This is a genomic window from Acetobacter tropicalis (assembly GCF_030644465.1).
GTDB classification, from domain to species: Bacteria; Pseudomonadota; Alphaproteobacteria; order Acetobacterales; family Acetobacteraceae; genus Acetobacter; species Acetobacter tropicalis.
The window spans coordinates 1962844-2019581 of the sequence record NZ_JAUYUW010000001.1; the positions used below are offsets into that span (position 1 = coordinate 1962844).

General features: G+C 57.6%; 52 protein-coding genes (2 of these 52 only partly in view). 25 read left to right on the forward strand and 27 right to left on the reverse strand.

The window, feature by feature from the left end; translation table 11 throughout:
• Window positions 1–359: the beginning of an RNase adapter RapZ gene (rapZ, locus tag QWU00_RS08745; protein WP_035377088.1), read on the reverse strand. 622 nt of this gene lie to the left of the window's left edge; only the first 359 of its 981 coding nucleotides appear in the window; it begins with the start codon at window positions 357–359; the stop codon falls past the left edge of the window.
• Window positions 360–658: 299 nt separating this feature from the next.
• Here rapZ and QWU00_RS08750 point away from each other — a divergent pair, with 299 nt between their 5' ends.
• The gene (locus QWU00_RS08750) at window positions 659–1030 is read left to right on the forward strand and encodes a Rid family hydrolase (RefSeq protein ID WP_052051097.1); all 372 of its coding nucleotides are present in this window, start codon (window positions 659–661) and stop codon (window positions 1028–1030) included.
• Between the two features lie 61 nt (window positions 1031–1091).
• On the opposite strand, the gene QWU00_RS08755 is transcribed toward QWU00_RS08750, so the two are convergent.
• Both QWU00_RS08755 and QWU00_RS08760 read right to left on the reverse strand, forming a co-directional pair.
• The gene (locus QWU00_RS08755) at window positions 1092–2738 is read right to left on the reverse strand and encodes an ATP-binding protein (RefSeq protein ID WP_166443755.1); all 1647 of its coding nucleotides are present in this window, start codon (window positions 2736–2738) and stop codon (window positions 1092–1094) included.
• A 153-nt stretch (window positions 2739–2891) separates the two neighbouring features.
• Window positions 2892–3605 carry a response regulator transcription factor gene (locus QWU00_RS08760; protein ID WP_006557852.1) on the reverse strand — a complete coding sequence of 238 codons (714 nt, stop codon included), beginning with the start codon at window positions 3603–3605 and terminating at the stop codon, window positions 2892–2894.
• Between the two features lie 190 nt (window positions 3606–3795).
• Here QWU00_RS08760 and QWU00_RS08765 point away from each other — a divergent pair, with 190 nt between their 5' ends.
• From QWU00_RS08765 to QWU00_RS08805, 9 genes are all read left to right on the forward strand, one after another.
• Complete coding sequence (locus tag QWU00_RS08765; protein WP_035377084.1) at window positions 3796–4398, forward strand: nucleotide exchange factor GrpE; 603 nt, start codon at window positions 3796–3798, stop codon at window positions 4396–4398.
• Between the two features lie 196 nt (window positions 4399–4594).
• Entirely contained in the window at window positions 4595–6508 is a 1914-nt protein-coding gene (dnaK, locus tag QWU00_RS08770) for a molecular chaperone DnaK (protein WP_035377081.1), read from the forward strand.
• Window positions 6509–6659: 151 nt separating this feature from the next.
• Window positions 6660–7799, forward strand: coding sequence for a molecular chaperone DnaJ (dnaJ, locus tag QWU00_RS08775; RefSeq protein WP_035377079.1), 1140 nt, complete (start codon window positions 6660–6662; stop codon window positions 7797–7799).
• Window positions 7800–7825: 26 nt separating this feature from the next.
• Window positions 7826–8620, forward strand: a complete 795-nt coding sequence (gene dapB, locus QWU00_RS08780; protein WP_035377077.1) for a 4-hydroxy-tetrahydrodipicolinate reductase — start codon at window positions 7826–7828, stop codon at window positions 8618–8620.
• A gap of 305 nt (window positions 8621–8925) precedes the next feature.
• Entirely contained in the window at window positions 8926–10113 is a 1188-nt protein-coding gene (metK, locus tag QWU00_RS08785; RefSeq protein WP_035377144.1) for a methionine adenosyltransferase, read from the forward strand.
• A 22-nt stretch (window positions 10114–10135) separates the two neighbouring features.
• Entirely contained in the window at window positions 10136–10849 is a 714-nt protein-coding gene (trmB, locus tag QWU00_RS08790) for a tRNA (guanine(46)-N(7))-methyltransferase TrmB (protein WP_006557858.1), read from the forward strand.
• A 94-nt stretch (window positions 10850–10943) separates the two neighbouring features.
• Window positions 10944–12521: a bifunctional phosphoribosylaminoimidazolecarboxamide formyltransferase/IMP cyclohydrolase gene (gene purH, locus QWU00_RS08795; protein WP_035377074.1), complete on the forward strand. Its 1578-nt coding sequence runs from the start codon at window positions 10944–10946 to the stop codon at window positions 12519–12521.
• Between the two features lie 118 nt (window positions 12522–12639).
• Window positions 12640–13392: a hypothetical protein gene (locus QWU00_RS08800; protein WP_035377143.1), complete on the forward strand. Its 753-nt coding sequence runs from the start codon at window positions 12640–12642 to the stop codon at window positions 13390–13392.
• Between the two features lie 133 nt (window positions 13393–13525).
• Window positions 13526–13690: a DUF1328 domain-containing protein gene (locus QWU00_RS08805; protein WP_006557861.1), complete on the forward strand. Its 165-nt coding sequence runs from the start codon at window positions 13526–13528 to the stop codon at window positions 13688–13690.
• A gap of 175 nt (window positions 13691–13865) precedes the next feature.
• On the opposite strand, the gene QWU00_RS08810 is transcribed toward QWU00_RS08805, so the two are convergent.
• The 3 genes from QWU00_RS08810 to QWU00_RS08820 all read right to left on the reverse strand — a co-directional run bounded on the left by QWU00_RS08810 (window position 13866) and on the right by QWU00_RS08820 (window position 18019).
• Entirely contained in the window at window positions 13866–14828 is a 963-nt protein-coding gene (locus tag QWU00_RS08810) for a DMT family transporter (RefSeq protein WP_035377071.1), read from the reverse strand.
• A 160-nt stretch (window positions 14829–14988) separates the two neighbouring features.
• Entirely contained in the window at window positions 14989–17049 is a 2061-nt protein-coding gene (gene glyS / locus QWU00_RS08815; RefSeq protein WP_035377069.1) for a glycine--tRNA ligase subunit beta, read from the reverse strand.
• Between the two features lie 4 nt (window positions 17050–17053).
• Window positions 17054–18019 carry a glycine--tRNA ligase subunit alpha gene (locus QWU00_RS08820; RefSeq protein WP_392388294.1) on the reverse strand — a complete coding sequence of 322 codons (966 nt, stop codon included), beginning with the start codon at window positions 18017–18019 and terminating at the stop codon, window positions 17054–17056.
• 177 nt (window positions 18020–18196) lie between these two features.
• Here QWU00_RS08820 and QWU00_RS08825 point away from each other — a divergent pair, with 177 nt between their 5' ends.
• Window positions 18197–18976: a DUF2076 domain-containing protein gene (locus QWU00_RS08825; protein WP_035377067.1), complete on the forward strand. Its 780-nt coding sequence runs from the start codon at window positions 18197–18199 to the stop codon at window positions 18974–18976.
• Between the two features lie 38 nt (window positions 18977–19014).
• Here QWU00_RS08825 and QWU00_RS08830 read toward each other — a convergent pair whose 3' ends face one another.
• From QWU00_RS08830 to QWU00_RS08845, 4 genes are all read right to left on the reverse strand, one after another.
• Window positions 19015–19485, reverse strand: coding sequence for a helix-turn-helix domain-containing protein (locus QWU00_RS08830; RefSeq protein WP_035377065.1), 471 nt, complete (start codon window positions 19483–19485; stop codon window positions 19015–19017).
• A 127-nt stretch (window positions 19486–19612) separates the two neighbouring features.
• Complete coding sequence (lnt, locus tag QWU00_RS08835) at window positions 19613–21253, reverse strand: apolipoprotein N-acyltransferase (RefSeq protein WP_035377063.1); 1641 nt, start codon at window positions 21251–21253, stop codon at window positions 19613–19615.
• Between the two features lie 66 nt (window positions 21254–21319).
• Window positions 21320–22171, reverse strand: a complete 852-nt coding sequence (locus tag QWU00_RS08840) for a GNAT family N-acetyltransferase (RefSeq protein ID WP_035377062.1) — start codon at window positions 22169–22171, stop codon at window positions 21320–21322.
• Window positions 22168–22593, reverse strand: coding sequence for a Fur family transcriptional regulator (locus tag QWU00_RS08845; RefSeq protein ID WP_035377139.1), 426 nt, complete (start codon window positions 22591–22593; stop codon window positions 22168–22170). Before QWU00_RS08845 ends, QWU00_RS08840 begins: the two co-directional genes overlap by 4 nt.
• A gap of 222 nt (window positions 22594–22815) precedes the next feature.
• Between QWU00_RS08845 and QWU00_RS08850 the strand changes: the two genes are divergently transcribed.
• Window positions 22816–23100 (forward strand): sulfurtransferase TusA family protein, encoded by a 285-nt coding sequence (locus QWU00_RS08850; protein WP_081938906.1) that lies wholly within the window; start codon window positions 22816–22818, stop codon window positions 23098–23100.
• A 69-nt stretch (window positions 23101–23169) separates the two neighbouring features.
• On the opposite strand, the gene rho is transcribed toward QWU00_RS08850, so the two are convergent.
• From rho to QWU00_RS08865, 3 genes are all read right to left on the reverse strand, one after another.
• Window positions 23170–24465, reverse strand: a complete 1296-nt coding sequence (rho, locus tag QWU00_RS08855; protein ID WP_035377060.1) for a transcription termination factor Rho — start codon at window positions 24463–24465, stop codon at window positions 23170–23172.
• A gap of 244 nt (window positions 24466–24709) precedes the next feature.
• Window positions 24710–25261 (reverse strand): hypothetical protein, encoded by a 552-nt coding sequence (locus QWU00_RS08860; protein ID WP_052051096.1) that lies wholly within the window; start codon window positions 25259–25261, stop codon window positions 24710–24712.
• Window positions 25258–26436, reverse strand: coding sequence for a magnesium transporter CorA family protein (locus QWU00_RS08865; RefSeq protein ID WP_035377058.1), 1179 nt, complete (start codon window positions 26434–26436; stop codon window positions 25258–25260). The genes QWU00_RS08860 and QWU00_RS08865 overlap by 4 nt, the downstream gene beginning before the upstream one ends.
• A 250-nt stretch (window positions 26437–26686) precedes the next feature.
• Here QWU00_RS08865 and trpB point away from each other — a divergent pair, with 250 nt between their 5' ends.
• From trpB to QWU00_RS08895, 6 genes are all read left to right on the forward strand, one after another.
• Entirely contained in the window at window positions 26687–27931 is a 1245-nt protein-coding gene (gene trpB / locus QWU00_RS08870) for a tryptophan synthase subunit beta (RefSeq protein WP_006557877.1), read from the forward strand.
• Window positions 27928–28770, forward strand: a complete 843-nt coding sequence (gene trpA / locus QWU00_RS08875) for a tryptophan synthase subunit alpha (RefSeq protein WP_035377056.1) — start codon at window positions 27928–27930, stop codon at window positions 28768–28770. Before trpB ends, trpA begins: the two co-directional genes overlap by 4 nt.
• 28 nt (window positions 28771–28798) lie before the next feature.
• Window positions 28799–30043 (forward strand): TIGR03862 family flavoprotein, encoded by a 1245-nt coding sequence (locus QWU00_RS08880; protein WP_035377133.1) that lies wholly within the window; start codon window positions 28799–28801, stop codon window positions 30041–30043.
• Window positions 30044–30059: 16 nt separating this feature from the next.
• Window positions 30060–31541 (forward strand): ATP-binding protein, encoded by a 1482-nt coding sequence (locus QWU00_RS08885; RefSeq protein ID WP_035377055.1) that lies wholly within the window; start codon window positions 30060–30062, stop codon window positions 31539–31541.
• Between the two features lie 27 nt (window positions 31542–31568).
• Entirely contained in the window at window positions 31569–32807 is a 1239-nt protein-coding gene (locus QWU00_RS08890; protein WP_035377053.1) for an ATP phosphoribosyltransferase regulatory subunit, read from the forward strand.
• 75 nt (window positions 32808–32882) lie between these two features.
• Window positions 32883–34172, forward strand: coding sequence for an adenylosuccinate synthase (locus QWU00_RS08895; protein WP_006557882.1), 1290 nt, complete (start codon window positions 32883–32885; stop codon window positions 34170–34172).
• A 112-nt stretch (window positions 34173–34284) separates the two neighbouring features.
• Here QWU00_RS08895 and QWU00_RS08900 read toward each other — a convergent pair whose 3' ends face one another.
• The gene (locus QWU00_RS08900) at window positions 34285–34560 is read right to left on the reverse strand and encodes a hypothetical protein (RefSeq protein ID WP_006557883.1); all 276 of its coding nucleotides are present in this window, start codon (window positions 34558–34560) and stop codon (window positions 34285–34287) included.
• A gap of 210 nt (window positions 34561–34770) precedes the next feature.
• Here QWU00_RS08900 and phoB point away from each other — a divergent pair, with 210 nt between their 5' ends.
• From phoB to QWU00_RS08920, 4 genes are all read left to right on the forward strand, one after another.
• Complete coding sequence (gene phoB / locus QWU00_RS08905; protein WP_035377050.1) at window positions 34771–35463, forward strand: phosphate regulon transcriptional regulator PhoB; 693 nt, start codon at window positions 34771–34773, stop codon at window positions 35461–35463.
• A 31-nt stretch (window positions 35464–35494) separates the two neighbouring features.
• Window positions 35495–36775, forward strand: a complete 1281-nt coding sequence (locus QWU00_RS08910; RefSeq protein WP_035377048.1) for a sensor histidine kinase — start codon at window positions 35495–35497, stop codon at window positions 36773–36775.
• Window positions 36776–36884: 109 nt separating this feature from the next.
• Window positions 36885–37898, forward strand: coding sequence for a phosphate ABC transporter substrate-binding protein PstS (gene pstS, locus QWU00_RS08915; protein ID WP_035377131.1), 1014 nt, complete (start codon window positions 36885–36887; stop codon window positions 37896–37898).
• Window positions 37899–38075: 177 nt separating this feature from the next.
• Entirely contained in the window at window positions 38076–39803 is a 1728-nt protein-coding gene (locus QWU00_RS08920) for an OprO/OprP family phosphate-selective porin (RefSeq protein ID WP_035377046.1), read from the forward strand.
• Window positions 39804–39843: 40 nt separating this feature from the next.
• Here the strand turns inward: QWU00_RS08920 and fdhD are convergent, their stop codons facing one another.
• The 5 genes from fdhD to QWU00_RS08945 all read right to left on the reverse strand — a co-directional run bounded on the left by fdhD (window position 39844) and on the right by QWU00_RS08945 (window position 44872).
• Window positions 39844–40635, reverse strand: a complete 792-nt coding sequence (gene fdhD, locus QWU00_RS08925) for a formate dehydrogenase accessory sulfurtransferase FdhD (RefSeq protein ID WP_222942004.1) — start codon at window positions 40633–40635, stop codon at window positions 39844–39846.
• Window positions 40628–41248 (reverse strand): molybdenum cofactor guanylyltransferase MobA, encoded by a 621-nt coding sequence (gene mobA / locus QWU00_RS08930; protein WP_035377044.1) that lies wholly within the window; start codon window positions 41246–41248, stop codon window positions 40628–40630. The genes fdhD and mobA overlap by 8 nt, the downstream gene beginning before the upstream one ends.
• Before the next feature lie 184 nt (window positions 41249–41432).
• A complete protein-coding gene (locus QWU00_RS08935) occupies window positions 41433–41858 on the reverse strand; it encodes a glycine zipper family protein (RefSeq protein ID WP_035377042.1) in 426 nt (141 codons plus the stop codon).
• 154 nt (window positions 41859–42012) lie between these two features.
• On the reverse strand, window positions 42013–43440 hold the full coding sequence (locus tag QWU00_RS08940; protein ID WP_150395535.1) for a histidine-type phosphatase: 1428 nt from the start codon (window positions 43438–43440) through the stop codon (window positions 42013–42015).
• A gap of 112 nt (window positions 43441–43552) precedes the next feature.
• Complete coding sequence (locus tag QWU00_RS08945; protein ID WP_035377041.1) at window positions 43553–44872, reverse strand: hemolysin family protein; 1320 nt, start codon at window positions 44870–44872, stop codon at window positions 43553–43555.
• A gap of 385 nt (window positions 44873–45257) precedes the next feature.
• On the opposite strand from QWU00_RS08945, the gene acuI reads away from it, so the two are divergent.
• The gene (gene acuI / locus QWU00_RS08950; RefSeq protein WP_035377125.1) at window positions 45258–46241 is read left to right on the forward strand and encodes an acrylyl-CoA reductase (NADPH); all 984 of its coding nucleotides are present in this window, start codon (window positions 45258–45260) and stop codon (window positions 46239–46241) included.
• A gap of 192 nt (window positions 46242–46433) precedes the next feature.
• Here the strand turns inward: acuI and QWU00_RS08955 are convergent, their stop codons facing one another.
• Together QWU00_RS08955 and argC are read right to left on the reverse strand one after the other, a co-directional pair.
• Window positions 46434–47165, reverse strand: coding sequence for an SDR family NAD(P)-dependent oxidoreductase (locus QWU00_RS08955; RefSeq protein WP_035377039.1), 732 nt, complete (start codon window positions 47163–47165; stop codon window positions 46434–46436).
• A 42-nt stretch (window positions 47166–47207) separates the two neighbouring features.
• Complete coding sequence (gene argC / locus QWU00_RS08960; protein WP_035377037.1) at window positions 47208–48119, reverse strand: N-acetyl-gamma-glutamyl-phosphate reductase; 912 nt, start codon at window positions 48117–48119, stop codon at window positions 47208–47210.
• Window positions 48120–48502: 383 nt separating this feature from the next.
• On the opposite strand from argC, the gene mazG reads away from it, so the two are divergent.
• A complete protein-coding gene (gene mazG, locus QWU00_RS08965) occupies window positions 48503–49360 on the forward strand; it encodes a nucleoside triphosphate pyrophosphohydrolase (RefSeq protein ID WP_052051100.1) in 858 nt (285 codons plus the stop codon).
• A 226-nt stretch (window positions 49361–49586) separates the two neighbouring features.
• Here mazG and QWU00_RS08970 read toward each other — a convergent pair whose 3' ends face one another.
• From QWU00_RS08970 to QWU00_RS08995, 6 genes are all read right to left on the reverse strand, one after another.
• Window positions 49587–50840, reverse strand: coding sequence for a hypothetical protein (locus QWU00_RS08970; RefSeq protein ID WP_035377033.1), 1254 nt, complete (start codon window positions 50838–50840; stop codon window positions 49587–49589).
• Between the two features lie 169 nt (window positions 50841–51009).
• Entirely contained in the window at window positions 51010–52245 is a 1236-nt protein-coding gene (locus QWU00_RS08975; RefSeq protein ID WP_035377031.1) for an MFS transporter, read from the reverse strand.
• A 28-nt stretch (window positions 52246–52273) separates the two neighbouring features.
• Window positions 52274–52672: a GlcG/HbpS family heme-binding protein gene (locus QWU00_RS08980; protein ID WP_035377029.1), complete on the reverse strand. Its 399-nt coding sequence runs from the start codon at window positions 52670–52672 to the stop codon at window positions 52274–52276.
• Window positions 52673–52762: 90 nt separating this feature from the next.
• Window positions 52763–53497 (reverse strand): IclR family transcriptional regulator, encoded by a 735-nt coding sequence (locus tag QWU00_RS08985; RefSeq protein ID WP_035377027.1) that lies wholly within the window; start codon window positions 53495–53497, stop codon window positions 52763–52765.
• A gap of 110 nt (window positions 53498–53607) precedes the next feature.
• Complete coding sequence (gene htpG, locus QWU00_RS08990) at window positions 53608–55485, reverse strand: molecular chaperone HtpG (protein ID WP_035377025.1); 1878 nt, start codon at window positions 55483–55485, stop codon at window positions 53608–53610.
• 169 nt (window positions 55486–55654) lie between these two features.
• A complete protein-coding gene (locus QWU00_RS08995) occupies window positions 55655–56029 on the reverse strand; it encodes a putative hemolysin (protein ID WP_052051094.1) in 375 nt (124 codons plus the stop codon).
• Between the two features lie 144 nt (window positions 56030–56173).
• On the opposite strand from QWU00_RS08995, the gene QWU00_RS09000 reads away from it, so the two are divergent.
• Window positions 56174–56738: the 5' portion of a glycosyltransferase family 2 protein gene (locus QWU00_RS09000; protein WP_052051093.1), read on the forward strand. Its footprint extends 344 nt past the window's final position; the window shows 565 of its 909 coding nt (coding positions 1–565); the start codon lies at window positions 56174–56176; the stop codon falls past the right edge of the window.

Genomic DNA, 56738 nt, shown 5'->3' on the forward strand with positions numbered 1-56738 from the left:
TTGATGCTGCCGTGCAGGGCAAGGGGGTGGCGGCGGCGGGTTGCGGTGTACCGCCGCAGTAGAACACTTTCTTCCGCTGTGGCGTAAATCAGTTCAACCCGTAGGTTCGGGTTGACGCGTAGCCGGGCCACTGCTTCCAGCACGGCGGAAGCATCAAACCCGCGCGTGCGGGAATCCACCCCAATGGCAACAGGGCGCTCTGCACGGGCCACAATATCGTCCAGCATCCCGAGGGGGGGGTTATCAATAACCTCGTGGTCCAGATCTTCCAGAATGCGCAGGATAGAGGACTTGCCTGCACCAGATAGCCCTGAAACCAGCAGGATACGGCGGGGAACAAGTGTATCATCCGCGCACATTACATCTGTTCCTTTCTGTGGCCGGGGGCGGCAAAAAGTGTTCAGGCCTGCATGGCAAGCGGGAAGACCAGCGCCTGTCAGCAAAAACAGGCATCCGCTGCTGAATAAAGCACTGACCCAAATTAAGGTAGCGGCATTATGCTCGGGTCTGGCCCCGTTGCGCAATATGTCTGCAAAGCTTTGGGCGGGCAGGGCGTACCCGCACTGCATGCATGACACGGTTCACATTTTATAGGGTATGATTTGTTACGAAAGAGCAATTTGCGATTCTGAGAGATCTGGCAGTATAATGAGCACTTATGGTTGACGCGTTACATCACACTCCTTTTGGCTCTTCCGCTCCTACGCTGCGGGTGGAACACGGTCCTGCAGGGGTGCGGATCAAGGGACTCAGGTCTTCTTCTGCCCCAACACAAACCATAGCGGAACAATGTGCCGCAGCATTGGATATGGGCGCGGCAGTGCTTGCGCAGGAAGGACTGTCCTTAAAAGATGTTACGCGGGTGGTGTATATCATTGCGGATGCGGCTGATTTTCCATCCTGCTTTCCCACCTTACGGCACGTTTTTTCACATTTATCGCCTTCTCTGACCCTCATGTGGGTCAAAAGCATGACGCCTGCCGCCGTAAAAATAGAACTTGAATTGTGCGTTGAAGCCGAACCAGCCTGAGCCGCAATGGGCTCAGGGGGACAACGCGGACTGAAGTCCGGAGTTATTTGAAAATTAAACTTTAAGTCGCAACTTTAGGCAGGCGCACGGTGAAGCGTGCGCCTGCCACATGCCCTTGTGCATCATGCCGGTTTTCAACCGCGATTGTGCCATGCAGCGCTTCGACAATCTGACGGCTGATGGAAAGCCCGAGCCCGGAATGCTGGCCAAAATTTTCGTTTTTGGGGCGTTCTGAATAAAACCGATCAAAAATGGAATCGAGTTTGGCTTGAGGAATGCCAGGCCCTTCATCCGAGACGGAAATGGAGATCATGTTCCCCACCGGGGCCGCTTCCAGCAGGATGTGCCCATTGGATGGAGAGAAAGAAATGGCGTTGCCAATCAGGTTGCGCAAAACCTGCACCAGTCGGTCTTCCACCGCCAGAGCGCGGAGGGGATGCTCGGGGGAATCGCCTTCCACTTTTGTGGTGATGATCGGCTGACCTTCCTTGCGAGTGGCCTGATGGATTTCAGCCAGAACAGAGAGAAGCGGTTTGATGGAAACCGGCTCGGCCTGTGCGCGGGACATTTCGGCATCCAGACGGCTGGCGTCAGAGATATCGGTGATCAAACGGTCCAGACGGCGGACATCTTCATTGATGATGGTCAGAAGGCGACGCTGCTGATTCAGGTCTTCAATGCGCAGCAGGGTTTCAATGGCGGAGCGGATGGAAGAAAGCGGATTTTTGATTTCGTGACTGACATCTGCGGCAAACCGCTCGATGGCGTCCATCCGTTTCCACAGTGCCTGTGCGCTGGCCTGCAAGGCGCGGGCCACGTCGCCAATTTCATCGCGCCGGGCCAGCAGGCGGGCTGGCACGGTCCCTGTGCGACCCGAAGATTCGCGCATGATCTGGGCGGACGCCGCCAACCGCAACAGGGGGCGGGCGATTGTGAGAGACAGATACCATGAGAGCAGGATGGTAATAACCAGAACCGTGAGGAACAGGGATAAAATGGAGGAACGTACGGCAAAAACCGAACGATCAACCTGAGAGGCCGCACGGGTAAGCTGGATAATCCCAACCGTATGGCCATCACGAATGACGGGCTCCGCCACGGTAATGATCAGGCGGCCATTAGCCGTGCGGCGGATGTAAGGTGGGGCTTCTGGTGGCGGGCGGAAGTTGGGGCCATTGGCTTCTAACGGGCGGGCGGGATCAGCCGGAATATCGGCCTCATTCGTGTCCAGCCGGACAATATTGGTTTCGTTACTGCGCCATACCCACGTCAGCAGGCGTTCAAAAAAGCTGGGGCCAAAGGGAGGCGGACCATTGGGCTCATTCATGGAGCCGGGTGGCGGGCGATTGCCATGGCGGAACGGAAAGGAGCGGGGTGGGTGATCCGGCTGATCTACCACATTATCCGCTACCAGTTGGCCATCCGGGCCAAATAGACGGGCATGTGCGCTGGGGCTAGGCTCGGTCAGGCGCAGCAGCAGTCGGCGGGCTTGCGAGGATTCCAGTGAAAAATCACTATCCGGGTCTGTGCTGCGGGCGCGCGTGCTGCGAACAGCGCTTTCCCCCAACGCTCCGGCATAAATACGTGCCTGTTCCCGTAAGCCCGCAACTTCCGTTGTCAGGAGGCTGTTTCTGAACTGGTTGAGAAACAGCATGGTGACTGCCAGCAGGGCCAGCGGCAGAACATTCACCAGCATGATGCGCCGCATGAGCGGAGAAACCAGCCGTGTTTTGGAGGCCTCATACGCGGCGGTGGCTTCAATGCCACCCTGTTTGTTACCTTGTCCCGGCAGCTTCAGGCTTTTCAGTCTGGAGAGCGAGGAAGAAACAGACATGCGTGTCCGATGTGTCACCAGCGGGCCTCAGTCTTCCCGGTATCGGTAGCCAATGCCGTAAAGGGTCTCAATCTGGTTGAAATTGTCATCAACTTGCCGGAATTTCTTGCGGACACGCTTGATGTGACTGTCGATTGTGCGGTCATCCACATAAACCGTGTCCCCATAGGCGGCATCAATCAACTGATCGCGTGATTTCACCAGCCCGGGACGCTGGGCCAGCGTTTTTACCAGCAGGAACTCCGTAACCGTCAGCGGGACATCCTGCCCGTTCCACGTGCATTTGTGGCGCAGTTCATCCAGAGAGAGCGGACCGCGAACCAGTGCACCGCCAACTGGCGTGCCGTTGGCTTCCGCACGGCTTACTTCGTTCCGGCGCAGCAGGGCGCGGATGCGTTCCAGCAGCAGGCGTTGGGAAAAGGGCTTGGTGATGTAGTCATCAGCGCCAAGGCGCAGCCCCATAAGCTGATCCACTTCCTCATCCTTGGAGGAAAGGAAGATGACCGGCAGATTGGACCGGGCGCGCAGGCGCTGCAACAGTTCCATGCCATCCATGCGGGGCATCTTGATATCCAGCACGGCCAGATCAACAGGATAAGCCGTCATGCCCTGCAGGGCCGATTCGCCATCAGTATAGGTGCGGACGTGAAAGCCTTCGGCTTCCAGCGTCATTTGTACCGAGGTCAGGATGTTGCGGTCGTCATCAACCAGCGCAATCGTCTGCTTGGTACGCTCTACCATTGTGTGCGTGTTCCTTCATCGCCTTCAACGCCAGCCCATGAGCATACGGGGTTCGCCCTGTTTGCGCCATGGGGGCAGAGTCTTTCATGTTGCCGCGTTTTTTGAGCACGGCTTGCATGCGTTGTAAAATCATCATCGCGGTGCCGTGCAGGTCTTGTCGGTTCCAGACGGGTTGCTTACTTCTTGGTGCATGACCCACGATACAGATCCCAACCGGGTCGGCACGCCGGCAGAGCCGGCTGAAACCGACCAGATCTCCCAGCCTCAGGAAGCGGTTGCACCTGAAGCGGAGACCCATGCCGAGCTGTCCTCTGCTGCCGAGGGCCGTCTTCAGGAGCTTGAGCAGGAAGCTGCCGAGTTCAAGGAGAAATGGCTGCGGGCCGAGGCCGATAACCAGAACCTGCGCACCCGTGCCAAGCGGGATGTGGAAGATGCCCGGCAATATGCCGTGCAGAAATTTGCGCGGGATGTGGTGGAAGCGGCTGAAAACCTGCGTCGTGCGCTGGCCAGTCTGCCTGCGCATCAGGAAGGGGAAGACAGCGTTCTGACCAAGATGCGTGAAGGCATTGAAAGCACGGAACGTTCCTTCATCTCCATTCTTGAGCGTCACGGCATCAAGTGTGAAGACGCGCAAGGCAAGACGTTTGATGCCAATTTGCATCAGGCCATGGCGGAACAGCCGAGTGCAGAGCATGCACCGGGCACTGTAATGCAGGCATGGACGCCGACATGGACGTTGCACGGGCGTCTTCTCAAGCCTGCCATGGTGGTGGTGGCCAAAGCACCGGAATAAGCCGGGTTTCTGGCAAGGGTATGGGTGGTAAAAATTTTGTTTGCCAACGGCTTGCTTCTACTTGAAAGAGCGCAGGCCGCACCATACATCAGGCTTAACACTCGCAACCTGTTTTCCGGCAAAGGAAAATCAGGTGAGAGACTAAGGACCCAGTCCGGTGCTTCGGGCCAGGCTAGGTCGCTGAAGGAGAGTATGAATGAGCAAAGTTATTGGTATTGACCTTGGTACGACCAACTCCTGCGTGGCCGTGCGCGAAGGGAATGAAAACAAGGTTATTGAAAACAGCGAAGGTGCACGCACAACGCCGTCCATGGTTGCTTTCACCGAAGGTGGTGAAATGCTGGTTGGACAGGCTGCGAAACGTCAGGCTGTCACAAACCCGGCAAACACATTCTATGCCGTGAAGCGTCTGATTGGTCGTCGATTTGATGATGCGACCGTTCAGAAAGACAAGGAAATGGTGCCTTACACCATCGTCAAGGGTGACAATGGTGATGCATGGGTGGAAGCGCGCGGCACGAAATATGCCCCTTCCCAGATTTCCGCGTTCGTGCTCGGCAAAATGAAGGAAACCGCCGAGGCTTACCTTGGTGAAAAAGTGACGCAGGCCGTTATTACCGTTCCTGCTTACTTTAACGATGCCCAGCGTCAGGCAACCAAGGATGCCGGTCGTATCGCTGGTCTTGAAGTTCTGCGTATCATCAACGAACCCACCGCTGCGGCTCTGGCTTACGGGCTGGAAAAGAAGAGTGGCGGCACGGTTGCGGTTTATGACCTTGGTGGCGGCACGTTCGACGTTTCCGTTCTGGAAATTTCTGACGGCGTGATCGAAGTGAAATCCACCAACGGGGATACGTTCCTGGGTGGTGAAGACTTTGATAACCGCATTATCGGGTATCTGGCGGATGAGTTCAAACGCGAACAGGGCATTGACCTGCGCGCTGACAAGCTGGCTCTGCAGCGTCTGAAAGAAGCTGCTGAAAAAGCGAAGATCGAACTGTCTTCCTCCAAGGAAACGGAAATCAACCTGCCGTTCATCACCGCAGACGCTTCTGGTCCGAAGCATCTGGTGCTGAAGCTGACCCGCGCCAAGCTGGAAAGCCTTGTTGATGATCTGATCCAGCGCACGCTTGAACCCTGTAAGGCTGCCCTGAAAGACGCTGGCGTCTCTGCTTCTGAAGTGGATGAAGTCATTCTGGTTGGCGGCATGACCCGTATGCCGAAGGTGATTGAGGCTGTTAAAAGCTTCTTCGGCAAGGATCCGGCCCGTAACGTGAACCCGGACGAAGTGGTGGCCATTGGTGCAGCTATTCAGGGTGCGGTGCTGAAAGGTGATGTTAAAGACGTTCTGCTGCTGGACGTAACCCCGCTGTCTCTGGGTATTGAAACCCTGGGTGGCGTGTTTACCCGCCTGATCGACCGCAACACCACCATCCCGACCAAGAAGAGCCAGACCTTCTCCACTGCGGAAGACAACCAGAACGCGGTGACCATTAAGGTCTATCAGGGCGAACGTGAAATGGCGGCTGATAACAAGCTGCTTGGCAACTTTGACCTGACGGGTATTGCCCCGGCTCCGCGTGGTGTGCCGCAGATTGAAGTGACGTTCGACATCGACGCCAACGGTATCGTGTCCGTGTCCGCCAAGGATAAGGCAACCGGCAAGGAACAGCAGATCAAGATCCAGGCCTCTGGTGGTCTGTCTGAAGGCGATATCGAACAGATGGTCAAGGATGCTGAAGCCAACGCTGCAGCAGATAAGGCCAAGCGTGAACAGGTTGAAGTGCGTAACAATGCTGAAAGCCTTGTGCATCAGGTTGAAAAGTCTCTGTCTGAAGCAGGTGACAAAGTTCCTGCTGCTGACAAGACGGAAGCTGAAGGCGCTATTGCTGCGGTCAAGACGGCTCTGGAAGGCAGCGATGCCGAAGCCATCAAGAGCGCAAGTGATCGTCTGACACAGGCAGCCATGAAGATCGGTGAGGCTGTGTATAAGGCTGGTCAGGCTGAGGAAGGTGCTGCTGCTGGCGGCGCTGGGGCAGCCGGGGCTAACCCGAATGAGGAAAAGATTGTTGATGCGGACTTTGAGGACGTAAACGACAAGAAGTCCTGATCGGGCGCGACTACCGCGGATGGCGGGGTTGGTTTTCCCCCGCCATAACCGTTTTTTCTCTGGCGTCCGTGCTTCTTGGAAGGCGGACGCCTTTGTCATATCTGACACATGCTGCGCTCAGTAAGAGGCAGAACCCCCTAAGAGGATTTTCATGGCCACCCAGGTTGATTACTACGAACTTCTTGAAATCTCCCGCACGGCATCGGCTGACGAAATCAAGAAGGCCTATCGTAAGATGGCCATGAAATATCATCCGGATCGGAATCCGGGGGATGAGCAGGCCGAGGCCAAGTTCAAGGACGTCAATCAGGCTTACGATGTTCTGAAAGATGAACAGAAACGCGCCGCGTATGACCGGTTTGGCCATGCAGCTTTTGAAAATGGCGGTGGCGGTGGTCCCGGCGGGTTTGATTTCAATGGCTTTGGTGGCGGTGGTCTGGGCGATATCTTCGAGCAGATGTTCGGGGATATGATGGGTGGCCGTCGCGGTGGCCGTGCCCGTACCGGCAGTGATATCCAGACCCATGTTGAGATCACGCTGGAAGAAGCGTTTTCCGGCGTGAAAAAAGATGTGCGGGTCATTACCCGTGTGGCCTGTGAGTCCTGCCATGGCACCGGGTCCAACGATGGTGCGGCAGGTGTGACGGTTTGCCCAAGCTGCCATGGTGCGGGGAAAGTCCGCGCCCAGCAGGGATTCTTTGTGGTGGAACGGCCGTGCCCCACCTGCCACGGCACCGGCAAAAGTGTGAAAGACCCCTGCAAGGCCTGCCATGGTGCAGGCACGGTGGAAAAAGAGCGCACAATTGGCGTGCAGATTCCTGCTGGCGTGGAAGATGGCACCCGTATCCGCATCTCTGGCGAGGGCGAAGCCGGGCAGGGCGTGCCGCCGGGTGATCTGTATGTGCATGTGTCTGTGTCGGAACATTCCATCTTCCAACGTGATGGTGCAAATGTTTATTGCCGTGTGCCGTTGCGCATGGGCCAGGCTGCTCTGGGTACGGAAATTGAAGTTCCTGTTATTGATGGCGGCCGGGCAAAGGTAAAAATTCCGGCAGGTACCCAGACGGGCGAACATTTCCGTCTGCGTGGCAAAGGGTTCTCCGTCCTGCGTTCCAGTACGCGGGGGGATATGTATATTCAGGTCACTGTTGAAACACCGCAGCATCTGAACAAGCGCCAGCGCGAATTGCTGGAGGAGTTTGAGAAAGAAGCCGGTGAAAACGTGAAGGGCAGCCCGGAACACTCCGGCTTTTTTGCCCGCGTGCGTGATTTTTTTGAAAACAAAAGCTGAAATTTGACACTAAAGGAACAGCCTGCATGACAGAAAAATCCCTTCGGATCGGGATTGCCGGTATTTCAGGGCGTGTGGGCCAGTTGCTGGTAGAAGAAGTGCAAGCAGCCGGGGCCATTCTGGCGGGGGGCACGGCCCGCAAGCCGGGTGGTGTTGTCGGCTTGCCGGAAAATGTCCCTGTTTTTTCGGACATGGCATCTCTGGCAGCAATCAGCGATGTGGTGATTGATTTCACTCATGCAGAGACAGTCGTGCCTCATGCTCAGTCTTTGGCCCAGCATGGTACTGCGTGGGTTCTGGGCACTACGGGTCTTTCTGCTGAACAGAGTGCCGCCGTCTATAAGGCCGCGCAGACCATCGCTATTGTGCATGCGGCCAATTTTTCGCCAGGCGTGACGTTGGTGCAGCGTCTGGCGCAGATGATGGGTCGTGCATTACCGGCTGAGTCCTATGATGTTGAAGTGCTGGAAATGCACCATCGGCAGAAAGTGGACGCTCCATCAGGCACGGCCCTGGCAATTGGGGAAGCTGTGGCCCAAGGGCGTGGTGTGGCTCTGGTTGATGTGAAGGAAAGTGGGCGAGACGGGCATACCGGTCCGCGTAAAACCGGCGCTATCGGGTTTGCCGCTCTGCGCGGTGGGCAGATTGTCGGGGAGCATGATGTTCTGTTTACCTCGGCGGATGAGCAGATCACACTCTCGCATCGGGCGTTTGACCGGCGTATTTTTGCGACCGGAGCGGTAAGGGCGGCTTTCTGGGTGGAAGGCCATGCGCCGGGATATTTTGGTATGGAAGATGTTCTGGGGCTTCCGCCTCTTTAAAAAAGGCAGCCTTTTTGGAACGCGCCCCAGCCCTTTGCCGGGGCGTATGATTTACGAAGTTTTGCTGTAAATAAAAATAGTTAGCCGTTTTTTTCATAACGGCAAAAATGGCTTTGCAGTTGTAAATGCTCATGAAAGTGGCGGTTATCCGCTAATCCACCCGCACGGGAGCTACGGACATTTTCTACGCATGGCGGCAATACACTTGACCATTGGTCACTATTCCGCCACACGGTTTCGTCCCCTTTCCTCAAGGGTGATATCACAATTCCTATTTCACAGTGCGTGGGGCAGACGGCACCATCATGCGTAAAGACGGCGATTTCCTGTTCACTTCGGAATCTGTTTCCGAAGGTCATCCCGATAAGGTTGCGGACCGGATCAGCGATACTGTTCTCGATGCCTATCTTGCAGCAGACCCTGAAGCTCGCGTGGCCTGTGAAACCTTGGTTACCACCAATCGGATCATTCTGGCCGGTGAAGTGCGTGGCCCGGCTTCCGTTACCTCAGAAGGCCTGATTCAGGCGGCGCGTGATGCGGTAAAGGACATTGGTTACGATCAGGAAGGTTTCTCCTGGCGTACGGCTGATGCCGCCAATTACCTGCATGCACAGTCCGCTGACATTGCTGTTGGCGTTGACAGTGCCGGTGAGAAGGACGAAGGCGCAGGCGACCAGGGCATCATGTTCGGTTATGCGTCCAACGAAACCGACACCCTGATGCCGGCTCCGCTGTATTATGCGCACCGCATTCTGCACGAAATCCGTGATCTGCGCCGCGCTGGCGATGCACGCGTTGCGGGCCTGCAGCCGGATGCAAAAAGCCAGGTCACGCTTCATTATTCCAATGGCCGCCCTGTCAAGGCAACGTCCGTGGTGATCTCCACCCAGCATGATGCGGGTATTGATCAGCAAGATCTGCGCGATCGTCTGGGCGGTGTGGTGCGTGGTATTCTGCCGGAAGGCTGGATGCCGGAAGATAACGAATTCTACGTTAACCCGACCGGTGTTTTCGTGATTGGCGGCCCGGACGGTGACTGTGGGCTAACTGGTCGTAAGATCATTGTGGATACCTACGGTGGTGCAGCCCCGCACGGCGGCGGCGCATTCTCCGGCAAGGACCCCACGAAGGTTGACCGCTCTGCCGCGTATGCCTGCCGCTATCTGGCCAAGAACGTTGTGGCTGCTGGCTTGGCTGATCGTTGCACCATTCAGCTTTCCTACGCCATTGGCGTGTCTCATCCGCTGTCCGTTTATGTGGATCTGGATGAAACCGGCAAGGATGTGGATGAAGCCCGTCTGGGCAAGATTCTGCGTGATGTGATGGATCTGTCTCCGCGCGGTATCCGGAAGCATCTGCGTCTGAACCGTCCGATTTATGCTGAAACATCTGCTTATGGTCATTTTGGCCGCAAGCCGGATGATGCGCGTGATAACTTCACGTGGGAACGCACGGATCTGGTTGACGCCCTGCGCAGCGCACTGAACCGCTAAGAAGAAAAGCCTGACGCTACCTATGACGGACGATGCCCGCGCGCCTGATGTAAAGCCGCCCCCTGAGCGACTCTATGGACGGCAGCGCGGCCATCCGCTCCGCCCGCGTCAGGAACGTCTCCTGGAGGAAGCGTTGCCCCGGCTCCGCTTCCCGCTTGATAAGGCAGCCACACCGGCTGCCGGTTTTGGCAAGCCGCCCCGGCAGATCTGGTTTGAAGTCGGCTTTGGGGGAGGAGAACACTCCTACGCCCAACACACCGCACATCCTGATATTGGCTATATTGCCTCAGAAGTTTTTGATAACGGGCTTTGCTCGCTCCTCACCCGTCTTGTGCCGGTTGGGCAGGAAGCAACCGCGCCCATTCCGGACATGCTGCGTTTGTGGGATGATGATGCCCGCATACTGCTGAAGGCCATGCCGGAAGCCTCGCTGGACCGGCTGTTCCTGATGTTTCCGGACCCATGGCCCAAGGCTCGGCATGCCAAACGCCGTTTTGTGCACCCCCAGAATGTTGAGCTGGTTGCCCGCGTGCTCAAACCCGGTGCTGTGTGGCGGGTTGCCAGTGATGACCCAACCTATCAGGCATGGGTGGAAGAGGTGATGGCGGCGCAGCCTTATTTTGAAGCGCCCCCACCTGCCACCGAACGGCCGGAAGGCTGGTTCCCCACGCGGTATGAGGCAAAAGCCATCGCCGCAGGCCGGCAACCGCTTTACTGGACATTTACCCGCCGCTGAGTGCCTGACCTGCCTCAGCATACGGTTGCTCTGGCACGGCAGGTTGGGTAAGCAGCCGCTTTACAGCTTTTAGCCGTGCGAAAGGTCTCCGCTTATGAGCCAGTCCCCGCAGCCTGTGCGCCGCGCTCTGATTTCTGTTTCCGATAAAACGGGGCTTCTTGACCTTGGGCGCGCTCTTGTGGCGCACGGGGCGGAAATTCTCTCCACAGGGGGTTCCGCCAAGGCCCTGCGGGAGGCTGGCCTTCCGGTCACGGAGGTTTCTGACCACACGGGTTTTCCTGAAATTCTGGATGGGCGCGTCAAAACGCTGGTGCCCCAGATCCATGGCGGCATTCTTGGTCGGCGTGATCTGCCTGCCCATGTGGCGCAGATGGAAGAACACGGCATTGCCCCGATTGATCTGGTGGCGGTCAATCTTTACCCGTTTGAAAAGACGGTTGCCTCTGGCGCAGGGCCTGAAGACTGCATCGAAAATATTGATATTGGCGGCCCGGCTCTGATCCGTGCGGCAGCCAAGAACCATGATCATGTTGTGGTGTTGACGGATACGGCCCAGTACGCCGGCCTGATTGACGCCCTCAACAAAGGCGGCAGCACGCTGGATCAACGGCGCGCTTATGCGGGCGCTGCCTATGCGCGGACTGCGGCCTATGATGCCGCTATTGCTGCGTGGTTTGCCAAGCAGGCGAATGAGGTTCTGCCCGAACGCTTCACACTGGCTGGCCAGCGTGCAGAAGTGCTGCGTTATGGTGAAAACCCCCACCAGCAGGCTGCTTTCTACCGTGATGGCAGTACCCGCCCCGGCGTGGCGACCGCCGTGCAGGTGCAGGGCAAGGCGCTTTCCTACAACAACATCAATGATACGGATGCTGCGTTTGAAGCCGTGGCGGAATTTGACAAACCTGCCGTTGTCATTGTGAAGCATGCCAACCCGTGTGGGGTGGCCATCGGCTCTTCCCTGACGGAAGCGTGGCAGAGTGCGCTGCGCTGTGATCCAGTTTCCGCCTTTGGGGGAATTGTAGCGCTGAACCGCACACTGGATGCCGCAACGGCGGAACAGATTGCCGGTATTTTTACCGAAGTGATTGTTGCCCCGGATGCCGAAGAGGCCGCTAAAGAGATTCTGGCCCGCAAGAAAAACCTGCGTCTGCTGCTAACGGGCGCTCTGCCTGATCCGGCAGCAGCAGGGGTGGTTGTGCGTTCCGTGGCAGGTGGGTTCCTGGCTCAGACGCGCGATAATGGCCGCATTACACCAGACTCCCTGCGTGTAGTGACCAAACGCGCGCCGTCCGCACAGGAAATGGCAGATCTGGAATTTGCCTTCCGTGTGGCCAAGCACGTGAAGTCCAACGCCATTGTCTACGCCAAAAACAACGCAACTGTGGGCATTGGCGCAGGGCAGATGAGCCGCGTGGATTCCGCCCGCATTGCGGCGTCCAAAAGCGGGGAGGCCGCCAAGGCCGCTGGCTTGGATGCGCCGCTGACCCAAGGCTCCGTTGCGGCATCTGATGCCTTTTTCCCGTTTGCCGATGGCCTTGAAACCATTGTTGCGGCAGGGGCCACGGCTGTTATTCAGCCAGGCGGTTCCATTCGGGATGATGAGGTGATTGCTGCGGCGGATGCCGCCGGGATTGCCATGGTTTTCACTGGTATGCGTCATTTCCGCCACTGACACGCTTTTCCGGCTCTTGCCGGAACGGCTTTCCTGTCGAACAATGGCGTAAAGTTTCACACATCTCTGTCTGGTGTCGCTCAGATGTCGGGCGGAGATGGTTTCATTGGTTGATCCCATGCGCCTTTTGCTTTCTTTTCCAGCATCGCTGCTGGCTTCTTCCATTGCGGTGGCTGCACCGGCCGCACACCATGCCTCTTCCTCACAATATGCCGCGCATCAGACCGTTACGGAGCAACAGGCTGTTGGCGTGTATGATCTGTCCGGTCTGCCGCAGTTTAGTGGCAAGGTGGCGCAGTTTCTGCCCTCTCCTCATGGCAGTGTGACAGGGCTGGTGCTGGAAGATGGAACGCAGGTTCTCGTCTCGCCGGAGCAGGGGCATACACTGGCCGGGTTGGTAAAGCCGGGTGATACGGTATCCATCCGTGGGCTGAAGGCGCGTACTCTTCCGCTTATTCGGGCTTTTGGCATTACCAGCCCGCGCGGCCGTGGCATGCAGGATAATTTCATCTCCATGCCGCAGCAATCGACCGAGATGATTGCAGGGCCGGATATTGTTCTGCATGGCGAGGTCTGGCTCTCCCTCTATAATCTGGATGGGCAGGTAACGGGGGCGGTGCTGAAAGATCACTCCGTTGTCTATCTTTCTGCGCGTGAAGCGGGCCGCGTGGCGGCATGGCTCAAGCCGGGTCAGCCCCTTTATGCGGTAGGCACCGGCAGCAGCGGGGAACTCGGCACGGCAATTGATGCGCGTGAGATCGGGCCTTCTGCCAACCAGTTGACAGGCATTGCTGTTGGCAATGGCCCGCCCCCCGGCCCCGCACCGGGGAGTGCAGGGTATGATATCATTCCTGGGTCAGAAGAACACTGAGACCGTCTCTTCAGTTTGCTATCGTTTCTTTTTTGAAGAACTTTCAGGTCGTTAGCGCGTTGTAACCTTAGAAGCATAAGCATGCCGAAGCTTTCTCTGAACAGGGGCAACGGTTTTCTTGAGGAGAGACGCGATGGCGATTTTGAGATGGGTTCTTGTTTTTCTGATTTTGGCGCTGATCGCTTCCGTTTTCGGGTTTGGCGGCGCGGCGTCCAGCTTTGCTGGAATTGCCAAAATTCTGGTGTTTGTCTTTGTGGTTCTGCTGGTGATCAGCTTCTTTTTTGGTCGCTCTCCATAACGGCATTTTCACGAACGGATAGGACGAGACAAAAGTGTGGTGGCTCTGTGCCCCACACTTTTTTTATGGCCTGACGCCGAATACAGGCGTGCAGAAAGCGGACAGATGCGGCTTCACCCAATGGTTACCGCTTTTGCTGCAGGATGGGCTGCGGGGGCATAAAGCTCTGGCAGGTTCAGGCCTGTTTTCTATGTGCGGCCATGCACCACAATACCCCGGTAACCAAAAAGATCATGGCGAAGGTTTCGGTGCCGGTGGGCCAACGGTGTTCCCACAGAAAACTATAGAGCAGGGCGAACAGGGTTTCGAACACGATCATCTGCCCACTTAGGGAGAGCGGAAGGAGGCGGGCTGCCCTGTTCCAGAATCCGTTACCAATGATGGATGAAAAAATCGCCACCCCACCGCATATGGTCCAGAATCGGAGCCAGTCCATGCCTGCGTGGGGTGGATATCCTGCAGACCCAGGGTAGAAAAAAGCAGGAAGACCGAGTGCCAGTGCCTGGGCCCCAGTGACAACGCCCGTCAATAATGACCAGTCATGCCCACTGATGTGTGGCCGCCGCCGGAGCCACCGGCTGTTCATAACAGAATACGCCGTCCAGGAGGCCAGAGCCCCCACCGCACAGAGAATACCCAGCGCATAGTCCCACATCGAGGAAGGCGTAGGGGAAGAACTGGACGCTGACGTGTGAAGCCATGATCCGCAGACAATCAACACAATGCCTAAAACGCTGAGCAGAACAGGTGCCCCAACATGCCTGAGCGGCATGCTGTCCTGATCGCGTGAGGCACAAAGTAGGACGGTGATGGGCAAAAACCCGATAATCAGGGAGGTGGCCGGGCCGCCAATCAGCGGTACGGCGGCGGCCAGAAATACGTAGTAAATAAGATTGCCCAGCAGGCTGAGCCAGAACAGTGCGCGCCATTCTTCCTGATTGACCTGCTGGCTGATCATTTTCCAGCGCGGGGCGAGCATCACACAGGAAAGGATGCCGTACAGGATATAGCGTCCCGCTGCCATCTGGAGCGGACTGAAATCCTGCAGGAGCCGAGGCACAAGAAAAACAATGCCCCACAGGGCACCTGCCATTACGCCATTGGCCAATCCGGCCAGCAATGTTCTGGATGAGGTCATGAAAAGAGAACTCTCCTCAATCAGATAGCGTCAATCAGGCAGAAGGAAAGAAAAAGCGGGCTGAGGGCAGGGAATGCAGGAGAGCCGAGTGATTTTTTCTTTGTTGTCGGGCGTCACAAGAAAAACCCCGTTGGCAGCAGGTGCCAACGGGTGAAGAAGATTACCCTTCAATCTGGGTAAAATCGGCAATCAGGCGCATCATGCGGACCAGTCGGGCCAGAAGATGCAGTCGGTTAAGGCGTAGTTCAGGCTCAGGCGCGTTGACCGTCACGGCCTCAAAGAACTTGTCCAGTGGCGCGCGGAGTGTTGCGGCCTCCTTCATCGCATCGGTAAAGCGTTCTTCTGCAAACGCCTTTTCCACAGCCGGTTCAACGTGATCCAGTGCGCTGGCCAGATCGCGCTCTTCGATCTGGGTGTACAGGCTGGCATCCGGCGTTTTTTCGTGCGGACCATCCTTTTTGTCTTCAATGCGCAGAATGTTGGCGGCGCGACGGGTGGCTGCCAGCAGATTCTTGCCATCCTCCGTTTCCAGCATGTCCTGTAATGCCTGGGCACGGGCGAGCAGCCGCACGATATCTGTGTCCGTATTGCCGACCGAGATGGCGGCCAGACAATCATACCGTGCGCCTTCTGATCGCAATTGCACGCGCAGCCGTTCAGCAATGAACTGAGGCAACAAGCCCAGATCGGGCGCGTTCTGCAAGGCTTCGGGCAGCGCTTCCGCTGCAAGTGTGAAGAGCTTAACCAGATCCAGCCGCAGGGTGTTTTCACGGATCAGGCGGATAATGCCCAATGCTGCACGGCGCAGGCCAAACGGGTCGCCAGAGCCGGACGGTTTTTCACCAGCCGCGAAAAATGCCGTCAGCATATCAAACCGATCGGCCAGACCTAGCACAACGGAAACCGGCGCCGTGGGCACGGTGTCTCCGGGGCCGCGCGGCATGTACTGTTCACTGATGGCGGTTGAAACAGCCTGTGTTTCACCATCATGACGGGCGTAATAGCCACCCATCACGCCTTGCAGTTCAGGAAACTCGCCAACCATGCCGGTTGTCAGATCCGTTTTGCTCAGCAGCGCTGCACGTTCACAGTCTTCTTTGGAGGCACCGACCATGGGCGCTATCAGCCCGGCCAGCCGCACCATGCGTTGTGTGCGTTCCCCCTGCGTGCCCAGTTTGGCATGGAACGTGATGTTATCGAGCGCTACCAGACGAAAGTGAAGGGTCTGCTTGCGGTCCAGATCCCAGAAATGGCGGGCATCGGCAAAGCGGGCACGAAGCACACGTTCGTTCCCCGCCACAACAAGCGCGCCGCCATCCGTTGGCACAATATTGGCCACAAAGGCAAAGCGGGGGGCGGCTGTGCCATCACTGTTGCGCAGAGCGAAATAACGCTGGTTCACGCGCATGGAAACCTGCATCACTTCCGCAGGCAGATCCATGAACTGTTCATCAATCCGGCCCAGGAAGGGTACCGGCCATTCCACCAGTCCGGCCACTTCATCCACCAGTCCGGCATCAGGCACAACGGAAAGGCCTTCGCTTCCGGCCAGTTCGGCCAGCCCTTTGCTGATAACCGTGCGTCTTTCAGCAGCGTTGACCATGACAAACCGGCTGCGCAGTGTTTCCTGCCAGTTGGCTGTTCCACTAACCGCCACGGCCCCCGGAGCCAGAAAACGATGGCCTTCTGTCTGGTCTCCTGCCTGCAGGTTGTGGCCGTTATCATCGCCGTGCGCCAATGTGAAAGGAATCACGTTTCCATCCAGCAGGCACAGGATGCGGCGCAGCGGACGCACCCACGTAAAGCTGCTGCCTGCTCCCCATCGCATGGATTTCGGCCACGGAAAACGCCGTAACAGATCAGGCAAGGTCGCAACAAGATGGTCCTGCGCACTCAGGGCGGGTTCCTCGCGTTTCAGCACCCAGAAGCCATTTTGCAGGGTCAGGGCCTCGCGGGAGACACCATGCTTGCGGGTGAAGCCGTCCAGCGCCTTGTCGGGCGCGCCTTCACGCGGGCCGCGTTCGGAGAGGGTGCGGCCCGGCACCATGGCATCCAGCGTGCAGGATGCGGCAATGCGGCGTGGCCCGGTATAGGCTTTCAGGCCTTCAGGCTTGAGGGGGGCCAGGGCTTCAGTCAGCAGCCGCACCAGCGTTTCGCCAGCCTGCTGCTGCATGCGGGCAGGAATTTCTTCAGAAAACAGTTCTATCAGCAGTTCAGGCATGATCTTATTTGTCCTCGCCAGCCAGCCAGGTCTCGCAGCAGAGTTTCGCCAGGGTACGCACACGCCCGATATAGGACGCACGTTCGCTCACGCTGATCACGCCGCGCGCATCCAGCAGGTTGAACAGGTGGCTGGCCTTCAGGCACTGGTCATAGGCAGGCTGGGCCACACCGGCTTCGGCCAGTGCAGCACTTTCTTTTTCGGCATCAGCAAAATGGCGGAACAGAAGATCTGTGTCGGCCAGTTCAAAATTGTGGCGTGAGTAATCCTGCTCCGCGCGCAGAAAGACATCGCCATAAGTCAGGCCCGCACCGTTGTAATCAAGGTCGTATACATTTTCCACGCCCTGCACATACATGGCCAGGCGTTCCAGCCCGTAGGTGAGTTCCGTGGAAGGGAGCACAACGGGAATACCGCCAACCTGCTGGAAATACGTGAACTGGGTGACTTCCATCCCATCACACCATACTTCCCAACCTAGCCCCCATGCGCCGATGGTCGGGTTTTCCCAATCATCTTCCACAAAGCGGATGTCATGCTTGTCAGGATCGATCCCGATGGCGCGATAGCTGTCCAGCAGCAGTTTCTGGCTCTCTTCCGGCGTGGGTTTGAGTAGTACCTGATACTGATAATAATGCTGGAGCCGATTGGGATTCTGCCCATAGCGGCCATCAGACGGACGGCGGCACGGCTGCACATAGGCGGCCTTCCACGGTGTACTACCCAAGGCGCGTAATGTGGTGTGTGGGGAGAGCGTTCCAGCTCCAATTTCCTGATCATAAGGCTGGAGAATGGCGCATCCCTGCCTGGACCAGAACTGATGGAGGGTCAGGATCAGATCCTGAAAGGAAAGAGGCCGCTCAGTAGGGCTGGGAGACGCCGGGTCCATGGTCAGGATGAAACTCCGTAGTGTGGCTTGATGACGTGGTACAGTCAGATAAACACCCAGCCGTAAACCAGCCGGGCGCATGATGCGCCACACCATACAGATGTGCGTGGCATACAGGAAGAGAACCTGATGAACTCGTGCCGCAGCCCTCTTGCAACGCTTCTGCCCGCGCGCCACATCTTGAACAGAGTGACGTGGCAGCATGCGTAATGTTATGTTCGTATGGAAACAGCCCGCAGTCAGGCAGGAAGGTATGTGATGAACAACGAAGAACGCGACCTTATCTCGAAATTTGTTGCACGGGTGAGTGGCGCGCCACAGGGTGGCTTTGGCAGCGTACCCAGCACCCGGCCCAACCTGCCGCCGGTTGATCCGGAAGCAGATAACTACATCGCGCAGGAATTCCAGAAATATCCGGAAGCCCGCTATCGGATCACGCAGATGGCTGTTGTGCAGGAAGCTGCGCTGGTAGAGGCGCAGAACCGCATCCAGCAGCTTCAGTTCCAGCTTCAGCAGGCGCAACAGCAACTGCAGCAGGCCCAGCAGCAGAAACCTGCTTCAAGTGGTTTTCTGGGGGGGCTTTTTGGTGGAGGCCAGCGTCCTCAGCAAGCCCAGCCGCAGCAGGCTCCTCCCGGTTGGGGTGGGAATCCGGGTGCCATGCCACCACCGCAATATCAACAGATGCCGTATGGTATGCAGCCGGGTATGTTCCAGCGCGGGGGTAGCGGGTTCCTTGGGTCCGCGCTGACAACGGCCACAGGCGTTGCCGGCGGGATGCTGGCGGCTAATGCGCTAACCAGCCTGTTCAGTGATCATCACGGTGCGGGGGCCGGAATGGGCGATGGTGGTTGGGGTGCGGGCGCGCCGCAGAGTGAAACCATTATCAATAATTATGGAGACGCCGCTGATCCGTTTGCCGGGCAGGGCACTACGGCTGATCCGAATTTTGATGCCGGAAACAACGCGGACTGGGGCGGCCAGGATGCGGGCGGTGATGGCGGAGATTTTGGCGGCGGCTGGGGCGACGATAACTTCTGACCAAACGGAAAGGGGCGGATCTTCCGCCCTTTTTTGTATCAGGACGGATCTGTTTCTTTCTTGTCCTTGGCGGGACCCATGGAGCGGATGAGATCCAGCATGTGTTTGCGTACCGTGGCGTCTGGAATGCTGTAGTAAGCGCGGATCAGTTCAAGTGTTTCCTTGCGGGCAAGCAATGGCATGTCATCCTGGGCAAAACCGGGAAGAGGACGGCTGGGGGCTGCTCCTTCAAATAACGTTTTTCTTTCTGCAAGCCCGAAGTAATGGGAGGAATGCGTGTCTGCCCGCTGAGGAAAGGACGGTTTTTCCTGATCATCAAAGAAGAAACTGACAGGCACATCTAGAGCAGAGGCAATTTGATACAGGCGAGAGGCTCCAACCCGATTGGTACCGCGCTCATATTTCTGGATTTGCTGAAATGTAATGCCAACGGCTTCGCCCAGCTTTTCCTGAGACAAGCCCAGAAGCATGCGGCGGAGGCGGATACGTTTGCCAATATGCGTATCCATGGATGTAGCGCGTGGAGAACTGGACGAACTGACCGGTTCCTCTGAAGATGGAGTGTGTGTCACGGTGCCTCTCACGGATGAAGAGACCGATATATAAATCCTACATTAAGACATTATAAAGGAATAATTAACGCTTGAATGTGCGTTTCATGTCTTTTTGGTAAGTAATCAAAGCAAAAAACATACAGATAAAGCACAAAGTAAGTGGCAGAATTCTGCCGATGTGGGCAAAAAACGTCTTTTTTAAGGCGGGCGGTAAAGGCACAATTAAAACGTCAGCTTTTCCCCAATTTATACGTTTCAATTCGTGCCCATATCCATCGTAGGCAATGGATATACCTGTATTTGCTGCGCGCGCCACGGGTAAACCTTCTTCTACCGCCCGTAGTCTGACCGAGGAAAGGTGCTGGCGTGGCCCCGCGCTGTTTCCAAACCACCCATCATTGGTCACATTGGCCAGCCAACGGGGGCGGTCCTTCTCATCCACGACCGCACCAGAGAAAATGACCTCATAACAAATCAATGGGCCAACACCCGGCACGTTGGGCAGATGCCATGTTTGAGGGCCGGGGCCAGCCGCCATTCCGCCTTGCGGTACAATCTGAAGCGGGATGAACGGAGGCTGATATTCCCCAAAAGGAACCAGCCGTGCTTTGTCATAAACAGCTTCAATGCCGCCATCCGGCGCAAGGGCCAGTACGGAATTGCGATAGCGGTTGTCGGTATCCAGCCTTAGCGCGCCAATAATCCCGGCTTCTGCGCCTGCCCCCCATGCCATGATAAGCTGACGGGCGCGGGGACTATCCTGCAACAGATCATACCCGGGAAATGATGTTTCCGGCCAGAGAAAGACGATTGGGCTGGAGGCAAGGGCGGGTGTCGTCTGCTTCAGCTTCTGGGCCTGTAATACGCCGCTGGCCGTCAGCCTGAGGTAGCGCAGAAAAATATCACGTGGGTTCTGGTGGCCCACTTTTTCCGTTTCCGGCACATTCCCCTGCACAATCACGGCAATGGGTCCATTCTCTCCGGATGGGTGGACGGAATGGAGTCGGAACAGGCTTGCGCTGAGTCCTCCCCCTACAATCAAGGCGGCAAGTGCCACAACGCGCCAGCGGGATGTGGGGGTAGGCAACAGCACGCACTGTTTCTCCTGCCGGGCGCGCCACGCATCCTGCAAGGCTTCGCCACAGAACAAGGCTCCAAGCACCAGAAGAAGCGTGAGGCCATCAACACCAATCCATGCGGCAGGCTGGATCAGCACATCTCCCACGTGTCCGGGTATGGCCAGAGAACTTCCAAGCGGATTCCATGGAAATCCGCTGAACAGAAACACGCGGCCCATATCGAACAGGGTCCATGCACCTGCAAAAAAGATCATGCGCCGAGGGCCGGGGCGCGCCAGCAGGCTCAGTGCCGCTGGGGCTGCTGTCATGGGGGCGAGGATGAGGGCGCAGCCAAGGGACGGAAACGGCACAAACCACCAGAATTCTTCCGCACGGATCATGACGGCATTGACCAGCCAATAAAGGCTGGCGGTGTAGAGCCCGAACCCGAACAGCCCACCAGCCCATGCGGCTTCTTTCCACGTGGTGGCGCGATTGATCACCCGCCCCAGCATGGGGAAGGTAAAAAGCAGGATGGGCAGAAAATGGACGGGGGGCAGAGCAAGGGCTGTCAAAGCCCCGATGCCAAGCATGAGTGCCGCCCGGCGTAGAGCAGAACGGCGCTTTTCAGAAGAAGAGGCGCGGAAAAAAGCAGGGCGTTTCACAACAGGATCAGGCCCATGCTGGCAGAGAACTCAAAAAAATGGAGACAAGAGAGAGGCGGGGCTCTCTCAGTCCAGTGCATCACGCAGGCGGCGTTCGTAATGGCGATAGTATTTATCGGCCATCAGTTCACTTTTCACCAGAACAGCAACATCGGTTGTGTTGAACTGTGGGTCAATTACCGCACCATCCCCCACATATCCCCCAAGGCGGAGATACCCTTTGATAAGAGGAGGCAGGCGCGCCAGACATTTCCGGTAATCAAGAGCGTGCGGATCAACCCGCAGCATCTCCACCTTACGTTCCGGCAGGGCCTTTACGCGTAGGGCCGGGGGCGCAAGATGATTATGATAAAGATAGGTCAGTTCATCAGCCAGATCATCCGGGTTGGTGCCAGGCAGGCTTGCGCAGCCAAACAGCACATCAATCCGGTGCAGGAAGATGTAGGAGGCAATGCCCCGCCACAATAACTGCATGGCGGCCCGACCGCGGTAGTTTTTATCCACGCAGGACCGACCGACTTCCAGCAGACGCCCCGGAAATTCCGTCAGGGCGGAAATGTCATATTCGCTGGAAGAGTAGAAATGGCCGATTTTGGCGGCGGCATCGCTTTGCACAAGACGATACGTGCCCACCACACCGCGGGCATCCGAGGCAATGGCGTTATCAATCACCAGCAGATGGTCTGCTACCTCGTCAAACTCATCAATATCGCGCTTCAGGCGGAGGGTTTCCGGGCTGGGATGGGCACCCATTTCCTCATAAAACACACGATAGCGAAGGGCCTGCGCGGCATCGCGTTCCGCTTCCGTGGCGGCAATGCGCACACTCAGATTTCCCCCCCGCAGTTCCGGAAAGCCATTGCGTTCCAGATCAAGGGTGGAGAGCGAACTGGCTGCAGGGTGCTGTGCCGCGCTCATGCGTCCACTCCCTTCGCCTTACGGGCGCGGGATGGAGCTTTAGCGTCCTTGGGAGGCTGAGGGCGTTTTTTGCCAAAGAGTTCAAGCCGCATGGAGACAAAATCGAAACCAAGCCGCTCAGCTACCCGGCGCATCAGTTCCTCATGTTCCGGGTCTTCAAACTCAATCACCTTACCGTTATCAACATCAATAAGATGATAATGGTGCCGTCCGCCTTCCGTGGCTTCATAGCGGGCGCGACCGCCGCCAAAATCCCGGCGTTCCAGAATCCCTTTTTCTTCCAGCAGCCGGACCGTACGATAAACGGTGGCGACTGAAATACGGGAATCCAGCGCCGAGGCCCGACGATAGAGTTCTTCTACATCCGGATGATCATCTGCGTCTGACAGAACGCGCGCAATAACGCGACGCTGCCCAGTCATTTTCAGGCCATGTTCTACACAGAGCTGCGCGATCCGCGATTCTTCTGCCGACTGAGACTTCAAGGGCGCAAATCCTGCTTATTACCACCTGCATTCATTCCTATATCAGGTAGCCGAAATGGAAAGGGTTTGTCCAATTTTACACAGGCCTACAGGTTTTCTATGGTGTGATCTGGAAGAAAGTTTCCCACCCCGGCCGTGGGCTTGAGGAGTTTCAAAACCATGCAGAATGCCCTTTTCGACCACCACGATGGGGCCAGTCCTAGTGCCATGACTCTGGATATCACGGCAGAGAAGTGCCCCATGACCTTTGTCAGAACGCGTCTGGCGCTGGATGGGTTGCCGGCTGGAAGTCTGCTTGCCGTAAGGCTGACGGGGGAAGAGCCCCGCAAAAATGTCAGCCGGTCCGTGCGTGGGCTGGGGCATCTCATTCTCTCGGAGCAGGAAGAGGCTGATGGTAGTGTGGTTCTGACCATTCAGAAAAAAGGCGACCCGAAGGCCGCCTGAGAACACGGTCACCGTTTCAGGTTGGCCGTCCTGTAGGCAGACAAGTTCTCGTCTGCCTACATGTGTTGATCAGTTGTTCATGGCTTCAAAGAAGTCATTGTTGGATTTGCTGTATTTCAGCTTGTCCAGCAGGAAGTCCATGGCGTCCATGGTGCCCATGGGTGCCAGAATACGGCGCAGTACCCACATTTTGGACAGGGTGGCGCGGTCAACCAGCATTTCTTCCTTACGGGTGCCGCTCTTGGTGATGTCAATGGCCGGGAAGGTGCGCTTGTCAGCCAGCTTGCGGTCAAGGATGAGTTCGGAGTTGCCGGTGCCTTTGAATTCTTCAAAGATCACTTCATCCATGCGGCTGCCGGTATCAATCAGCGCCGTGGCGATGATGGTGAGTGACCCACCTTCTTCAATGTTACGGGCTGCACCAAAGAAGCGCTTGGGCCGCTGCAACGCATTGGCGTCCACACCACCGGTCAGCACCTTGCCGGATGAGGGCACAACGGTGTTATAGGCACGGGCCAGACGCGTGATGGAATCCAGCAGGATCACAACATCGCGCTTGTGTTCCACCAGACGCTTGGCCTTTTCCAGCACCATTTCCGTGACCTGCACGTGGCGGTGGGCTGGTTCGTCAAAGGTGGAAGAAATCACTTCACCCCGCACAGAGCGGGCCATGTCGGTCACTTCTTCCGGGCGTTCGTCAATCAGCAGCACAATCAGGAAGCATTCCGGATGGTTGGCGCTGATGGAGGAGGCAATGCTCTGCAGCATGACCGTTTTACCGGTGCGCGGCGGCGCCACAATCAGGGCGCGCTGCCCCATGCCGATGGGGGCAACAAGATCAATCACGCGCGGCGTGAAATCCTGTGTGCTCTTGCCTTTTTTACCCTTGGTTTCGCTTACGGCCGGAGCCTGGCTTTCCACTTCCATCTGGAGGCGGCGCTCTGGGTAAAGCGGGGTCAGGTTATCAAAATTGATGCGGTGGCGTACGGCCTCCGGCGGTTCAAAATTGATGCTGTTGATTTTCAGAAGAGAGAAATAGCGTTCCCCATCACGCGGGGCGCGGATCTGGCCTTCAACCGTATCCCCGGTCCGCAGGCCGAAGCGGCGCACCTGGGTGGGGGAGATGTAAATGTCATCCGGGCCGGGAAGGTAGTTTGATTCGGGGGAGCGGAGATAACCGAACCCGTCATGCAGGATCTCGAGCGTGCCGTCGCCGTATATGGCCTGGTCGTTATCGGCCAAGGCTTTCAGGATGGCGAACATCATGTCCTGTTTGCGCAGAGACGATGCGTTTTCGATATTCAGGTCTTCGGCGCAGGCTAAAAGATCGGCCGGTGATTTGGCCTTGAGTTCCGCAAGATGCATCTAGGAATGCCCTGACTGGCAATAGTTCAGAAGGGGAAGGTCTGGACCGGGAAAAGCCTGCCATCGGAGGTGCCGGTGCATAACAACAGCGTGTTACGCCAGCATGCCGACGCAGGATGGTCCTGACTTAGGGAGGAGGGCCACTGGACAGGTGAAGTCAGCCAGTGTCTGGGCTAGGAAGATAGTGGGAACCGGCCCGTTCGTCAACCATCCGCGTGTTGCAACATGGCGCGGCGGGCCGTTTTCAGCGGGCGGTGGCTGATGTGGTTGCGGCCTGCCATGCCGAACGTGTCAGCCAGTATTCGGAAATGGACGTATCAGGTGAGATGAACTGCGTGACCTGAGACCACAGCTGCGTCGGGCGAGGATGGTTGGTTAGCGCCCCAGACATCTGGGCCTCGGAACAGGGGCCATCCAGTATCAATGTGCGGTGGGGTAGGGCGATGCTGAACGTGCAGCGGGAGGTCTGGCTCAGGGCCGTGGCGCTGATATGCCCTTTCAGGCGACCGGCAACCAGCGGGCGCATGCTGGAATCCAGCCGCATCATTTCCCCTTCCAGCCCACCACCCTGCGTCTGGTGCATGCCAAGCAGGATGCGCGTATCACCATGTGAGGAAAGACCACCATAACGGAGGGGTTCTGCCGCCATCTGGTTGAAAAACGCCTGATAATTTTCCTGCGGAGCAGCAGAGGAGGCAGCCCGCGCTGGTGTGTTCATTGCGGGGATTGAAAGCAGCAGGGCAACAGCAGCGCCCAGCGCAAAACCCGGGCGGAATGAAAACAGGGAACGGTTCATTTGATGCCTCCTAACCAGCCTTTGCGCCAGAACCAGAGAAGTGGAAGAATGACTGAGGCCGCCATGAGCCCCAGAGAATACCAGTAGCCAAAGCGCCAATCGAGTTCAGGAATATCCTTGAAGTTCATTCCATAAACCCCGGCGATCAGGGTCGGGGCCACGCCAATGAAGCTGACAACAGTCAGAACTTTCATCACGCCGTTCTGTTCAATGCTGATAAAGCCCAATGTGGCGTCCAGCAGAAACTCTACCTTGCCTGCGGCTTGTGAAACATAATCCGTAAGGGATGAAAGATCCCGGTTGGCGGTTGTCATGCGGGTGCGCAACATGCCGGAGAGTGCATAGGGCGCGTTTTCCGTTGGCAGGGTGGTTACGCCCGCTTCAAATCGGCGTGTTGTCAGCGGAAAGCCGGAGGCTGGTGCCGCGCCGTCCTTTTTGCTTTCTCCCAGAAAAATGGTGATGCGCTCTAGCCCAAGCAGTGTATCCCGCATGCGGGAGCATAAATCACCTGAACTGCCAACGCGTTGCAAAAGATCCCGCTGCCATGCGGCAACGTTGCGCAAAGGTGGTTGTTCACGCTGGCGCCGGAAAATATCGTGCGAGAGTTTGTCCAGCAGATTGCCCACACTTTCCAGAATATCGGCCAAACGGTCCACAATGGTTTCAATAAGGGCCACCAGCACTTCACCACTACCGAGTGTGACTTCTGCCCGGGGAGCAACAACGGCCGCAGGCGTGGGGGATTCAGCAATATGGCCCGGGGGAAGCGCCATGGTGGTCTCGGGCAGGGACTCGGGAGCACGATGTTCGGGAGGGGCAGCGTGATCGGCCACCATCTGCGCTACGGCCTCAAAAGACGGATAGGCCTGAAAGCGGATGGTGATCAGCCGCTCTGCTGTAAGAATGAACCCGACGGGCGAGGTCTGAAACTCGGTGCCAATTTTTTTGAGCAAAGGGGTGGACAGAAAAGCCGCCCCGTTGCGGACACTTATGCGAGATGAGCTTTCAATTTCATTCAGATCATCAAATGTGGGAATGGGCTGGCCGCACAGGGCGGTGGCCAGAGCCTGTTCCTGTGGGGTGGGGTTCAGCAGATCAAGCCATGTTACGCCATGGGCGTCTGCCTCGTTTTCGACCGCCCGGGCGGGCATGCCGGGCCTGTGGGCCAGGAACATGCAAATCTCCCTGAAATTCTAGCAGCATTTACATCAAGCCTGCGGGCCGTGCGGGTGTGGAACCGGGCGGGGTGCCGCGCCCACAAGACTATTGAGGGATATGCCCGTGTCTGCATCCGGCTGGCAAGGGTATGGCGCTTTGCGCATGCGGGGGCTGTGCAAGCTGCAATGGCTTCTGGTAAGCCAGAACACTGCCAGGTGGCCATGGGTGGCCCCGGCATAACGCGGCATAGGAGCGGTAGAACCAGCAATGGCGGACCCGGTAGAACACGGCATAACAGCAAATCAGGCCAATTCCCTCCGGCATGGACCGGATGAGCGTGGGCATTTTGGTGGCTGGTATGGTGGGCGCTTTGTGGCGGAAACGCTGATGCCGCTCGTGCTGGAGCTGGAGCAGGCCTATAACGCCGCCAAGGCTGATCCCTCTTTCCAGAAAGAACTTGATTTCTACCTGCGGGATTATGTGGGGCGGCCCAGCCCGCTTTGGTTCGCCCGCCGCATGACGGAAGAATTGGGTGGCGCGAAGATTTACATGAAGCGTGAGGAACTGAACCACACAGGTTCCCACAAGCTGAACAACGTGATGGGCCAGATTTTGCTGGCGCGGCGCATGGGCCGCACCCGCATTGTGGCGGAAACCGGGGCAGGCCAGCATGGCGTGGCGACGGCCACAGTCTGCGCGCTGTTTGGCATGAAATGCGTGATCTACATGGGTGCGACAGACGTTGAACGTCAGTCTCCCAACGTGTTCCGTATGCGGCTGCTTGGTGCGGAAGTGGTGCCTGTTACGGCAGGTGCCGGCACGCTGAAAGATGCCATGAACGAAGCCATGCGGGACTGGGTGGCCAACGTGGCGGATACGTATTTTCTGGTGGGCACGGTGGCTGGGCCGCATCCGTATCCCGCCATGGTGCGTGATTTCCAGAGCGTGATCGGGGAAGAAACCAAGGAACAGATGCAGGCAGCAGAAGGGCGTTTGCCGGATGTGGTGGTAGCGGCCATTGGTGGTGGTTCCAACGCCATGGGCATTTTCCATCCGTTCCTTGATGATTCTTCCGTAAGGCTGATCGGCGTGGAAGCCGCTGGGTGTGGGCTGGATAGCGGCAAGACTGCTGCCTCCATTGAGCGTGGCCGCCCCGGCGTTCTGCATGGCAACCGCACCTACCTGCTGCAAAATGCAGATGGCCAGATTGATGAGGCACACTCCATCAGCGCCGGGTTGGATTATCCGGGGGTTGGGCCGGAACATTCCTGGCTGAGTGACATCGGTCGTGCGGAATATGTGGGCGCGACGGACACGGAAGCACTGGATGCCTTCCAGCTTTGCACCCGCACGGAGGGCATTATTCCCGCGCTGGAATCCGCCCACGCCATTGCCTATGCAGCCAAGATTGCCCCCACCCTGCCCAAGGACACACTGTTGGTTGTGAATATTTCCGGCCGGGGGGACAAGGACATCTTCACCGTAGCCGAACATCTGGGAGTGAAACTGTGAGCCGCATCGCCGCCCGTTTTAAATCTCTGGCCGCCGAAGGGCGCGGCGCGCTCATCCCGTATCTGGAAGCGTATGATCCGGACCTTGAAACGTCTCTGGCGCTGCTTAAGGCCATGCCTGCCGCTGGGGCGGACCTGATTGAAGTTGGTATGCCGTTTTCCGATCCGTCAGCAGATGGGCCGGTTATTCAGGCGGCAGCGCGCCGGGGACTGAAGGCGGGCGCCACATTGCCGGGCGTGCTGGCCATGGTGGCGGAATTCCGCAAGGGGAATGCGGAAACGCCCGTCATCCTGATGGGCTACCTCAACCCGATTGAAGCCTACGGGTATGATCGGTTCTGCACAGACGCCGCCAAGGCCGGTGTGGATGGGTTGATTATTGTCGATCTGCCGCCGGAAGAAGCGGATGTGATCGAAAAACCTGCTGAGGAAGCGGGGCTGGACATTATCCGGCTGGTGGCGCCCACCACGTCTGATGAGCGTTTGCGCTATGTGCTCTCCCACGCCTCCGGCTTTGTCTATTACGTCAGCATCACTGGCATTACGGGCACCCGCACGGCAAGCAAGCATGATCTGAAAGAAGCCCTGCCGCGTCTGCGTGCGGCAACAGATCTGCCGGTCGCCATCGGGTTTGGTATTCGCTCCCCGGAACAGGCAGCAACGGCGGCCAGTATTGCAGATGGCGCGGTTGTCGCTTCTGTCCTGCTGGCAACTCTGGCTGAAACGCTGGATGCGGATGGCAAGGCCACAGCGGAAACCCTGCCGCGCGTGCTGGAGCAGATTCGCGATCTGGCTGCTGCCGTGCGCACTGGTGTTCCCGCTGCGGACCAAACCGCCTGATGACCCTGCGCAGTTCAGCCCTGAACGGATGAGCACACCGTATCGGGTTTTCGTTATTGGGGGCGGCCCAGCCGGTCTGGCCGCGGCTGAAGTGCTGTCTGATGCCGGGTGTGTGGTTCATGTTGTGGAACGCATGCCCAGCCTTGGCCGTAAATTCCTTATGGCCGGGCGGGGCGGGTTGAATATCAGCCATTCTGAAGCGCAGGAAAAGCTGCTGGCGCGTTATGGTGCGGCAGCCCCGTGGCTTGCCCCGGCACTGGCAGCATGGACAACGGATGATATCCGCCATTGGATGAGCGGACTGGGGCAGGAAAGCTTCATCGGTTCCTCCGGGCGCGTTTTTCCCAAAAGCATGAAAGCCTCTCCGCTTCTGCGGGCATGGCTTGCCCGTTTGCAGCAGCAGGGCGTGCAGTTTCATACCCGCGTGGACTGGACTGGCTGGGATGCTGCAACCGGAAGGCTGACTTTTACACCGGCACAAGGGCGCTCTGATCTGCCGCCTGACCTTGTAGAGCCCTGCCGAGCGGATGCCGTGGTGTTGGCTACGGGTGGGGCAAGCTGGCCCCGGTTGGGCAGCAACGGCGCATGGGTTCCAGCATTGCAGGCGCAGGGAGCCACCGTGGTGCCCTTGCAGCCAGCGAATTGCGGATTTCGTACCAACTGGTCCGCGGCCATGCGGGACCGTTTTGCTGGAACGCCGCTCAAGCCTGTGACCCTGCGGTTTGGTGACCATACCGTGCGTGGGGAGGTGGTCGTGACGGCCACAGGTTTGGAAGGCGGCGCGCTTTATGCGCTGTCTGGCGTGCTGCGGAACCACATCTCCCAGCATGGGCAGGCAGAACTGCTTCTTGATCTGCGGCCTGATCTGAGTGTCGCGACTCTGGCGAGCCGACTGGCCAAAGTGCGCCCGCGCGAGAGTTTGTCCAACCGTTTGCGCAAGGCGTTGCGTTTGCCGCCCGTGGTCGCGGCGTTACTGCGTGAGGCGGGTGAGGTTCCCGTCACCCCTCAGGCGCTGGCAGAGCGGCTCAAGGCGCTGCCCGTTCTCCTCACTGGGCCCGAGTCTATTGAGCGGGCTATTTCTTCGGCTGGGGGTGTGGCTCAGGCCGCGTGTGAGGCAAATTTCATGCTTCACGCCAAACCGGGTGTTTTTGTTGCCGGCGAAATGCTGGATTGGGAGGCCCCAACCGGCGGTTATCTGCTGCATGCCTGTCTTGCCACAGGGCGCGCTGCAGCAAAGGGTGCATTGCAATGGTTGCGGGAAACCCGTTCCTGACGGTATCGGATGCCCCATGACCAACATGATCACAATGGGGGAAGTGCCGGGCGGCGGTCCCGCACAGATGGACCTTGCCGAACTTCTGGCCACGCGCCTGCTGGTGCAGGGCAATTCCGGTTCAGGAAAGTCGCATCTGCTGCGGCGTTTGCTGGAGCAGTCTGCGCGGTTGGTGCAGCAGGCCATTATTGATCCGGAAGGCGATTTTGTCAGTCTGGCCGACAAATTCGGCCATCTGGTGATTGATGGGGCCGAATGTTCTGAAATGGCGCTGCATGCGGCGGGTGAGCGGATGCGCGTGCATCGGGCTTCCGTCGTGCTGAATCTGGAAGGGCTTGATGCCGACCAGCAGATGAAATGGGCCGCCGCGTTTCTGGGGGGGATGTTCGAAACCCCGCGTGACTATTGGTACCCTGTTCTGGTGGTGGTGGACGAAGCCCAGCTTTTTGCTCCCGCAGCGGCGGGTGAGGTTTCGGACGAGGCGCGGCGGTCTTCGCTGGGGGCCATGACCAACCTGATGTGCCGTGGTCGTAAGCGTGGGCTGGCAGGCGTTATCGCCACCCAACGTCTGGCCAAACTGGCCAAGAACGTGGCGGCCGAGGCGTCTAACTTTCTGATGGGCCGCACCTTTCTGGATATTGATATGGCCCGTGCCTCAGACCTTCTGGGCATGGAGCGGCGGCAGGCAGAAGCCTTCCGTGATCTGCCCCGCGGCACGTTTGTGGCGCTGGGTCCGGCAATGTGCCGCAGGCCAACACCTGTGCGTATAGGCTCGGTTGAAACAGAAAGTCGCTCCGCCGGGCCGGTGCTCACACCATTTCAGCCCCCTTCCGAGCCGCTGCATGATCTGATTCTGGCCCCTTTGCCTGCTGCGGAAGCATTTGCGCGCCCCAGAAAAGCGCCTGCCACTCCGCCGCCTGATCTGCTTTCCCAGCTTGCCGCCCATGGCGAGGCGCAGGCGGCAGCCGCACAGGTGGAGCAGGAGCAGGAAGAAACGCCGGAAGATCAGGGCGAACGCGAGTCCCGCATGGCCGCCATTGTGCGGGACATGCTGGCGGATGATGAAACAGCATTTCGCTCCGCTGCCGTGCTGTATCAAGATTTTCTGGTGCGGTGCCGTATTGCCGGGCTGGGCCGCAATGCGCTGGACCTAAAAGGCTTCAATCGCGCTTTGGCCACGGCGCGGAGTGGTGTGACAGAAGATCTGTCCGTCACGCCGGAATGGCAGCAGGCAGAAGCGCTGGCCAATGCTCTGCCGGAAGATCTGCAATCCGTGTTTCTGTTTCTGGCCCGCGCGGCCATTGATCGGCAGCCGTGCCCCTCAGATGCGGAAATTGCCCGGGTGTATGGCACTGTCTCGCAAGGCAGAGCGCGCCGTTTGCTGGAATGGCTGGAAGACCGCAACGTGATTGTCTTGCAGGCGGATGGCATGGGTCGCCGGGTGATTACGGTCATTGGTCCGGGTTGGGAAACCCTGCCTGGCGCGCCGCAGGCGTAATACGCAAAAAAGTGCCGCCTTGCGGGCATGACGGGCGCGGCCTGCGGTGCTATAGCCCGGAGCATGACGGATGACCCGCCTTTCAGCCCGGCCTTGCTGCCGGCCGGCTTTGTAGATCTGCTCACGCCTGATGCCCGGACCGAGGCAGAAGGTGTGGATGCGCTTATGGGCGTATTTGCCTCACACGGATATAACCGGGTGCGGCCGCCGCTTATGGAGTTTGAAGAAACTCTGCTGGCGGGCTCTGGGGCCTCTCTGGCTGACCAGAGCTTCCGGGTGATGGACCCGGATACGCGCCGCATGATGGTGCTGCGGCCTGATATCACGCCCCAGATTGCCCGTATGGCCGCGACTCGCCTTGGTGGCGCCCCGCGCCCGCTGCGTCTGTCCTATTCCGGTTCCTGCGTGGTGGTTCTGCCTGCAGCGGCGGAAGAAAGCGGTCGCCAGATCATGCAGGCAGGGATCGAGCTGATCGGGCCGGATACGCCTCAGGCCGATGCGGAAGTCGTTTCCGTTGCGGCAGAAGCGCTGGCGCAACTGGGTGTGCCGGGTGTCTCGTTTGACCTGACCATGCCTCCTTTTGTGCCTGCCTTGCTTGAAGAGGCAAAGGTTCCTGCGGCCGTGCGCCCTGCGTTGATGCGTGCGCTGGACCGCAAGGATGCCGCCGCCGTGGCGGAACTTGGGGGCACGTTGTCTGAAACGCTGATTACCCTGCTGCGTGCGGCTGGCCCGGCAGAACAGGCTGTCAGCCTGCTGGCGCGTATCAATCTGCCGCCGCGCTCCCGCGCTATTATCCAGCGTCTCGCTGATACGGTGGAAGCTGTTCGGGCGCTGAACCCCACCCTGCGCCTGACAGTCGATCCGGTTGAGTTTCGGGGCTGGAAGTACCACACCGGCGTATGCGTTACGGTATTTGCCGTTGGTCGGTCTGAAGAACTGGGCCGTGGCGGACGCTACCTGTGTAATGATAACGAACCTGCCTGTGGCCTTACGTTCCGGCCAGACGTGCTGTTCCGCATGATTCCGCCCGCCGCAGCGCGTCCGCGTGTCTATCTGGCCCCCGGGGCGGACCGTCAGGTTGCGGCCAGCCTGCGTAAGCAGGGCTATGCCACGCTTGCGGCCCTTGGAGGCGTCTCTGCCGCCGGGGCAAAAGGAGCCGCTTCCACACAGGCAGAAGCCCACGGGCCGGAGTATGATCGGGCCGAGGCCAGACGGCTTGGGTGCAGCCATATTCTTTCAGGTGCCACGTGCACGGAGCTTGAGTAACGGCCGCCAGCCTCAGGCGGCCTCTCTGCCCCATGCGGGGCGTAATCAGGCAGATTTTCCAGGAGCAGACTGTTTATGTCCAACGTCACCGTAATTGGCGCCCAGTGGGGCGATGAAGGCAAAGGTAAGATTGTTGACTGGCTGGCCAGCCGGGCAGACATTGTTGTGCGCTTTCAGGGCGGCCACAATGCGGGCCATACGCTGGTGGTGGGCAATCAGGTTTACAAGCTTTCCCTGCTGCCTTCCGGCGTTGTCAGCGGCAAGATTGGCGTGATCGGCAACGGCGTGGTGGTGGACCCGCAGGCTCTGCTGGCAGAAATTGGCCGCATTCAGGAACAGGGGCTGGTTGTGACCCCTGATACCCTGAAAATTGCGGAAAACGTGCCGCTGATTCTACCTGTGCATGGCGCGCTTGACCGCGCGCGTGAAGCTGCACGTGGCGACCGCAAGATTGGCACCACCGGCCGTGGCATTGGCCCCGCCTATGAAGATAAAGTGGCCCGCCGCGCCATCCGTCTGTGTGATCTGGCTGAGCCGGAAACGCTGGACTGGAAGCTGGACGAACTGCTGCTGCACCATAACACCCTGCTGGCGGGGCTTGGCGCACCGACCTTCAAGAAAGAAGATCTGCTGGCCTTCCTGACGGATATTGCCCCCAAGGTGCTGCCGTTTGCCGCCCCCACATGGGACATTCTGGATGAAGCCCGCCGCACAGGCAGCCGTATCCTGTTTGAAGGCGCTCAGGCTGTCATGCTGGATGTGGACCACGGCACCTATCCGTTTGTCACCAGCTCCAACACGGTCGCCTCCAACGCAGGTACGGGTTCAGGTATGGGCCCAAGTGCTGCTGGTTTTGTGCTGGGTATTGCCAAGGCGTACTGCACCCGCGTGGGGGAAGGTCCGTTCCCGTCTGAACTGCATGATGATGTGGGCCGCAAGATTGGTGAGCGTGGGCATGAATTCGGCACTGTTACGGGCCGCCCGCGTCGCTGCGGCTGGTTTGATGCTGTTCTGGTGCGTCATGCCGTGCGTGTTGGCGGCGTGAACGGTCTGGCCCTGACCAAGCTGGATGTGCTGGACGGGTTTGATGAAATCCGTATCTGCGTTGGGTATGAACTGGACGGCAAGACCATTGATCGCTTTCCGTCCTCTCCAGCGGCTCAGGCCCGTATCAAACCAGTGTTTGAAACGGTTGAAGGCTGGAAAGATACGACCCACGGAGCACGGAGCTGGGCAGAACTGCCTGCGCAGGCCATCAAATACGTGCGTCGGATTGAAGAACTGGTAGGCGCACCGGTCACCCTGCTGTCCACCAGTCCTGACCGTGATGATACCATCCTGATGCGTGACCCGTTTGAAGACTGAGGCACACAGACAGCTTCCCCTGGCCTGTTAAGGCTAGGGGAAGCACGTTTGGGTCAAGATATAGTGAAGGCCTGGTTCTGGCGCGGAAGTGGCAGAGCCGGGCTTTTTTGTATCAGCGCGGCTGGGCAGGGTTCTGCTGCATGGCTGTGGCAGCCGGACCTTCCGCAAACCCGCCAAACACGCGGGATGTGGGGTAAAGGGCATGCAGCCGCTCTTTGCGGGCATTTTCATCCAGCGTGGCAACAATGCCTTCCAGCATACCCAGCTGCAGCATGCCGCGTGCAGAGAAAGCCTGGGAAAACTGCTTCCCGAAGGTTTTTAATAAAACTGTCACGGAGGGGCGGGACGCTTTGCCGCTATGCGGCAGAGAAGTGCGAAAAATACTCATGCGAGCGTATCCTGGAGGTGCATCCGGCACGATTGCCGGTCCAGCTCCTTTCCGGTCCCATAATCCAGGAAGTCTGGTGATGTATATAAAGATTTTGCACATCAGCAGGGTGTTTTTCGCAAGGGCGGCAGCGGTGGCGGATTTCCGCCATGCAGTTGTTTTTTTGTCCGGCCACAGCCTATTCTCCGTCCGAATCGTTATGGGTAGGTCATGACGCAGAAAACGAACATTCTTGTGGTTGAAGATGATCCGGCACTCTCCCGGCTTATCTGTTACAATCTTGAAAAACAGGATTACGAGGTCCGACTGGCAGCAGATGGGCAGGACGCGCTGGAGCAGATTGCGCGCCGTATGCCTGATCTTGTCCTGCTGGACTGGATGCTGCCTGGGGTTTCCGGCATTGAAGTGTGCCGCCGCTTGAGGGAACAGCCCAAAACCCGCACGTTGCCCGTGATCATGCTCAGTGCCCGTGGGCAGGAGACAGATAGCGTGCGCGGGCTGGATACCGGCGCGGATGATTATCTGGTCAAGCCCTTTGGCATGGAAACGCTGTTTGCGCGTGTAAAGGCCATTTTGCGGCGTGTGCCCCCCCCCAGCAAAAATCTACAATTTGAAACGCTGGTGCTTGATCGGGTGGCGCATAAAGTTGAGCGCAATGGTCGCCTGTTGCCGCTGGGACCAACCGAATACCGCTTGCTTGAATTTCTGATGAGCCACCCCGGTCAGGTTTTCTCCCGCGAGGAACTGTTGGAGCACGCATGGGAGCGCAGTTCCTACGTTGAGCTGCGCACTGTGGATGTACACATTCGTCGTCTGCGCCAGACGCTGAATGAAGGGGATGAAAAAGACCTGATCAGAACAGTGCGGGCGCGCGGTTACGCGCTTGATCTGCCGCAGGATTGATTTTGCTTCCGTGCCCGAGGCGGCCTGAGCCATGATGCACGCTCTGGCTTTTGCGGCTGGCGGAGCAGTGGCCGGGGGGCTGCTGGCCAGCACTCTGACAGTGTTGGCTCTGCGGCGTGGGTATGAAGCCCCGCAGGAGAAACAGCCCGAGCCAGCCGCCTTCCTTCCCACAAAAGCACGGCTTCTGATGGCTGTGGAACAGGTGGTGTCCTCTTTGCCGGCAGCCAGTCTGGTGCTCGATCAGGATAGACGTTTGCTTTACGCATCGCCCCAAGCTTACCAGCAGTTTGCCGAAAGCGTGGGGAGTATTGAGCGCCACCCGGCGTTTCAGGGTGCGTTGGATCGTCTGGCCACCCGCAGCCCCAGCCGGGGAGAGGAAATAGAAGAGGCGCGCATTGTTCTGGATGTTCCCTTGCAGCGCATTGTGCGGGGTTTTTTCCAGAAAAAAGCATTCCCCAAGAATATTTTTGCGTCTGAAGAAGACAAGAGTGAGGATCGCCGTAGCGTTCTGCTGACCTTTGTCGTGCTGTATGATGTAACAGAGGCCGAGATCACGGAACGCAAGCACGCGGATTTTGTGGCCTTTGCCAGCCATGAGCTCCGTACTCCGCTTGCCGCGCTCATGGGGTTTATTGAAACCCTGCAAGGCCCTGCGGCAGATGATCCAGACGCGCAAAAGGAGTTTCTGGGTATCATGGCGGCGCAGGGGCGGCGGATGCAGCGGTTGCTTGATGGCCTGCTTTATCTCTCACGGGTGCAGATGCTGGAGCACCAGCGCCCACGGGGGCAGATCAGATTAGGGGAACTGTGTAGCCGGTTGCAGGGTGAAACAGGGATTCTGTTCCGGCAAAGCACGGCAACGCTGGTTGTTATTCCGCTCGATAATCCTGACCTGTGTGTGGCGGGCGATGAAGATCAGATGTTGCAGGTTCTGATAAACCTTGTTGAAAATGCCCTGAAATATGGTGTCTGCCATAGCAAGGATAGCCCGGAGGCAGCCCTGACAATTACCGTCAGTTGCATGATGGCACCATTGGGTTCCGGTTGGCCTGCTGGCCCCGGAGTTGTTCTCAGCGTGGCGGATAATGGGCCGGGTATTGCCGCGCGGCATCTGCCACGTTTGACGGAACGGTTCTATCGGGTGCCCAAAACATCTGCCGTGGTGCAGGGAAGCGGTCTGGGGCTTGCCATTGTGCAGCATATCATCACCCGCCATGGCGGCCGGTTTGTGGTGGACAGCACTGTGGGAGAGGGCACAACCTGCAAAATCTGGCTTCCCTTGGGTGACGCGACGGCTGTCATAAAAACGTAATAAAACTGTCTTGAATACGTCATTACCTTTTAAGGGGCAGACCCATTAAGGGAGAGGGCAGACGCAGCTTCGCTGTGTTTTTTTGATGATGTTCAGGGATCATACCGAAATGCATCTTTCATTCCGGCCTCTTGCTATTCTGCTTGCGGCAACCAGCCTTGCCGTTGTGTTGCCTGGCGTCTCCAAGGCCGAAAGCGTAACAGGAGCTGGCTCCAGCTTTGCTGCACCGATTTATGAAGCATGGAGCGAGGCCGCCAAAACTGCTGTTGGGGTAACAGTCAATTACCAGAGCGTTGGCTCCAGCGCAGGGCAAAATCAGGTTCTGGCAGGAACGGTGGATTTCGGTGCATCTGATGCACCCATGGATGCGCAGAAAATTGAGTCTGCACATCTGTTCCAGTTCCCCACCGTTATGGGTGGCATTGTGCCTGTTGTGAACATTCCGGGCATGAAGGCCAACGCGCTGCGCCTGAGCGGTGAAGTGCTGGCTGGTATTTATGCAGGTGACATCACGGAATGGAATGATGCCAAGATTGCAGCCCTGAACCCGGGTGTAAAACTGCCTGATCTGGCCATTGCGCCGATCCACCGTGCTGATGGCTCTGGCACCACGTTTGTGTTCACATCCTATCTGGCCCGGTCTTCTGACTCCTGGAAAAACAATCTGGGCGCTGGCACGTCCATTTCCTGGCCTGGCGGTCTTGGTGCCCGTGGGAATGACGGCATTGCTGCAACCGTGCAGAATACGGAAGGCGCTATTGGTTATGTTGAATATGCCTACGCCAGCCGTAACCACCTGACCACCATCAAGCTGCGCAACCATGCGGGCGAAGATGTTGAAGCCAACCAGACCAGCTTTGCGCATGCCGCTGAATCTGCTGACTGGAAAAATGCCTCTCACTTCGCTGTTGATCTGCTGGATACCGCAGGCCATGGCGCATGGCCCATCGTGTCCGCCACCTATGTGCTGACCCCGGTTCCGCCCAAAGATGCCGCACGTGGTAAAGCTGTGCGTAACTTCTTTACGTGGAGCTTTGAAAAGGGTGATGTCATTGCTGCCAAACTTGACTATGTGGCTCTGCCGCAGGCAGTGAAAAGCGCCATTCTGTCTTCCTGGAAATAAGCGCTTATTTTTTAGATTATCCTAATAAATAAAAGTTATTTTAATAAGTGAGGGCCGTCTGAATATCAGACGGCCCTTTTTCATAAAACTGTAAAGAAACCATCACGAAACCATCACGCACAAGAAACAGAATACGACGTATTCAGCGCTCATCGTCTTCTCTCAGGGAATGGCCTGATGCGTTGTAAAGCTGTTGTTTCTTCTTTTGCGTTTGCTTCTTTTCTGCTGAGCAGCGCAGCATCATCATCTGCTTTGGCGTCTCCTTCGGATGATGCGCAGATCCGTGCGCTCCGTGTAGAAATGGCGCAAATGCGCAAGGAAATGATGGGGCAGATTTCCACGCTGAAAGTGCGTCTGGCCCGTAGTGAGGCAAGTGCCCACAGGCAGGAGCATACCGGCACGGCATCTGTTCAGAACACCCATGCCAACCCCCGCATGCTTGCCTCCGGTCCGATTGATCCGAGAGTGAAGTTTGCTGAGCCAATTCCCCGCGCAAACAGGCTGCGTCTTGCCACGTCTGGCACCCCTACGAGCGACCGTGGGGACATTATGTCCTGGAAATCATTCCGGGCGGCTACGGCCGGTGAGGAAGACGTACATGTCGGTGGTATGATCATCGGTTTTCCAAAAGGCCGCTTTACCATAGCCACGGAAGATGCAGCTTATGCGCTGTCCATTGGTCTGGCATTTCATGAAGATTTTGGCGGCTTCTTTAATGCAGGCCCTCGCCGGGGTGAAGGGCGTGGCGCATTTAACAGCTTTACAAGTAATATGCGGCGTCTGCGTATTCCGTTCACCTTCCGCTATAAAAACTTTGTTGCGGCTGTCACGCCAGATTTCGGGGCCAACCATAATGATGGTTATGTTGGCCTGTATGAAGGAAACCTGAACTACACAGGTTTGCGGAATACTATCCTGACGGTTGGTTACTTCCAGCCCCGCGTTACTGAAGAAGATTCTGAAAGCTCCAACGACTTCTTCACCCTTGAACGTCCCAGCATTACCGACATGGTTCGTAACATTGCGGCGGGTGACGCACGCTTCAGCGTGGGTGCTCTGCATTACGAAAAACGTTGGTGGATTGCAGGCTACTTTACCGGACAGGAATGGGGCCACCGCAACGCGTCTGACAGTAGCTCCACCTATTATGGCGGCGGCAGCGGCACCACCATGGATAGCCAGACAGGGGCTACATTGCGTGTTGCCGGTCGTCCTGTCGCTACAAAAAATTGGGATGTTCACGTAGGGGCATCAGGCATTTCCGCTTTTCGTCTGGCGTGTAATGCTGCCTCGTCCACCTCTGGTTCGGCTACCTCCTGTTCCCGCTCTACATCTTTTGGGCAGCGTCCGGAATTTGATATTGGTGAAGCAAACCTTGCGGCAACGGGTGCCATCAACCATGCGTCTCAGGTTTGGGCAGCAGGACCTGAACTGGGGGTGCGTTGGGATCGGCTGCTTGTAAAGGGTGAATACTATCATGTCGGTGTTCAGCGCGAAGGTGCTGGCCTGAAATCTGCCGGGTTCCAGGGCTGGTATGGTTCAGCGGCTTACACAATTTTCGGCACACCGCGTATGTATAGCGAAAAGAGCGGCGCATTCACCGCTCCGGGTGTGAAAGACAACGAGGAATTCAATCCCGCTCTTAACCACTGGGGCGCGCTTGAAGTTGTGGGTCATTACAGCGTGATCGACCTGAACAGCAACCTGGGCGATGCAAACGCCAAGAATGTGATCCGTGGTGGGCAGCAGACAGTATGGACGGGCGGCCTGAACTGGTATCCCAACCGTCACTTCCGTCTGATGCTTGATTTCAGCCACTTCATCGTGTCTCGCAGCGAGCAGGCCACCAACATTTATGGGCGCACGGGCAACTCTGTTGCCGCCCGTGTTCAGGCCGGTTTCTAAAATTCTGTGGATTTAAAAAGGATGATGCAGGTGTTCTGTATCATCCTACTGCGCCGGTAAATAAGAACTGTGCAGGAGGCCGCGCCAGACCAACAATGGTCAGGCCGGCCTCTTTTGCCAGATTGAGGGCTCGTACGGTGGGGGCGGAAATAGCGACCAGCGTTGTAAAACCCGCCATAATGGCTTTTTGCGCCATTTCATAAGAGCAACGGCTGGTAATAACACAAAACCCTTTGGAAAAATCAGCCTTTTGCCGCAAGCCTGCGCCTATCAGTTTATCCAGCGCGTTATGGCGGCCGATATCTTCCCGTATCAACCGGACAGCACCAGTGTCATCACACCATGCGGCCCCATGCACCATATGGACCTGTGCATTCAAAGCCTGATGGCTGGCAAGTTCCGTCAGACTTTTCTGTATGGCTTTGAGGGAAACAGGAGGGGCAGCCGGCACTTTTGGAAGTTGCGTATGCAGGCTTTTCAGATCATCACTGCCGCAGATGCCACATCCTGTACGGCCGGTCATGGCACGGCGTGATTGGAGAAGACGTCTGAAATCCTCACCCGCTATGGAAAGATGCAGCGTCACGCCATCTTCGGCCTCCTCCACACGTACGGAGCGAATGGACGCAGGTGTAGAGACCAGCCGTTCTGTTATGGAAAAACCAAAAGCATAATCTTCAAGATACTCTTTTGTCGCCATCATCACAGCATATGGCACGCTGTTGAAAACAAACCCCACCGGGGTCTCATCCGCCAGACTCAGGTGGGTAGACGTGCAGTCTGTGTCGGTCAGTTTCTCTGCTGGCCATGAGATCACGAGCGGGTCACTCATTGATCAGTCCTTTTTCAATCATGCGGCATGCAGAGGCATAGTCTTCTGGCGTATTGATGTTGAAGAACGGATCAGGAGTGTGGCCCGCAAATGTCACATGGCGCACGCCAAGAGTTCTGGCAAACATCCGCACCCGTAGCATGTGAGGGGATGGTGGCTGTGCCAGCCAGTCCTGTAGCCGCTCAAGGCAGCTTGTGGGCCATGTTGCTACCAGTGGGTGTTCTCTCCCGCTAGAGACAGCAACAGCGGGTGCAGGCAGCAAACGCTCAACCAGCGTTGCGGGAATAAACGGGGTGTCTCCTGGCACAGTCAACACAGTATCGCACTGCTGTGTTCTGGCCCATTGCAGTCCAGCCAGAACACCGGCCAGCGGGCCGCGTTCATCTAACGTGTCTGGCAGAACCGGTATGCCCCAGGGTGCGAACCGGGCGGCATCTCCATTGGCACTTAGGGCCAGCGTTGCGCACTGGGGGGCTAGTTTACGGATCAGGTGCGTAAGGAGAGGTTCCTCATTCAACGCAAGAAGGGGTTTGTCACATCCTCCCATACGCATGCCTTTGCCCCCTGCAAGGATAACGGCGGCAACGCGGGAAGGAGAAGGATGAGTGCTCATGCTGAAAAGACTCCTGCAAGCAGAGGGATATGGCAAGAGACTTTGTACAGGCCACCCTATGTTGCCCATGGTCGTGCAAGGATCAGAAGGCAGTAGACAGCAAAAAGCCCCGGCAAAGCGGGGCTTTCAGCCATAAAACCTTCGTTCCGCAGCGTGGGCAGAACGCGGTTCAGGGAGGGTGGTTTTAGTAGTTCCGCGCCGGAAGCACGTTTTTGTAAGCAATCATGCAGGCAACATATGCGTTGTCATACTGCTGCTGAATGCTGCCTTGGCGGGAATTGGAGTAGGCACCACCACCAGCCGTTCCGGCCAATGCACCGGCACCGGCACCAATTCCGGCACCCACGCCTCCGCCTGCAGCGGCACCCAACCCGGCACCCAGAGCCGTGGCGGCGAGCCCACCGTAAAGGGCACGGTGATTCTGGCGTTCTGCCTGTCCACTTACGCTGCTGGAAGCCTGAGAACGGCAGAAATTCTGTTCCTGCGCGAATGTGGCATAGTCTTTACCCGGTCCCGGCAGCACCATGGCGGTGGGGCCCATAGGGGTTTCCGCGCACGCAGCCAGAAGCAGTGCAGGAACCAGGAAAAAAGCGGCATGTCCAAGTTTCATTGGTCTTACTCTTAGTGTTTAGTTGGTAGCGAAGTATCAGATTAATTTAGCTTTTTTAAGGCAACGCGACCCTCTCCAAATAACATTCATTAAACGCAGGACTGTGCTGAAAGTTCACTCAACTCTCCACCTCAGCTTCGGGGATAGAGGACGTTCAAAGAGGCTTCTGGAGCAAGTGGCTTTCTTCTGCATACACATTACGGCCCAGAATTGCGGGCGTGCATTTTTCCACCTTTGGAGTGTCAGGGCACAATGCACTCCGCAAAATGGCAGGTTGCCCACTGTCCACCCGGTTTTCAACCGGACTTCCGATACGGAGTTGCTCTAGGCTCTGGTGGAAAACAACAAACCGCACAAATGGAAGGCCTTTTGCGTCCTGCCAGAGTTCAAAGCCCAGAGTAGTATCCGGTGCGGTCGGGTCTGGCTGGTCTGTGAACGCCCAGTCCAGCCCGAACAGCGTCGCCAGCATATCAAGCGTTGTGTCATGTCCGACAAAAACAACCATGCGGGCAGAGGCTGGAATGGTATCGCCATTTGGGAGGGGCGTTGCGTGTTCCGACAGCAAACTGGTGAGGGCATCTGCCAGATATCTCCCGCGCGGGATGGCAATGGCTGGGAGGCGCCGGGTGAGATGGCTTTGGTACGTATGGGCAGGCAGAACAGAGGCCACCAGAGCCGCTTGATCTGGGTTGGCGGGAGATGTTTGCGGTGCAGTGCCGGCAGAGGCGTTGTCTGCTGGCGGGATAGCAGTCTGCACGGTAGGAGGGAGACCCTGACAGTATTCCAGCAGTAGGTTTTCAGAAACGGTAGAGGCGAGGGCCATGCCGCCTGTGACATGTGGAGCCCCTTTTTTCCATGAAAGCTGGGCCGGAGCGGAAAAACAGACACTTCCGGGTTTCCCGCATCCCTGGGGAGCAAAAAGGCTTTGTAAGTGAGCGGATGCCGTCTGCGCAGACTTAGGAGGGGGCTGATCAGGAGGCAGGGTTTGCCCGAGCTTGGTTAAAACCGTCTGCTTTTCAAGTGTTTCATGTCCACTGGCCAAAGCATTGAAAAGAGGATCTTTCTGCCCGGCAGGGAGAGAGGCTGCCGTTTGCAGGCATCCCGCGCTCAGGGTTTTTGATAGAACATTGCCGGTTTCCCGCGTACGGGTGTCAGCCGCATCGGCCCACACAAAAAGAGTGGGCGCGCAGGCTCTGCCTCCTTCGGAAAGAAGGGTATGATAATAATGGCCGAGGAAGGTGCCCATTTGTGCCACATCCGTGCGGCCATGTTCTGTTAATTGCCCCGGGGGCACCGGCCATGCAGACCACTTAACGCCTGTGTTGGCCTTTAGGGCTTCGGGTGTCTGGGTCGGGCTGCGAATGCCGTGGCGGGTGACCAGAATGACCCGCTTGAGGACAGCCCCCCTTTCAGGTGCCTGTTGAGCCTGAGCCTGAGCCTGAGCCTGAGCCTGAGCCTGAGCCTGAGCCTGAGGCGTGAGCGAAGCAACAAGCATGGAGAGAAGGAGCAGCACCGAAAGATGGGCAGCAGAGCATACTCCGTGAGGGAGGAAACGTAGGGACGGCAGGAAGGAAAAACGCATGGTACCCGACAGCAGACGCGGAAAAAGCCTAGTGTAAGGGGCTTGGAGGGAGACCTGCAAATAAGGGGCAATAGGCTCCCGGTTTTCCTGCAAAAATCCGGTTGATAGCCCGTCAGGAAAGGCGGGTCACCAGAAGCTGGTTGATGCGGAAGCCTTCTACGTCCACCACTTCAAACCGGAAACCGCTTTCATCAACCCGGTCTGTTTTGCGGGCCATGCGGCGCAGGCGATGCATGACAAAGCCGCTGATGGTATCAAACTGGGCACTGTCAGGCAGTTCGACCAGATGCAACTCGCGCATCACATCGCCAATAGGGGCGGCGCCGTCAATCAGCCAGGAATTTTCATCCCGGCGCACAATGGCCTGTTCCTCAAAGGGGTTGGCCAGACCATCCATCAGCGCCCCCATGATATCCTTGAAGGTGATCAACCCCACCACAAGCCCATATTCATTCACAATCAGGGCAAAGCCGACGCCATGGGTATCAAACTGAGCCAGCGTATCCCACAGGTTCAGGGTTTCCGGCACGGACAGCACATCACGCCGCATCCGGAAAATAGGGTTGGGTAACGCAATCTCGCCAGCGACAGGCGTGATGGAGGGGTCCACCACGGACGCAAGCACGTCTTCAGAGCGGATGGAGCCAATAACCGTATCCAGTCCGCCATTGCACAGCGGGTAGCGGGAATATGGTTTGGCCCGTACTTTTTCATGGTTGCTCTGGGCTGTGTCCTGCACGTCCAGATAGACAATTTCATCACGCGGGGTCATGGCGGAGGTAACGGAACGGTCCTGCAGGCCCAGCACGTTCTGGATCATCTGGTGTTCCTGCTCCAGCAACACGCCAGAGGCCGTGCCCGCAGCCAGAATGGCCCGCAGATCTTCAGGCGTAACAGGCTCTACGGCAGAGGCGGCTGGAATTTTCAGCGCCCGTAGAACAGCATCGGACACCTTGGAGAAAATCCAGACAAACGGGTAGAGCGCCCGCAGTGCGAATTTGGGGAACCACCCAATGGCCAGCGCTACCTTGTCCGGCGCATTCATGGCCACCCGTTTGGGGAGCAGGTCAGCAAACAGGACAAACACACCTGTCACCAACACGAAGCTGAAAGCTGACCCCAGATTCTGCGCAAGCCCGGAGGAAAGGCCCCATTGCATCAACAGGGCCGCACTGGGGGGCGCCAGCATTTCCGAACTGACAATACCGCCCAGAATACCCACCCCGTTCAGGCAGATCTGGAGAACAGTCATTACCTGCCCGCTGTTACGGCGCAGGGCCAGGAAGGCCTGCGCACGCTTGTCTCCTGCCTCCGCACGGGAGCGAAGTCTGACTTCCCGCGCTGCCGCGAAGGAAATCTCGGACAGGGAAATCAGGATGCTGACCGCAATCAGCAGGACAAGGGCCAGAATGCCCAGCAGGAACAGGATCAAGAGAAAACTCTACAAACGAGAGAAAAATGGAAATATCCCGTAAGCTATAACTTGTGTGGCTCCTGCCGCCTAGTTTCTTTTGCCTTGCGCAGCAGGCGGATTACCGGGAGATTTTTCCCTCTCTATTCTCCTGCGCCCGTTCTTTTGTCAGATGGTGGTCAAAAGATAACAACTGCTGGCCTGGATGGGGGAGGTGGTGTTTTTCTTCACATTCGGGTCAGACAGTGGTCATTTACCTTCTTTAAAGAGGGGGGTGTATCCCGGTCCTTTGCGGCGCGTTGTGGCAGGGTGTGCGTCCGTAAACAGGACGTGTTTTGCGCATGATGGGCCAATGGCCTCAGATGCAGGTCAGAATCGCCTTCAGACCCCAGGAAAGAAAAACAGCATGTTCGATGCGTACCTTGTGGAGAAGACTGCGGAGGGCACTCCGTCTGTTGTTCTGCGCCACCTGCCAGACGATCAGTTGCCCGAAGGAGATGTGACAGTGCGGGTGGAGTGGTCCACCCTCAACTACAAGGATGCGCTGGCCCTTACTGGCAAGGGGCCGATTATTCGGTCTTACCCCATGGTCCCCGGCATTGATTTTGCAGGCACGGTTGAAGCCTCCAGCAATCCCGCTTTTTCTGTTGGGCAGAAAGTGCTGCTGAACGGGTACGGGGTGGGAGAAAAGCATTGGGGTGGTCTGGCAGGCCGTGCTCGGGTGCCGGGTGAATGGCTTGTTCCCTTGCCGGAAGCATTTACCCCCCGGCAGGCCATGGCGCTGGGAACGGCTGGTTACACGGCCATGTTGTGCGTGCAGGCTTTGCAGAAGCAGGGTGTGACACCGCGCAGTGGAGAAGTCGTGGTCACTGGGGCTTCCGGTGGTGTGGGCAGCGTGGCGGTCATGTTGCTGGCAAAGCTGGGGTATGCGGTTACAGCCGTAACGGGCCGCATGGAAGAAAAGCCTTATCTGGAAAAGCTGGGAGCAAAAGACGTCATTCCCCGTCAGTTTTTTGGGGGCATGACGCGCCCTCTTGAAAAAGCGCGCTGGGCCGGGGCGGTGGATGTGGCAGGGGGTGCCATTCTGGCGGCGGTCTGTGCGTCCATGTTGCCTTATGGCGTTGTTACGGCGTGCGGACTTGCCGCAGGCATGGATTTTCCCGCAACGGTTGCACCTTTCATTCTGCGCGGTGTCACGCTGGTGGGGATTGAAAGCGTTAACTGTCCCAGTGCGGAACGGCGAGAGGCCTGGCAGGCGCTGGCTGAGTTGGTTGATCAGGCTCTGCTGGAAGAAATGACCACTGAAATTGCCTTCTCCGATGTCGTGCCCACCGCAGAGCGGTTGCTGGCTGGCAAGGTAAGGGGCCGGGTTGTGGTGAAAATTCCCTGAGCAGCGGAGGTGCTGCTGAGATTATGCAAAAGAGAGCCCTGCACTCTCTTTCGAAAGGCAGGGCGTTCAGAGGGTGAAAACCAGCCGGTTTGTCTGCAACCCCATTCAGGCTGACCTGACATCTCTGGTGGTTTTTCCCTTATGCTTTGTGCCGGCCAGATTAGGGAAGGCAGGCACACATTGGGCGGAGGCTCAGGCTTCCAGACCACCGTCCACAGGCAGGGCGGCACCGGTGATGTAACCGGCCTTCGGGCTGGCCAGGAAAGACACCATGTTAGAGATATCTGAAACCGTGCCGTAAGCGCCCGTGGCCACAAAACTACTGATCACCTTTGCGCCCTCACCCGTAGCCGGGTTGAGGTCTGTATCAATGGGGCCGGGTTCCACCACGTTTACGGTAATGCCTTTTGGGCCCAGATCACGCGCAACACCCTGCGTAAAGCCACGGAGGGCCGCCTTGGTGGCTGCATAGAGTGAAATACCGGGGAAGGGTGTGCGTGCGCCAAAAGCGGACCCGATAAAGATCAGGCGGCCACCTTTTTTCATGTGCTTCACAGCTTCTGCTGTTTCCACCATAACGCCGCGCACGTTCAGGTTCAGCACCTGTTCAATCTGCTCCACACTCATTTCATCAATGGGGCCGTATGGGTAGATGCCCGCATTGCACACCAGTGTGTCCAGCCGCCCAAATTCTTTGACTGTTTCAGCAATAACGGCCTTGTTGCCAGCAACCGAGCTACCATCTGCCTTGACTGCCAGCGCCTTGCGGCCAAGGGCGCGTACCTTATCGGCGGTTTCTTCCGCAGCCTGAGCGTTGCGGGCGTACGACAGCACAATATCAAAACCGTCTTTTGCAAGCTGTTCTACAATGGCCGCGCCAATACCGCGGCTACCACCTGTTACAATAGCGACAGGGTTTGTCATGTCATTCTCCTTAAATGTCTGAAAATGCTAGGAAGGATCTTTTTAAAGCCCCAGCATCAGGGCAATGTTCTGCAGGGCCGCGCCAGAGGCCCCTTTGCCCAGATTATCCAGCCGGGCCGTTAACACGGCCTGCCTGTTGTGGGTGCTGGCATGCACGCGCAGTTCCATTTTGTCACTTCCGGCCAGCGCTTCGGCTGAAAGGGTTGCGTCATGCGGCAGCACGTGCACGTTCGCCTGCCCCGCATACCGGGTTGCAAGGGCCGTGTGCAGGTCTTCGCCAGTCACACCTCCGTTAAGATCATCCAGATGCAGCGGGATGGATACAATCATGCCGCGTGGAAAGTGGCCAACGGAGGGAACAAAAACCGGCCGCCGTTCCAGCCCGGCGTGCAGGTGAATTTCGGGCACATGTTTGTGCTCAAGGCCCAGCCCGTACAATTCAAAAGCCGGACCACCATCGCGTTCATGCGCTTCGATCATGGTGCGGCCCCCCCCCGAATAACCACTGACGGCATTGATGCACACAGGGTAGCGGGCATCCAGAATGCCTGCGTCAATCAGGGGGCGAAGCAGCGCAATGGCCCCCGTTGGGTAGCAGCCGGGGTTGGAAACCCGTGGTGCGCCTGTAATGGCAGCAGCCTGCGCGGCGGAAAGTTCGGGAAAGCCATACACCCAGCCCGGTGCCGTGCGGAAAGCCGTGCTGGCGTCCAGAATGCGGGGGGCGTTCTCTCCCAGTGTATCCGCCATTTTCACGGCCTCGCGGGAGGCCGCGTCTGGCAGGCACAGCACAACCACATCTGCCGCGGCCATGGCCTCCTTGCGGGCCGCGGGGTCCTTGCGGCGCGCGTGGTCAATGGAATGCAGCGTAACCGGCAGGGCAGACAGGCGCTCCCGAATGCCAAGGCCTGTGGTGCCAGCTTCGCCATCAATAAAAATAACGGGGTGCTGTGTCATACCTTTTCTCCTTTGCAGAGTGGGGGATGTGCCGGTTTGGGCCGTCCTGCTGTTTACGGACTGTTGCGTGTGTGTCCTACCGCATATACGGGGGAATGCCCTGCGGGTGAAAGGGGGCAGTTCCAAAAACACTCTCCTGCACATCTACCCTGCAAAGACTGGGTCAGGACACGGGCCTGTGGGGCTGGAAAGAGTTGGGACGCTTCCCTGTTCTTGGACTACAAGGGCTGCGGCGTTGAAACATTCAGGAGCGAAGGCAGATACATATGGTTTCACAGCATCATAAAAACTCCGCCGCAGGTTCCGGTGGCGTAAGCTCTTCAAACACGCCTGATGCAGCCGGTAACAGCGCGGCGCGAGAAATTACCCGCCTTGCCGCCCTGATGGCCCGTTTGCGTGACCCCCACGGAGGCTGCCCATGGGATCAGCAACAGACGCATGAAACCATAGCTCCGTATGCCATTGAAGAAGCCTATGAAGTGCTAGACGCCATTACCCGTAAGGATTGGCAGGCTTTCCCCGATGAATTGGGAGATCTGCTGTTGCAGGTGGTTTATCAGGCTCAACTGGCGCAGGAGGCGGGGCAGTTTGATCTGGCGACTGTTGCGCGGATGGTGACGGAAAAAATGATCCGCAGGCATCCGCATGTCACGTTTGGCCCGGATGTGCTGGGTGATGACGTAGCAGAGAAGAGCGTGGTTGAAGGGCAGGGTGATACTCACGGACAAACGGCTCTGTCAGGTAAAGAGAAAGAGACTGGCGAGGCATCCATCGCCGCTTTGCCCGGCCAGTGGGAAAAGTTGAAAGAGCAGGAGCGCCGAACCTCCGCTGCGCAGGGGAAGCGGCTTGGAGCGCTGGCAGGTGTGCCGCCGCAACTGCCTGCCTTGATCCGTGCCTCTAAAATTGCCTCCCGTGCGGCTCGCGTGGGGTTTGACTGGCCCGAGGTCGAGGGTGTGGTGGCCAAGGTTCATGAAGAAATGGACGAGTTTTCTGTAGAACTGGAGGCTGGAGACAAGGCCCGCATGCAGGACGAACTGGGAGACGTTCTGTTCTCTCTGGCAAGTCTGGCCCGCCGATTGGATATGGACCCGGAAGCATGTCTGAGGCAGGCGTGTGATAAATTTACGCGCCGGTTTGAGGGTGTAGAGGCTCGTCTGGCGGAAGATGGTCTGTCCATGCAGGATCAGACTGTGGAAACGCTTGATGCGATCTGGAATGAAGTCAAACGAACAGAGGCATAACCCGCAAGGCACCAGATTTTCCATTGGGAGAGTGGAAGAACAGCGAGCAACGCCGTGTTGATATGCGACACGGCAGACCTGTGGTCGTGTGGAAAAGGCGGAGATGCAGCAGGAACGGACTGCTTGCGGCTGCACAGACAGATACCCGGACTGAAGAGAATGGGCCCAAGTCATTGCTTCAGAAGCAGTAAAAATTCCCAGCCTGAGCCAGCATTTTTTAACTGTTTTACCGCGTCAGGGTGACCTGTGAGCTAGGGCGGACAGGCACGGTTATCTGGGTGCCGGGTGGGGCTTTATCAAACTGATGCGCAAGTTCATAAAAATTGCGGTTGGGTTCGGGCTCAAAGCGCCAGTCCTGCGGAATACCAAAACCGACCATCAGCGCGAGGAAAACCAGAGCCGTGCCTTTTGCCCAGCTCCATCGCGCGCCCAGAGCCTGAATGACAACCACGCTGACCCAGAAGACCAATGGAATAAAAAGGTAACGCATGCTCATATTGGGCGCACGCATAGCGATCCAGACCGGGGTGCCCGGTGTGGCCACGGGGTGGGAGAGGCTGGCAAGGAGCATGAGTGCGGTAAACAGGCCCGCATAACGTAGCACAGGCCAACGGCGTAAAGCATCAATGCACAGCCACGCGCCAACCAGAAACAGAAGCCACGGCAGCAACGCAATTTTCCAGGAACCCAGCGCATACCAGTAGGGCAACTGCAGGCAGCCTGCCAAAGAACCCATCATGATTTGGCCAGCCATAAGCCGTACGAAGTTTGTGGGGGTTGCACCAAGAAGCGGGGGCATGCCCCGTTGAGTCAGATAAATACTGGCGGCCTGAAGTGTGGCACCGGCTGCCAGAAGGGCGAGCCTGACCATGCTGGCTCTGGAAGGAAGCTGCCAAGCGCGCAGGGCAGCGATGGGAACCAGCAGAATACTGAAAGGGCCGCTTACGGCGCTGAGTGCCAGAAGCAAGGTGTCAAATGTCCAGGCTCCCCGTGTGCGTGGCGGTGATGACAGCACAATCAGAAACGATAGCAGGGCCAGATGCCATTGGCTGTTGGTCAGATTGCCATGGACTTCCCACGTATTGGGGAGCGCACACCACATCAGTGCCAAAAAGCAGCGGAGAGGGAGGGAGGGGCAAAGGGCCGCACAGCGTTGCGAAATGAGAAACGCAGGAGGCAGCACTTCAAAAACAAAGGCAGCCCCAGCAAACAGCGTTGGTCCCCATGTAAGGGGCAACAGGGCCGACAACAGGGCGACAAGCCGGTCATCGGTCTGAAAATAACCCGTATGGGGTAGCCATAGGCTGGAAAGCCCCAGTGAGCGCGCTTCAGGCCACCAGAACCAGCCATCTTCCCCCCAGAACTGGGCATCCAGCAGTATTTCAGGCCACCGCACAAATGTGATCAGCAGACAAAGCAGGATCGCCACAAGCATCATGGTGCGGTTTGTGACGATTATACTGTCTTGGGGGCGGCCCATTGCTTGTATCCTGATGGATGGAAGAGAAACAGATGACGCCGTTCTTAGGTGACAGATCTGAACTGTGCCAAATGTTTTTACAGGCAGCTATTCAGCTCTTATCAGAGGAAGCCTGAAAGAGGACTTTGCTCCCTATTGGCAGGAAAATGACAAGCAAGGGCTGTTGTCTTCAGGAAAGAGAGCTCCGCGTTTCTGTCTGCCCACTCTTTTTCAGAAGAACCACGGCCAGAAGATAGACCAGCAGCCCGCCGACAGAGAGGAGGGCTCCCCCTACGCCGAGTGCTCCATACCCGTAATGGTTGGCCAGAAGCACACTGCCCAGTGATGCCCCCAGTGCATTGGCGATATTGAACGCCGAGTGGTTGAGGGAGGCGGCAAGGGTCTGGGCGTCTCCTGCAAAATCCATCAGGCGTGTCTGCAACGCTGGCCCCAGACCGTTCACAAAGGTGGGCACCAGAAACACATCCAGCATCAGGCCTGCCGTGCTGTGCAAAACAACGGGAAACACCAGCATGGCCAACGCGCTGCCAGAAAGGGCCAGAATGGCGGCTATATCCAGATTGCGGTCAACCAGCCATGCCCCTGCATTGGCTCCCGTCAGCATGCCAAGCCCCCACACAATCATGAACAGCATGATTTCCCATTCCGGCACCAGCGTGACGTTCTGCAACACGCTGGTCAGATAGGTGTAGATGGCGAACATACCGCCAAACCCTACAGCTGCAGTCAGCAAGGTTAGCAGAACCTGCGTATTGCCAATGGCGCTGACTTCCCGCAGAGGCGAATTGGAGCGGTTGGGGCGATCTGCCGGAATATAGCGCCATACGCCCAGAAAGGTCATGAATCCAAACAGCCCAATAATCAGATAGGCAATACGCCAGCCAAAATGATCCGCCGCGAAGGTGGAAAAAGGTGCACCCACAAGGGTTGAAATGGCAATGCCTGAGAGCACGCGCCCAACCGCCCACCCCCGGCGTTTCCGTTCCACCATGGAGGCCGCAACCAAAGCCGAAATACCAAACAACGCCCCGTGTGGCAGACCCGTGATAAACCGCGCGATCTCCACCAATCCGGGTGAGGGCATGGCAATGCTGAGGAAATTGCCAAAGCAGAATAGCAGCAGCAGGCTGAGCAGCAGTTCCCGACGGGATAGGCGCGCCCCCAGAATGGTGATGAGTGGCGCACCAATCACAACACCCAGCGCATAGGCGGTAATGGCGTGGCCTGCATCTGCATCTGAAAGACCGAGGGAGGCTGCAAATTCCGGCAGCATGCCCATAATGGCAAATTCGCCAGTGCCGACAACAAAGGTGCCGAAGGTGAGGGTCAGCAGGGCAGCGGTTCTGCCCCGCGGGGGGATGACCAGGGGAACGCCGCCTTCAGGCAGCACGGTTTCTGTTGTCATAAACGGGTCTCAGGCTAAAAAAGGCGTGTCAGGAGGTCAGGCAGAGGGCGGCCTTGCGCGCTATGGCGATGTCATCTTCCGTGCTGGCGCCAGAGACACCAATAGCACCCATAACGGTTCCGTCTGTGGTTTTCAAAACCAGTCCACCGCCAAAGCTGGTCAGGCCACCATTGGTGTTTTCCAGCGAGTAGGCATGGCCATCCGGGTGGGCAATCTTGGCAAAATCCGCACTGTCCATCTGAAACAGAACGGCGGTGCGGGCTTTCTTGTTGCAGACATCAATAGAGCCAAGCGGAGTGCCTTCCATACGGGCAAAGGCTACGGGCCAGGCGGCTGCATCTACAATGGAGACACAAACCTGAACGCCCATCCGCTGAGCCTCTGCAAGTGCGGTCTCCAGCATGGCCGTGGCGGAGGAAAGTTTCATGGAACTAGATCTTCATTCTCTCAGAAAAAGGCGGAGGTTAGCTATGATAGTGAGAGAGGGAAGACGCAAGACCAGTAAATCTTTCTTTATTCAACATTGCTGAACGGTCTTCTTCTCTACCTCCTGCATCATCATCCATGCCAGACGGATCAATCGGGAGGGAGGCAGGTGCTCAGCCGCACCAGTCAGGCAGATACTGGCTTTTACTTCCCCTTTGTCCCGCCACGGGATGGCCACGCCATGCATGCCGTGGCGATAGGTTTCAAGATCCAGAGCGTATCCTTTGGCGCGTACGTCCTCAATCCGGGCATGAATGGTGTCATCCATTTGAAGGAAGTGGTGGTACAGAACACGTTTGCCCAAGCCGGGCACAAAGGCCAGAAAAACAAGCCCAACTGCGGAGCCTTCCAGTTTTTCCCGTTGTCTCATACCAGAAGGAGCGGGGTGGGGTTGGCCGGGCGCTGGCAGAATATCAAGATAGGTGGCTTCATCTCCGCTGGGCACGGCAAGCCAGACCGTGGCCTTGCTCTTGCGGGCAATGGAGTCCAGAGCGGGGCGCAGGCGGCAGCGCAGGATGTTGTCGTCCCCGGCAATGCGCGCCAGATTTAAAATCCGACCGCCAAGATGGTAGCGCATATCACCGGGCCGCCGTTGCACATAGCCGAGGTGCGTAAGGGTTTGCAGGATGTTATGCGCAGTAGTTTTTCCTATTCCTGCAATGGCGGCAATCTGTTGCAGGCGTGCGCCCCCGCCTTCCTGTGCAATAATTTCCAGAATGGCAGCGGAACGCTCAATGGACTGGATGAGCTTTGGCGGCGCGCCCATTGCAGCAGGTCTCCTGGCGGGGAAGGGGGTATCTGTTCTCCTTACACCATAAAAAAAGCGCCCGGGCATTACCCGGACGCTTCTTGAACGTGAGAAAAACGGTGTGAAGGTCAGGCGGGTTCAGCGTCCTTTGCGGGAGCGGAGCCTGCCAGATAATCCATCAGCCTGCGGGAGAACGCATTGACATCCTTGGGGGGTTCTCCGCTCTGAATACTGGCGACGTCCAACAGGATGTGGGCCAGATCCGTTATGGGTTCACCCGCTTTCACCTTCTCCGCCAGATTGTGAACAACCGGGTGGGCCGGGTTCAGTTCCAGCACCGGCGTTACGGCCGGAAGAGATTGGCCGCTCCGCTGCATCAGTTTTTGCAGTTGCAGATCCGGGCCGCCTTCCGGCGCAGTCAGCACCATGGCGCTGTTGACCAGCCGATCTGTGGTGCGCACGTCTGATACCGCATCGCCCAGTGCTGTTTTCAGTGCGGGCAAAAGGGTGTCCATATCGGCTTTTTCGGCGCTTGTTTCTTCAGGTGCGCCAAATTTTTCCAGATCATTCTGGCCCTGCGCCACGTTACGCAGTGCTTTGCCTTCATAGCTGGACAAACGGTCCGGCCAGAAGGAATCAACCGGGTCAGACAGCAGCAGAACTTCCACGCCACGCGCCTTGAAGCCTTCAATCTGCGGAGAAGCTGCCAATGTTTCCGCGTTATCGCCAGTCAGGTAATAAATGGCGTCCTGTTCCGGCTTCATGCGGCTGATATAGTCATCAAGAGAGGTAAGCCCCTCCACCGCGCTGGAGCGGAACCGGCTGATGCCTGCCACTTCTGTACGGTGTGCGGCATCATCCCACATGCCTTCCTTCAGCACAGGGCCAAAGTTTTCCCAGAAGGTGGCGTAGGCTTCAGCATCCTTGGCGCGGGTTTTCAGTTCACCCATCACCTTGCTGGTCACAGCCTTGCGAATGCGCGCCAGAACAGGGGTGGCCTGTAGCATTTCACGCGAGACATTCAGGGGCAGGTCTTCCGTATCCACCACACCCTGCACAAAGCGCAGCCATGGGGGCAGGATATCGGCTTCATCTGTAATGAACATCCGGCGCACATGCAGCTTTACGCGGCTCTCGCGCGTCTGCTCGGCAAATTCAAACGGGCGGCTGCCGGGAATAAACAGCAGGGCTGAAAATTCAAGCGTGCCTTCCGCGCGCCAGTGCAGCGTGTCCCACGGTGTATCAAAATTGTGGGTGATATGGCGGTAGAACTCGTTCAGTTGTTCTTCCGTTACTTCATTTTTGGGCTTGCGCCACAGGGCTGTGCCCTCATTGGCGGCTTCTTCCTTGCCGTCGCGAACAATGGAAACCGGCCATGCAATATGGTCAGACCATTTGCGGATAATGGCCTGCAAGCGCCAGCTATCCAGAAACTCGTCTGCATCGGTCTTGATGTGCAGGGTAATGTCGGTGCCCGCTTTTTCGCGCGTGGCAGGTTCAAGCGTGTAGGACCCCTTGCCGTCTGATGTCCAGCGCCAGGCTTCATCAGATCCCGCCCGGCGGGAGACCACATCGACCTTATCCGCCACCATGAATGCGGCGTAGAAGCCCACGCCAAACTGGCCAATCAGGTTGGGCCGATCTTCCGGTTTCGCGTCCTGAAGCTGTTTGCCAAATGCGCGGGTGCCAGAGCGCGCAATGGTGCCAAGGTTGGAAACAAGCTCTTCCCGGGTCATGCCGGTGCCATCATCGCTGATGGTCAGAAGGCGGGCGTCCTTATCCGGGTTGATACGGATCTTGGCGTCTTCCGGCAGGGCGCGTGCGCCGTCGGTCAGGGCTTCAAAACGTCGGCGGTCCGTGGCGTCAGCCGCGTTGGCCACCAGTTCACGCAGGAAGATTTCCCGCTCGGAATACAGGGAATGAACAACCAGATCGAGAAGCCGCCCGACTTCGGCGCTGAATTCCCGTGTTTCGCTGCCTGTTGCAGCCTTGGCTGTATCTGTCATCAGTCGTGGTCCTCGCAAATTTGCGTCGTCTGTTGCGTCACAAGCACGGCACCCTTCACCCGTAGGCCAAAGACTACCGCCTTCTGCATATGCTCAGGCGCTGTTTGCACAGCACTCTAGGGAGATGTGATGAAAGGAAAACGTTTTCAATAGGTTCCGAGCCCGAAGGTTACGAATTTTTCAGAGACTCGGCACTGCATTTTCCTGTGCGGAAGAAGGACCATTCCTCACACATGCGGCCATCGGGCATGTGGCAGATGCCATAAGCCCCTTTTGTTCCCTGTCGGATTTCAAGCGTGCCACCGGCCTTCTGGCAATGGACGGAGGCAGGGTTGGCCATGCCAATTACCGGCGTGCGGGATTTGACCTCGGGTCTGACAGCCTGTGCTGCCTGTGGGGGCGCTGAGGCGTTGGTCTGCTCGGTCGGGGTTGCCGTGGCGGGTGAGGGTGTCTGGCAGGCAGCCAAAGCGGAAAGGCATAGCCCCAGTGCGGCCCCGGTGCGAAGGCGGGAGAGGAACGAACCGGAAAACAAAGGGTGTCTCATGGAAGAACAATTCCTGAAATGGATGACTTTACTCTTCCTCTGTCGCACGCGTCAGCCGCCTGCGGAAGACGCTGGTGATGAAAGGTGGCGCAGCAAACAAAACCGAGAGAGAATGACAGAACGGTCTGAAAGGAGTTTCGTTCAGTGTGGCGTGCAGTCAAGTCAGTCCTTCAGGGCCTGGGTCAGCGGTTTTCCGGGAGAGGGCAGTCGTCCCGTTCTGCCAAGGCAGGGGAGACGCATCAGGAAGGCCGGAAGAGTCTGGCAGTCTTCACCATGGTCTATAATGAGCATCAGATGCTGCCGGTATGGGCGCGCCATTATGTCAGGCAGGCGGGGGCGGGGAATGTGTATGTGCTGGATCATGGCAGCGATCATCTTCCTGACTTGCCGGGATGCCAGATCATCACACTGCCAAGAGATGAACTGGATGAAATAGACCGCGCTGCTCAGGTGGCTTCATTTCAGAAGACCCTTCTTGAGCGCTACAAATTTGTTCTTTTTACAGACTGCGATGAACTGCTGGTGGCGCGTCCGTCTCACTATCTGTCCTTGCAGGATTATGTGGCGCACACCCCTCATAAAACCATCCGGTGCGTGGGGGTGGATGTCATGCAGCAGGAAGCCGGTTTGCCCCCTGTGCAGTGGGAGGCACCAATTCTGGCGCAGCGTCCTTATGGGGCCGTGCGGTCATGGTCTTGCAAAACGTTGC

Bases quoted from the DNA above. Each gene is read 5' to 3' on its own strand.
- QWU00_RS08750 (WP_052051097.1), top strand. From the start codon at position 659: ATGGTTGACGCGTTACATCACACTCCTTTTGGCTCTTCCGCTCCTACG.
- QWU00_RS08755 (WP_166443755.1), bottom strand. From the start codon at position 2,738: ATGCGGCGCATCATGCTGGTGAATGTTCTGCCGCTGGCCCTGCTGGCA.
- QWU00_RS08760 (WP_006557852.1), bottom strand. From the start codon at position 3,605: ATGGTAGAGCGTACCAAGCAGACGATTGCGCTGGTTGATGACGACCGC.
- QWU00_RS08765 (WP_035377084.1), top strand. From the start codon at position 3,796: ATGACCCACGATACAGATCCCAACCGGGTCGGCACGCCGGCAGAGCCG.
- dnaK (WP_035377081.1), top strand. From the start codon at position 4,595: ATGAGCAAAGTTATTGGTATTGACCTTGGTACGACCAACTCCTGCGTG.
- dnaJ (WP_035377079.1), top strand. From the start codon at position 6,660: ATGGCCACCCAGGTTGATTACTACGAACTTCTTGAAATCTCCCGCACG.
- dapB (WP_035377077.1), top strand. From the start codon at position 7,826: ATGACAGAAAAATCCCTTCGGATCGGGATTGCCGGTATTTCAGGGCGT.
- metK (WP_035377144.1), top strand. From the start codon at position 8,926: ATGCGTAAAGACGGCGATTTCCTGTTCACTTCGGAATCTGTTTCCGAA.
- trmB (WP_006557858.1), top strand. From the start codon at position 10,136: ATGACGGACGATGCCCGCGCGCCTGATGTAAAGCCGCCCCCTGAGCGA.
- purH (WP_035377074.1), top strand. From the start codon at position 10,944: ATGAGCCAGTCCCCGCAGCCTGTGCGCCGCGCTCTGATTTCTGTTTCC.
- QWU00_RS08800 (WP_035377143.1), top strand. From the start codon at position 12,640: ATGCGCCTTTTGCTTTCTTTTCCAGCATCGCTGCTGGCTTCTTCCATT.
- QWU00_RS08805 (WP_006557861.1), top strand. From the start codon at position 13,526: ATGGCGATTTTGAGATGGGTTCTTGTTTTTCTGATTTTGGCGCTGATC.
- QWU00_RS08810 (WP_035377071.1), bottom strand. From the start codon at position 14,828: ATGACCTCATCCAGAACATTGCTGGCCGGATTGGCCAATGGCGTAATG.
- glyS (WP_035377069.1), bottom strand. From the start codon at position 17,049: ATGCCTGAACTGCTGATAGAACTGTTTTCTGAAGAAATTCCTGCCCGC.
- QWU00_RS08820 (WP_392388294.1), bottom strand. From the start codon at position 18,019: ATGCGCCCGGCTGGTTTACGGCTGGGTGTTTATCTGACTGTACCACGT.
- QWU00_RS08825 (WP_035377067.1), top strand. From the start codon at position 18,197: ATGAACAACGAAGAACGCGACCTTATCTCGAAATTTGTTGCACGGGTG.
- QWU00_RS08830 (WP_035377065.1), bottom strand. From the start codon at position 19,485: ATGGATACGCATATTGGCAAACGTATCCGCCTCCGCCGCATGCTTCTG.
- QWU00_RS08840 (WP_035377062.1), bottom strand. From the start codon at position 22,171: ATGAGCGCGGCACAGCACCCTGCAGCCAGTTCGCTCTCCACCCTTGAT.
- QWU00_RS08845 (WP_035377139.1), bottom strand. From the start codon at position 22,593: ATGACTGGGCAGCGTCGCGTTATTGCGCGCGTTCTGTCAGACGCAGAT.
- QWU00_RS08850 (WP_081938906.1), top strand. From the start codon at position 22,816: ATGCAGAATGCCCTTTTCGACCACCACGATGGGGCCAGTCCTAGTGCC.
- rho (WP_035377060.1), bottom strand. From the start codon at position 24,465: ATGCATCTTGCGGAACTCAAGGCCAAATCACCGGCCGATCTTTTAGCC.
- QWU00_RS08860 (WP_052051096.1), bottom strand. From the start codon at position 25,261: ATGAACCGTTCCCTGTTTTCATTCCGCCCGGGTTTTGCGCTGGGCGCT.
- QWU00_RS08865 (WP_035377058.1), bottom strand. From the start codon at position 26,436: ATGTTCCTGGCCCACAGGCCCGGCATGCCCGCCCGGGCGGTCGAAAAC.
- trpB (WP_006557877.1), top strand. From the start codon at position 26,687: ATGGCGGACCCGGTAGAACACGGCATAACAGCAAATCAGGCCAATTCC.
- QWU00_RS08880 (WP_035377133.1), top strand. From the start codon at position 28,799: ATGAGCACACCGTATCGGGTTTTCGTTATTGGGGGCGGCCCAGCCGGT.
- QWU00_RS08885 (WP_035377055.1), top strand. From the start codon at position 30,060: ATGACCAACATGATCACAATGGGGGAAGTGCCGGGCGGCGGTCCCGCA.
- QWU00_RS08890 (WP_035377053.1), top strand. From the start codon at position 31,569: ATGACGGGCGCGGCCTGCGGTGCTATAGCCCGGAGCATGACGGATGAC.
- QWU00_RS08895 (WP_006557882.1), top strand. From the start codon at position 32,883: ATGTCCAACGTCACCGTAATTGGCGCCCAGTGGGGCGATGAAGGCAAA.
- QWU00_RS08900 (WP_006557883.1), bottom strand. From the start codon at position 34,560: ATGAGTATTTTTCGCACTTCTCTGCCGCATAGCGGCAAAGCGTCCCGC.
- phoB (WP_035377050.1), top strand. From the start codon at position 34,771: ATGACGCAGAAAACGAACATTCTTGTGGTTGAAGATGATCCGGCACTC.
- QWU00_RS08910 (WP_035377048.1), top strand. From the start codon at position 35,495: ATGATGCACGCTCTGGCTTTTGCGGCTGGCGGAGCAGTGGCCGGGGGG.
- pstS (WP_035377131.1), top strand. From the start codon at position 36,885: ATGCATCTTTCATTCCGGCCTCTTGCTATTCTGCTTGCGGCAACCAGC.
- QWU00_RS08920 (WP_035377046.1), top strand. From the start codon at position 38,076: ATGCGTTGTAAAGCTGTTGTTTCTTCTTTTGCGTTTGCTTCTTTTCTG.
- fdhD (WP_222942004.1), bottom strand. From the start codon at position 40,635: ATGAGTGACCCGCTCGTGATCTCATGGCCAGCAGAGAAACTGACCGAC.
- mobA (WP_035377044.1), bottom strand. From the start codon at position 41,248: ATGAGCACTCATCCTTCTCCTTCCCGCGTTGCCGCCGTTATCCTTGCA.
- QWU00_RS08935 (WP_035377042.1), bottom strand. From the start codon at position 41,858: ATGAAACTTGGACATGCCGCTTTTTTCCTGGTTCCTGCACTGCTTCTG.
- QWU00_RS08940 (WP_150395535.1), bottom strand. From the start codon at position 43,440: ATGCGTTTTTCCTTCCTGCCGTCCCTACGTTTCCTCCCTCACGGAGTA.
- acuI (WP_035377125.1), top strand. From the start codon at position 45,258: ATGTTCGATGCGTACCTTGTGGAGAAGACTGCGGAGGGCACTCCGTCT.
- QWU00_RS08955 (WP_035377039.1), bottom strand. From the start codon at position 47,165: ATGACAAACCCTGTCGCTATTGTAACAGGTGGTAGCCGCGGTATTGGC.
- argC (WP_035377037.1), bottom strand. From the start codon at position 48,119: ATGACACAGCACCCCGTTATTTTTATTGATGGCGAAGCTGGCACCACA.
- mazG (WP_052051100.1), top strand. From the start codon at position 48,503: ATGGCCCGTTTGCGTGACCCCCACGGAGGCTGCCCATGGGATCAGCAA.
- QWU00_RS08970 (WP_035377033.1), bottom strand. From the start codon at position 50,840: ATGGGCCGCCCCCAAGACAGTATAATCGTCACAAACCGCACCATGATG.
- QWU00_RS08975 (WP_035377031.1), bottom strand. From the start codon at position 52,245: ATGACAACAGAAACCGTGCTGCCTGAAGGCGGCGTTCCCCTGGTCATC.
- QWU00_RS08980 (WP_035377029.1), bottom strand. From the start codon at position 52,672: ATGAAACTTTCCTCCGCCACGGCCATGCTGGAGACCGCACTTGCAGAG.
- QWU00_RS08985 (WP_035377027.1), bottom strand. From the start codon at position 53,497: ATGGGCGCGCCGCCAAAGCTCATCCAGTCCATTGAGCGTTCCGCTGCC.
- htpG (WP_035377025.1), bottom strand. From the start codon at position 55,485: ATGACAGATACAGCCAAGGCTGCAACAGGCAGCGAAACACGGGAATTC.
- QWU00_RS08995 (WP_052051094.1), bottom strand. From the start codon at position 56,029: ATGAGACACCCTTTGTTTTCCGGTTCGTTCCTCTCCCGCCTTCGCACC.